General features: G+C 65.3%; 63 protein-coding genes (2 of these 63 running past the window's edge). 52 read left to right on the top strand and 11 right to left on the bottom strand.

The annotated features are described in order from the left end of the window. A protein-coding gene (gene rpoC / locus ACKTT0_RS08810; protein WP_407849552.1) for a DNA-directed RNA polymerase subunit beta' crosses the window boundary here: on the top strand, positions 1–2,262 show its 3' portion. The gene continues 1,980 nt to the left of window position 1, outside the view; only the last 2,262 of its 4,242 coding nucleotides appear in the window; its start codon lies beyond the left edge, outside the window; its stop codon occupies positions 2,260–2,262. Between the two features lie 135 nt (positions 2,263–2,397). On the opposite strand, the gene ACKTT0_RS08815 is transcribed toward rpoC, so the two are convergent. Beyond that, positions 2,398–2,793 (bottom strand): TssQ family T6SS-associated lipoprotein, encoded by a 396-nt coding sequence (locus ACKTT0_RS08815; RefSeq protein ID WP_407849553.1) that lies wholly within the window; start codon positions 2,791–2,793, stop codon positions 2,398–2,400. 264 nt (positions 2,794–3,057) lie between these two features. On the opposite strand from ACKTT0_RS08815, the gene ACKTT0_RS08820 reads away from it, so the two are divergent. Further along, a complete protein-coding gene (locus ACKTT0_RS08820) occupies positions 3,058–4,269 on the top strand; it encodes a serine/threonine-protein kinase (protein ID WP_407849554.1) in 1,212 nt (403 codons plus the stop codon). A gap of 34 nt (positions 4,270–4,303) precedes the next feature. Here the strand turns inward: ACKTT0_RS08820 and ACKTT0_RS08825 are convergent, their stop codons facing one another. The 3 genes from ACKTT0_RS08825 to ACKTT0_RS08835 form a co-directional block, all read right to left on the bottom strand. Further along, a complete protein-coding gene (locus tag ACKTT0_RS08825; RefSeq protein ID WP_407849555.1) occupies positions 4,304–6,646 on the bottom strand; it encodes a CHASE2 domain-containing protein in 2,343 nt (780 codons plus the stop codon). Positions 6,647–6,725: 79 nt separating this feature from the next. Continuing rightward, complete coding sequence (locus tag ACKTT0_RS08830) at positions 6,726–7,832, bottom strand: FecR domain-containing protein (protein WP_407849556.1); 1,107 nt, start codon at positions 7,830–7,832, stop codon at positions 6,726–6,728. A gap of 26 nt (positions 7,833–7,858) precedes the next feature. Continuing rightward, on the bottom strand, positions 7,859–8,578 hold the full coding sequence (locus tag ACKTT0_RS08835) for a response regulator transcription factor (protein WP_407849557.1): 720 nt from the start codon (positions 8,576–8,578) through the stop codon (positions 7,859–7,861). Positions 8,579–8,886: 308 nt separating this feature from the next. Here ACKTT0_RS08835 and ACKTT0_RS08840 point away from each other — a divergent pair, with 308 nt between their 5' ends. From ACKTT0_RS08840 to rpsJ, 6 genes are all read left to right on the top strand, one after another. Next, the gene (locus ACKTT0_RS08840) at positions 8,887–9,564 is read left to right on the top strand and encodes a response regulator transcription factor (protein WP_407852399.1); all 678 of its coding nucleotides are present in this window, start codon (positions 8,887–8,889) and stop codon (positions 9,562–9,564) included. 303 nt (positions 9,565–9,867) lie between these two features. Next, positions 9,868–10,245 (top strand): 30S ribosomal protein S12, encoded by a 378-nt coding sequence (gene rpsL / locus ACKTT0_RS08845; protein ID WP_012251774.1) that lies wholly within the window; start codon positions 9,868–9,870, stop codon positions 10,243–10,245. A 176-nt stretch (positions 10,246–10,421) separates the two neighbouring features. Continuing rightward, a complete protein-coding gene (gene rpsG / locus ACKTT0_RS08850; RefSeq protein ID WP_012251773.1) occupies positions 10,422–10,892 on the top strand; it encodes a 30S ribosomal protein S7 in 471 nt (156 codons plus the stop codon). An 18-nt stretch (positions 10,893–10,910) separates the two neighbouring features. After that, complete coding sequence (fusA, locus tag ACKTT0_RS08855) at positions 10,911–13,013, top strand: elongation factor G (RefSeq protein WP_407849558.1); 2,103 nt, start codon at positions 10,911–10,913, stop codon at positions 13,011–13,013. A 79-nt stretch (positions 13,014–13,092) separates the two neighbouring features. Continuing rightward, positions 13,093–14,283 carry an elongation factor Tu gene (gene tuf / locus ACKTT0_RS08860; RefSeq protein ID WP_094808077.1) on the top strand — a complete coding sequence of 397 codons (1,191 nt, stop codon included), beginning with the start codon at positions 13,093–13,095 and terminating at the stop codon, positions 14,281–14,283. A 72-nt stretch (positions 14,284–14,355) separates the two neighbouring features. Further along, positions 14,356–14,667 carry a 30S ribosomal protein S10 gene (rpsJ, locus tag ACKTT0_RS08865; protein WP_012251770.1) on the top strand — a complete coding sequence of 104 codons (312 nt, stop codon included), beginning with the start codon at positions 14,356–14,358 and terminating at the stop codon, positions 14,665–14,667. Between the two features lie 35 nt (positions 14,668–14,702). Here rpsJ and ACKTT0_RS08870 read toward each other — a convergent pair whose 3' ends face one another. After that, on the bottom strand, positions 14,703–14,918 hold the full coding sequence (locus tag ACKTT0_RS08870; protein ID WP_407849559.1) for a hypothetical protein: 216 nt from the start codon (positions 14,916–14,918) through the stop codon (positions 14,703–14,705). A gap of 33 nt (positions 14,919–14,951) precedes the next feature. On the opposite strand from ACKTT0_RS08870, the gene ACKTT0_RS08875 reads away from it, so the two are divergent. The 18 genes from ACKTT0_RS08875 (at position 14,952) to rpsQ (ending at position 28,486) form a co-directional block, all read left to right on the top strand. Then, entirely contained in the window at positions 14,952–15,539 is a 588-nt protein-coding gene (locus tag ACKTT0_RS08875; protein ID WP_407849560.1) for a helix-turn-helix domain-containing protein, read from the top strand. 60 nt (positions 15,540–15,599) lie between these two features. Then, positions 15,600–16,538, top strand: a complete 939-nt coding sequence (locus ACKTT0_RS08880; protein WP_407849561.1) for an ABC transporter permease — start codon at positions 15,600–15,602, stop codon at positions 16,536–16,538. 12 nt (positions 16,539–16,550) lie between these two features. Next, on the top strand, positions 16,551–17,450 hold the full coding sequence (locus ACKTT0_RS08885; protein ID WP_407849562.1) for an ABC transporter permease: 900 nt from the start codon (positions 16,551–16,553) through the stop codon (positions 17,448–17,450). 40 nt (positions 17,451–17,490) lie between these two features. Next, positions 17,491–19,086, top strand: a complete 1,596-nt coding sequence (locus ACKTT0_RS08890; protein WP_407849563.1) for an ABC transporter substrate-binding protein — start codon at positions 17,491–17,493, stop codon at positions 19,084–19,086. A gap of 20 nt (positions 19,087–19,106) precedes the next feature. Next, positions 19,107–20,552, top strand: a complete 1,446-nt coding sequence (locus ACKTT0_RS08895) for an amidohydrolase family protein (protein WP_407849564.1) — start codon at positions 19,107–19,109, stop codon at positions 20,550–20,552. A 10-nt stretch (positions 20,553–20,562) separates the two neighbouring features. Further along, the gene (locus ACKTT0_RS08900) at positions 20,563–21,543 is read left to right on the top strand and encodes an ABC transporter ATP-binding protein (protein WP_407849565.1); all 981 of its coding nucleotides are present in this window, start codon (positions 20,563–20,565) and stop codon (positions 21,541–21,543) included. After that, a complete protein-coding gene (locus ACKTT0_RS08905) occupies positions 21,540–22,604 on the top strand; it encodes an ABC transporter ATP-binding protein (RefSeq protein ID WP_407849566.1) in 1,065 nt (354 codons plus the stop codon). The genes ACKTT0_RS08900 and ACKTT0_RS08905 overlap by 4 nt, the downstream gene beginning before the upstream one ends. 10 nt (positions 22,605–22,614) lie before the next feature. Then, complete coding sequence (locus ACKTT0_RS08910; protein ID WP_407849567.1) at positions 22,615–23,550, top strand: DMT family transporter; 936 nt, start codon at positions 22,615–22,617, stop codon at positions 23,548–23,550. A gap of 178 nt (positions 23,551–23,728) precedes the next feature. Beyond that, positions 23,729–24,418: a 50S ribosomal protein L3 gene (gene rplC / locus ACKTT0_RS08915; RefSeq protein ID WP_028355443.1), complete on the top strand. Its 690-nt coding sequence runs from the start codon at positions 23,729–23,731 to the stop codon at positions 24,416–24,418. 5 nt (positions 24,419–24,423) lie between these two features. After that, positions 24,424–25,041 carry a 50S ribosomal protein L4 gene (rplD, locus tag ACKTT0_RS08920; protein ID WP_028355442.1) on the top strand — a complete coding sequence of 206 codons (618 nt, stop codon included), beginning with the start codon at positions 24,424–24,426 and terminating at the stop codon, positions 25,039–25,041. Then, the gene (gene rplW, locus ACKTT0_RS08925) at positions 25,038–25,334 is read left to right on the top strand and encodes a 50S ribosomal protein L23 (protein WP_028355441.1); all 297 of its coding nucleotides are present in this window, start codon (positions 25,038–25,040) and stop codon (positions 25,332–25,334) included. Before rplD ends, rplW begins: the two co-directional genes overlap by 4 nt. After that, the gene (gene rplB / locus ACKTT0_RS08930) at positions 25,335–26,162 is read left to right on the top strand and encodes a 50S ribosomal protein L2 (protein WP_028355440.1); all 828 of its coding nucleotides are present in this window, start codon (positions 25,335–25,337) and stop codon (positions 26,160–26,162) included. Positions 26,163–26,174: 12 nt separating this feature from the next. Beyond that, on the top strand, positions 26,175–26,450 hold the full coding sequence (gene rpsS / locus ACKTT0_RS08935; RefSeq protein ID WP_407849568.1) for a 30S ribosomal protein S19: 276 nt from the start codon (positions 26,175–26,177) through the stop codon (positions 26,448–26,450). Between the two features lie 3 nt (positions 26,451–26,453). Continuing rightward, positions 26,454–26,783: a 50S ribosomal protein L22 gene (rplV, locus tag ACKTT0_RS08940; protein ID WP_160351904.1), complete on the top strand. Its 330-nt coding sequence runs from the start codon at positions 26,454–26,456 to the stop codon at positions 26,781–26,783. A 9-nt stretch (positions 26,784–26,792) separates the two neighbouring features. Next, on the top strand, positions 26,793–27,584 hold the full coding sequence (gene rpsC / locus ACKTT0_RS08945; RefSeq protein WP_407849569.1) for a 30S ribosomal protein S3: 792 nt from the start codon (positions 26,793–26,795) through the stop codon (positions 27,582–27,584). A 2-nt stretch (positions 27,585–27,586) separates the two neighbouring features. Further along, positions 27,587–28,003: a 50S ribosomal protein L16 gene (rplP, locus tag ACKTT0_RS08950; RefSeq protein ID WP_006389610.1), complete on the top strand. Its 417-nt coding sequence runs from the start codon at positions 27,587–27,589 to the stop codon at positions 28,001–28,003. A gap of 10 nt (positions 28,004–28,013) precedes the next feature. Continuing rightward, positions 28,014–28,205: a 50S ribosomal protein L29 gene (gene rpmC / locus ACKTT0_RS08955; protein ID WP_003806912.1), complete on the top strand. Its 192-nt coding sequence runs from the start codon at positions 28,014–28,016 to the stop codon at positions 28,203–28,205. A 2-nt stretch (positions 28,206–28,207) separates the two neighbouring features. Beyond that, positions 28,208–28,486: a 30S ribosomal protein S17 gene (rpsQ, locus tag ACKTT0_RS08960; protein WP_028355436.1), complete on the top strand. Its 279-nt coding sequence runs from the start codon at positions 28,208–28,210 to the stop codon at positions 28,484–28,486. Between the two features lie 187 nt (positions 28,487–28,673). Here rpsQ and ACKTT0_RS08965 read toward each other — a convergent pair whose 3' ends face one another. Next, positions 28,674–30,101 carry an NAD-dependent succinate-semialdehyde dehydrogenase gene (locus ACKTT0_RS08965; RefSeq protein WP_407849570.1) on the bottom strand — a complete coding sequence of 476 codons (1,428 nt, stop codon included), beginning with the start codon at positions 30,099–30,101 and terminating at the stop codon, positions 28,674–28,676. 201 nt (positions 30,102–30,302) lie between these two features. Between ACKTT0_RS08965 and ACKTT0_RS08970 the strand changes: the two genes are divergently transcribed. The 19 genes from ACKTT0_RS08970 to rplQ all read left to right on the top strand — a co-directional run bounded on the left by ACKTT0_RS08970 (position 30,303) and on the right by rplQ (position 40,329). After that, the gene (locus ACKTT0_RS08970) at positions 30,303–31,061 is read left to right on the top strand and encodes an aspartyl/asparaginyl beta-hydroxylase domain-containing protein (RefSeq protein ID WP_407849571.1); all 759 of its coding nucleotides are present in this window, start codon (positions 30,303–30,305) and stop codon (positions 31,059–31,061) included. 323 nt (positions 31,062–31,384) lie between these two features. Then, positions 31,385–31,753: a 50S ribosomal protein L14 gene (gene rplN / locus ACKTT0_RS08975; protein WP_005017313.1), complete on the top strand. Its 369-nt coding sequence runs from the start codon at positions 31,385–31,387 to the stop codon at positions 31,751–31,753. Positions 31,754–31,763: 10 nt separating this feature from the next. Next, on the top strand, positions 31,764–32,084 hold the full coding sequence (gene rplX, locus ACKTT0_RS08980; protein WP_012251758.1) for a 50S ribosomal protein L24: 321 nt from the start codon (positions 31,764–31,766) through the stop codon (positions 32,082–32,084). A 12-nt stretch (positions 32,085–32,096) separates the two neighbouring features. Then, positions 32,097–32,636, top strand: coding sequence for a 50S ribosomal protein L5 (gene rplE, locus ACKTT0_RS08985; RefSeq protein WP_028355434.1), 540 nt, complete (start codon positions 32,097–32,099; stop codon positions 32,634–32,636). Between the two features lie 12 nt (positions 32,637–32,648). Next, entirely contained in the window at positions 32,649–32,954 is a 306-nt protein-coding gene (gene rpsN, locus ACKTT0_RS08990; protein ID WP_028355433.1) for a 30S ribosomal protein S14, read from the top strand. Positions 32,955–32,964: 10 nt separating this feature from the next. Next, positions 32,965–33,360: a 30S ribosomal protein S8 gene (gene rpsH, locus ACKTT0_RS08995; RefSeq protein WP_028355432.1), complete on the top strand. Its 396-nt coding sequence runs from the start codon at positions 32,965–32,967 to the stop codon at positions 33,358–33,360. A gap of 12 nt (positions 33,361–33,372) precedes the next feature. Next, entirely contained in the window at positions 33,373–33,906 is a 534-nt protein-coding gene (gene rplF / locus ACKTT0_RS09000; RefSeq protein WP_407849572.1) for a 50S ribosomal protein L6, read from the top strand. Between the two features lie 21 nt (positions 33,907–33,927). Continuing rightward, positions 33,928–34,293, top strand: a complete 366-nt coding sequence (gene rplR, locus ACKTT0_RS09005; protein ID WP_012251753.1) for a 50S ribosomal protein L18 — start codon at positions 33,928–33,930, stop codon at positions 34,291–34,293. A 15-nt stretch (positions 34,294–34,308) separates the two neighbouring features. Further along, positions 34,309–34,830 carry a 30S ribosomal protein S5 gene (rpsE, locus tag ACKTT0_RS09010; protein ID WP_028355430.1) on the top strand — a complete coding sequence of 174 codons (522 nt, stop codon included), beginning with the start codon at positions 34,309–34,311 and terminating at the stop codon, positions 34,828–34,830. Positions 34,831–34,833: 3 nt separating this feature from the next. Then, a complete protein-coding gene (gene rpmD / locus ACKTT0_RS09015) occupies positions 34,834–35,019 on the top strand; it encodes a 50S ribosomal protein L30 (protein WP_407849573.1) in 186 nt (61 codons plus the stop codon). A 9-nt stretch (positions 35,020–35,028) separates the two neighbouring features. Beyond that, positions 35,029–35,469 carry a 50S ribosomal protein L15 gene (gene rplO, locus ACKTT0_RS09020; RefSeq protein ID WP_028355428.1) on the top strand — a complete coding sequence of 147 codons (441 nt, stop codon included), beginning with the start codon at positions 35,029–35,031 and terminating at the stop codon, positions 35,467–35,469. A gap of 14 nt (positions 35,470–35,483) precedes the next feature. Beyond that, positions 35,484–36,812: a preprotein translocase subunit SecY gene (gene secY / locus ACKTT0_RS09025; RefSeq protein WP_407849574.1), complete on the top strand. Its 1,329-nt coding sequence runs from the start codon at positions 35,484–35,486 to the stop codon at positions 36,810–36,812. An 8-nt stretch (positions 36,813–36,820) separates the two neighbouring features. Next, positions 36,821–37,039, top strand: a complete 219-nt coding sequence (gene infA, locus ACKTT0_RS09030) for a translation initiation factor IF-1 (RefSeq protein WP_003806927.1) — start codon at positions 36,821–36,823, stop codon at positions 37,037–37,039. Positions 37,040–37,071: 32 nt separating this feature from the next. Next, complete coding sequence (gene rpmJ, locus ACKTT0_RS09035) at positions 37,072–37,185, top strand: 50S ribosomal protein L36 (protein ID WP_003806928.1); 114 nt, start codon at positions 37,072–37,074, stop codon at positions 37,183–37,185. 41 nt (positions 37,186–37,226) lie between these two features. Then, positions 37,227–37,592, top strand: a complete 366-nt coding sequence (rpsM, locus tag ACKTT0_RS09040) for a 30S ribosomal protein S13 (protein ID WP_028355426.1) — start codon at positions 37,227–37,229, stop codon at positions 37,590–37,592. Between the two features lie 15 nt (positions 37,593–37,607). Then, positions 37,608–38,009 (top strand): 30S ribosomal protein S11, encoded by a 402-nt coding sequence (gene rpsK / locus ACKTT0_RS09045; RefSeq protein WP_006216516.1) that lies wholly within the window; start codon positions 37,608–37,610, stop codon positions 38,007–38,009. Positions 38,010–38,020: 11 nt separating this feature from the next. Next, on the top strand, positions 38,021–38,644 hold the full coding sequence (gene rpsD, locus ACKTT0_RS09050; protein WP_407849575.1) for a 30S ribosomal protein S4: 624 nt from the start codon (positions 38,021–38,023) through the stop codon (positions 38,642–38,644). 196 nt (positions 38,645–38,840) lie between these two features. Further along, positions 38,841–39,827, top strand: coding sequence for a DNA-directed RNA polymerase subunit alpha (locus ACKTT0_RS09055; RefSeq protein WP_028355424.1), 987 nt, complete (start codon positions 38,841–38,843; stop codon positions 39,825–39,827). A 106-nt stretch (positions 39,828–39,933) separates the two neighbouring features. Next, a complete protein-coding gene (gene rplQ / locus ACKTT0_RS09060) occupies positions 39,934–40,329 on the top strand; it encodes a 50S ribosomal protein L17 (protein ID WP_028355423.1) in 396 nt (131 codons plus the stop codon). A gap of 70 nt (positions 40,330–40,399) precedes the next feature. On the opposite strand, the gene ACKTT0_RS09065 is transcribed toward rplQ, so the two are convergent. Continuing rightward, positions 40,400–40,855, bottom strand: coding sequence for an HIT family protein (locus tag ACKTT0_RS09065; RefSeq protein WP_407849576.1), 456 nt, complete (start codon positions 40,853–40,855; stop codon positions 40,400–40,402). 98 nt (positions 40,856–40,953) lie between these two features. Between ACKTT0_RS09065 and cutA the strand changes: the two genes are divergently transcribed. Together cutA and dsbD are read left to right on the top strand one after the other, a co-directional pair. Next, a complete protein-coding gene (gene cutA, locus ACKTT0_RS09070; RefSeq protein ID WP_407849577.1) occupies positions 40,954–41,292 on the top strand; it encodes a divalent-cation tolerance protein CutA in 339 nt (112 codons plus the stop codon). A gap of 58 nt (positions 41,293–41,350) precedes the next feature. Beyond that, on the top strand, positions 41,351–43,222 hold the full coding sequence (gene dsbD, locus ACKTT0_RS09075; protein WP_407849578.1) for a protein-disulfide reductase DsbD: 1,872 nt from the start codon (positions 41,351–41,353) through the stop codon (positions 43,220–43,222). 145 nt (positions 43,223–43,367) lie between these two features. Here the strand turns inward: dsbD and hemB are convergent, their stop codons facing one another. Together hemB and yihA are read right to left on the bottom strand one after the other, a co-directional pair. Next, positions 43,368–44,384: a porphobilinogen synthase gene (gene hemB / locus ACKTT0_RS09080; protein WP_407849579.1), complete on the bottom strand. Its 1,017-nt coding sequence runs from the start codon at positions 44,382–44,384 to the stop codon at positions 43,368–43,370. Continuing rightward, on the bottom strand, positions 44,381–45,004 hold the full coding sequence (gene yihA, locus ACKTT0_RS09085) for a ribosome biogenesis GTP-binding protein YihA/YsxC (protein WP_407849580.1): 624 nt from the start codon (positions 45,002–45,004) through the stop codon (positions 44,381–44,383). Before yihA ends, hemB begins: the two co-directional genes overlap by 4 nt. Before the next feature lie 202 nt (positions 45,005–45,206). Between yihA and ACKTT0_RS09090 the strand changes: the two genes are divergently transcribed. The 3 genes from ACKTT0_RS09090 to ccsB all read left to right on the top strand — a co-directional run bounded on the left by ACKTT0_RS09090 (position 45,207) and on the right by ccsB (position 49,465). Next, positions 45,207–45,908, top strand: coding sequence for a c-type cytochrome (locus ACKTT0_RS09090; RefSeq protein WP_407849581.1), 702 nt, complete (start codon positions 45,207–45,209; stop codon positions 45,906–45,908). A 120-nt stretch (positions 45,909–46,028) separates the two neighbouring features. Further along, positions 46,029–48,116, top strand: a complete 2,088-nt coding sequence (locus tag ACKTT0_RS09095; RefSeq protein WP_407849582.1) for a cytochrome c biogenesis protein ResB — start codon at positions 46,029–46,031, stop codon at positions 48,114–48,116. An 8-nt stretch (positions 48,117–48,124) separates the two neighbouring features. Beyond that, positions 48,125–49,465, top strand: coding sequence for a c-type cytochrome biogenesis protein CcsB (ccsB, locus tag ACKTT0_RS09100; protein ID WP_407849583.1), 1,341 nt, complete (start codon positions 48,125–48,127; stop codon positions 49,463–49,465). 7 nt (positions 49,466–49,472) lie between these two features. Here ccsB and ACKTT0_RS09105 read toward each other — a convergent pair whose 3' ends face one another. Then, complete coding sequence (locus tag ACKTT0_RS09105; RefSeq protein ID WP_407849584.1) at positions 49,473–50,285, bottom strand: IclR family transcriptional regulator domain-containing protein; 813 nt, start codon at positions 50,283–50,285, stop codon at positions 49,473–49,475. 93 nt (positions 50,286–50,378) lie between these two features. Here ACKTT0_RS09105 and ACKTT0_RS09110 point away from each other — a divergent pair, with 93 nt between their 5' ends. Together ACKTT0_RS09110 and ACKTT0_RS09115 are read left to right on the top strand one after the other, a co-directional pair. Beyond that, complete coding sequence (locus ACKTT0_RS09110; protein ID WP_407849585.1) at positions 50,379–51,263, top strand: TauD/TfdA dioxygenase family protein; 885 nt, start codon at positions 50,379–50,381, stop codon at positions 51,261–51,263. A 21-nt stretch (positions 51,264–51,284) separates the two neighbouring features. Continuing rightward, entirely contained in the window at positions 51,285–52,232 is a 948-nt protein-coding gene (locus ACKTT0_RS09115; protein ID WP_407849586.1) for a Bug family tripartite tricarboxylate transporter substrate binding protein, read from the top strand. Between the two features lie 22 nt (positions 52,233–52,254). Here the strand turns inward: ACKTT0_RS09115 and lysA are convergent, their stop codons facing one another. After that, positions 52,255–53,049, bottom strand: the 3' portion of a protein-coding gene (lysA, locus tag ACKTT0_RS09120; protein WP_407849587.1) for a diaminopimelate decarboxylase. The gene runs 498 nt beyond the window's last position; the window shows 795 of its 1,293 coding nt (coding positions 499–1,293); the start codon falls outside the window, past its right edge — the gene reads right to left on this strand; its stop codon occupies positions 52,255–52,257.

Here is a 53,049-nt window from a genome sequence, read left to right on the forward strand (position 1 = left end):
GTGAAGGAAATCGACAAGCAGTACTCGTCGGGTCTGGTCACGTCCCAGGAACGCTACAACAACGTGGTGGACATCTGGGGCAAGGCCAGCGACAAGGTCGGCAAGGCGATGATGGAACAGCTGGCTACCGAGCCGGTGGTGAACCGCCACGGCGAGGAAGTGCGCCAGGAATCGTTCAACTCGATCTACATGATGGCCGACTCGGGCGCGCGCGGTTCGGCCGCCCAGATCCGCCAGTTGGCGGGCATGCGCGGCCTGATGGCCAAGCCGGACGGCTCGATCATCGAAACGCCCATTACCGCGAACTTCCGCGAAGGCTTGAACGTACTGCAGTACTTCATCTCGACCCACGGCGCGCGCAAGGGCCTGGCCGACACCGCGCTGAAGACGGCGAACTCGGGCTACTTGACCCGCCGCCTGGTCGACGTTACGCAAGACCTGGTGATTACCGAGGAAGATTGCGGCACCACCCAGGGCTACGCCATGAAGGCGCTGGTCGAGGGCGGTGAAGTCATCGAACCGCTGCGCGACCGCATCCTGGGCCGCGTGGCCGCGGTGGACGTGGTCGACCCCGATACGCAGGAAACCGCGATCGCCGCCGGCACGCTGCTCGACGAAGACCTGGTCGACCTGATCGACCGCATCGGCGTCGACGAAGTGAAGGTGCGCACGCCGCTGACCTGCGAAACCCGCCATGGCCTGTGCGCGCACTGCTACGGCCGCGACCTCGGCCGCGGCTCGCACGTGAACGTGGGCGAAGCGGTCGGCGTGATCGCTGCCCAGTCGATCGGCGAACCGGGCACCCAGCTGACGATGCGTACGTTCCACATCGGCGGCGCGGCGTCGCGTTCGGCCCTGGCCAGCGCGGTGGAAACCAAGTCGACCGGTAAGGTGGGCTTTGCCAGCACCATGCGGTATGTCACCAACGCCAAGGGCGAACGGGTGGCGATCTCGCGTTCCGGTGAACTGGCGATCTACGACGACAACGGCCGCGAGCGCGAGCGTCACAAGATCCCGTACGGCGCCACCGTGCTGGTGGGCGACGGCGAAGCCGTCAAGGCGGGTACCCGCCTGGCCACCTGGGATCCGCTGACCCGTCCGATCGTGTCCGAATATGCCGGCGCGGTGCGCTTCGAGAATATCGAAGAAGGCGTCACCGTGGCCAAGCAGCTCGACGAGATCACGGGCCTGTCCACGCTGGTGGTCATCACGCCCAAGACGCGCAGCGGCAAGGGCGTTACCCGTCCGCAGATCAAGCTGGTCAACGAGAGCGGCGAGGACGTCAAGATCGCCGGCACCGATCACTCGGTGAACATTTCGTTCCCGGTGGGCGCGCTGATCACCGTGCGTGACGGCCAGCAGGTCTCGGTGGGCGAGGTCCTGGCCCGTATTCCACAGGAATCGCAGAAGACGCGCGATATTACCGGCGGTCTGCCGCGCGTGGCCGAGCTGTTCGAAGCGCGTTCGCCCAAGGATGCCGGCATGCTGGCCGATGTCACGGGCACCGTCTCGTTCGGCAAGGACACCAAGGGCAAGCAGCGCCTGGTCATCACCGACCTCGAGGGCGTCAGCCACGAATTCCTGATCCCGAAGGAAAAGCAGGTGCTGGTGCACGACGGCCAGGTGGTGAACAAGGGCGAAATGATCGTCGACGGTCCGGCCGATCCGCACGACATCCTGCGCCTGCAGGGTATCGAGAAGCTGGCGACCTACATCGTCGACGAAGTCCAGGACGTCTACCGTCTGCAGGGCGTGAAGATCAACGACAAGCACATCGAGGTGATTGTTCGCCAGATGCTGCGCCGCGTGAACATCGTCGATGCGGGCGATACCGACTTCATCCCGGGCGAGCAGGTCGAGCGTTCCGAGCTGCTGAACGAGAACGACCGCGTCACCGCCGAAGACAAGCGCCCCGCCACGTACGACAACGTGCTGCTCGGCATCACCAAGGCCTCGCTGTCGACCGACTCGTTCATTTCCGCGGCGTCGTTCCAGGAAACCACCCGTGTCCTGACCGAAGCCGCGATCATGGGCAAGCGCGACGACCTGCGCGGGCTGAAGGAAAACGTCATCGTCGGCCGCCTTATCCCGGCGGGTACCGGCCTGGCCTATCACATTGCCCGCAAGGACAAGGAGGCCCTGGAAGCCGCCGAGCGCGAAGCCGCGCGGCAACTGGCCAACCCGTTCGAGGACGCGCCTGTCACGGTCGATGTCGACACGCCGCCTCCGTCCGGCGCCGGCCAGGAAGGGCCCGCCGAATAAGGGCGCTCCGCCATCGGTACAGCCGGCATGCCGCAAGGTATGCCGGCCGCCAGGTGAAACTGAAACGGCCGCTGAATTGCTTCAGCGGCCGTTTTTTTGCGCCGGCGCCATGCCAGGCGCCAGGTGACCGGACTGCTAGCGCCCGGCGCGCGCCTGTGCCGATTTGAACACCGGGCCCCATTGCGGGTGGCCGGCCTCGTTGGGCGCGAGTACGAACGCCGGGTCGAGCTGCAAAATGCGTACGAATGTGTCTTCGCACAATTGCGCGTAGTTGCGCACGCAATAGCTGAACGCCTGCAACTTGTAGGCCTCGATGCGCAGCGACTTGGGCGCGGCGGCAATGTCCCCCGACGTCGCGACGGTGCGGATGACGCCGCCATACTGCCCGGCTGCGTATTGTTGTTTGACTTCCGCCAGCGCATCCTGCGCGGCTTGGGACGGTGGGCCTTCAAGGCTGGAACCAAACCCGGCGCAGCCGCCGAGCGTGATCAGAAGGCAAAGCAGAGGGGGCAAGAAAGCGCGAGTCTTCATGAACGATTGAGCCTGTGCCTGTGGAAGAAGGAGTCACATCCTGTTCCCGGCGTAGCCATTGTGAAATGAACCCGGGAAGGATGCTCGGATAATATCCGTTGTATGAATCAATAGCGCATGCTGCGATGCAATAAACATGCTTCTTACTGCGAGTTCCGGTTATAAAAAGTAACTTCAGTAAACTGCGCATGGCGCCTGCGCGAGAATCGAGCCCCCTCGTTTATCAGGCGATGGTTTCTCGCGCATTTCCATTCCGTTTCGGTCATGTTCACCTCCGCCGGCTTTTCCACCCCGCGCGGGCCCTTCGCCGGCGCCGCGCCTCTTGCCCATCGCCCGCTCAGCGCCATCGCCGCGACTGCCGCGGGCGGGGTGCCCCAGTCCCGCATCCAGCGGCTGATTGCCGAGCTCATTCCGACCCTCGAGGAACTGCACGAGGATGGACGGATCTGCGGCGATATTTCAGTTCATTCCATCGGACTGGATGAAACCGGGCGCGCGCACTTGATGGCGTTGTCGGGCTATGCGCCGGCAGCCGAACCCAAGGCGCCTACGCCCGGCTACGCCCCGTTCGAGCTCTACACTGAAGATTCCGAATGGCCACGCGGACCCTGGACCGACATCTACGGGCTCTGCGCCGTGGCGTATGCGCTGGTCACCGGCCAGCGGCCGCCCGCCGCTCCGGAGCGGCGCATCTCGGAGACGTATCGTCCCCTGTCCACGATGGACCTGCCGAAGTATGACGCGGCGTTCTGCCAGGCAGTAGATGCCGGCCTGGCCGTCGCGCCCGCCGATCGGCCCCGCACCGTCCAGGCCCTGGCCGAATTGCTGGCATTGCCGGCGCCGCCGCGGGCCGCCGAGCCCGCCGTGGCGCTGGCGCCCGCCGCGACGCCAGCCGCGGCCCCGGATGCGCCGGGCCGCGCCCACCGGCAAAGCTTCCGCGCGGTTGCACGGGCCATCCTGCTCGGCGTGGCGACGCTTGGCGTGTCGGCTTACTGGTGGGGCCGGCTGACCGGCGCGCCGGAAGGGGTCATTACCCATTCGGAAACCGTGGTGGGAGCCGATCCTACCCCGGTAGAACGGGTCGCGCCGCCGTCGCTCCGGGATCCAGCCCCCGTAGCCATGGCGGAGCTGCCCGCGGCCGAATGGCAAGGCGGGTATGCCGAGGCGGCGCCGGGCGTGTCCGCCGACGCGCCGGCCCCGGCAGAGCCGGCCGACGGAAACGCCGCGCCCGCCAGCGCCGCTCCATCGCAAACGCCGCCGCCGCCGGCCCGGGTCCGCGTCAGCATAAATGTGCGTCCCTGGGGCGAGATTCTCATCAATGGCGTGCCACGCGGCGTGACCCCGCCCCTCAAGACCCTGCGGCTGGCCCCGGGCAAATATTCGGTGACGATCCGCAACAGCGCGCAGCCGCCCTACCGCACGACGCTCGAAGTCAAGGCGGGCCAGCCCACCATGATTTCCCACATATTCCGCTAGGCCTGCTCATGCGGGGGCTGCTTTTAGAGGGGGCTCAGGCCCGCGCGCCGTCCTCGTAGTCTGCTTCGGCCAGCGCTTTCGGCAAGCTGAGCACGAAGCGCGCGCCCGAGCCCGGCTGGCTGTGAATGGCGACCTGTCCGCCATGGCGTTGTGCCACGGTGCGCACAAACGCCAGGCCCAGGCCGGAGCCGACCGTGCTGGAGCGATGCGCGTCGCCGGTGCGGAAGAAGGGCTCGAACAGGCGGGCCTGGTCGTCCGGCGCAATGCCCGGGCCGGCATCTTCGATCTCGATGTCCCAGGCATCGGCGCCCGCTTGGACACGCAGTTGTACCGGGCTGCCATCCGGGCTGTACTTGATGGCGTTATCCAGCAAATTGCTGATGGCGCGCATGATCAGCGTCTGGTCGCCGTTGGCCAGCGCCGGCCCGGGCGGTACCTGCACGCCCAGCGTGATGCCGCGCGCCTGGGCGGCGGCCCAGAATTCATCGGCGGCCTCGCGCACCAGGTCGGCCAGGTCGAGTGTCACGTGCGCGATGTCCATCGATTCGGCGCGCGTCAACTGGATGAAGTCGTCCACCAGTCTGAGCGTGCGCTTGGCCAGGTGCGCGATGCGCGCCAGCGCTTCGGACGGGGGCCGACTGCCGTCGTGGTCGTGCTGGTTCAGCGCCACCAGCGCGAGGATCGAATTCTGCGGCGCCCGCATATCGTGCGAGATGAAGCGAAGAGTTTCATCGCGCCGGCGCTCGGCCTGCCGTATGGCGGTGATGTCGCTCAGCGTTACCACCGTGCCGGCATAGCCGCCCGTGGCATTGCGGATGGGCGCGCACCGCAACAGCACATCCTGGCCAGCCCGGTCGCGCAGCTCGACGCTGATACGCTGGGCCGCGGTATCGCCATTGGCCTGGGCGGCGCCGTACGCATGCAGCGCCTGGTGCACGACCTGGCGGGCGGCCTGGTCGGAAAAGGCTTGCTCCAGCGCCGGCGCGACCACCTGGCCGGCCCTGGGCGGACGGATGCTCAGATGCAGGAAGTACAGCACCGCGGGACGATTGCGGAACTGCAGGCGCCCCGCCAGGTCGATGACCAGCGTGGCATCGGGCATGCCGTCCAGCCCATCGGCGAGAAAGCGCCGCAGGTTGCGGACGCGGCTGAGGGTCCGATCCAGTTCGCCCACGTAATGATCCAGCGACCGCCCGATGCGGCCGCCTTGCGGTCCGGCTTCGTCCAGCACCGGCGGATACTCGAGCCGCAACCGCTTCATCTCGCCGTCCATGTAGCGCAGCGCGGCTTCCTGGCTGCGCCAGCTCCACAAGGGGTAGCAGACCGCGACGCCCAGCAGGGCCGCGCCGGGCGGCAGCCACAGGTTGGCCCAGCGCAGAGCCGCGAGGGCCGCCGCCAGCGCCAGCGCCAGCAGGGCCACGCTGCACATGACGGCCTGCCGGGGCGACAGCCTGGGCAGCGCCAGGCACAACAGCAACACCGGAATGGCGCTGGCCAGCGCGGTCTGCCACGGTGCCGCATATTGCAGCAGCAGCCCTTCGCGGGTCGAGTGCAGCAGGTTGCCCATGATCTCCACCCCCGACATGCCGCTGGCGCTGTGCGATACGGGCGCGGGATAGACGTCGCCGATGCCGGTGGCCCATGCTCCCACCAGGACATACTTGTCTCGCAGCATGGCGGGTGGCACTTCGCCGCGCAGCACCGACAAATACGACACGGCACGCAGGTGGCCTGGCGGCCCTGAATAGGGGATCAGCGTGGTGGCCGAATCGGGCAGGCGATCCAGCAGGGCCTCGGCGCGCGCGGCTTCGCCGCCGGTCTTCAGCATGGCCAGGACGAAATGATCCCATCGCGAACCGGCGATATCGCGAGTCCAAGTGGCGCGGCGCACCACGCCGTCATTGTCGAGTTCGATGTTGATATAGCCCAGGCCGGCGGCCGCCTGCGCGAGCGGCTGCAACGGCAGGCTGGCCTGGGTGGGCGCTTCCAGATTGTCCAGCACCACGGGCAGGACCACCTTGCCGTGGCGGCGAATGGCTTCGGCCAATATCTGGTCGTCACGGTGGCCGGGAGGGCTGGCCTCCGTGAACACGATGTCCAGGCCGACCGCGCGCGCTTCCCGCAGCCGGTCCAGCAGCGCGGCATGCATGACGCGCGGCCATGGCCAGCGGCCGAGCGCCTCGATGGACTGGTCGTCCATGGCGACCAGCAGGACGTCCTGTGCAGCCGGGCGCTGTGCCAGTGAAATCGCGCGGTCGTAGAGTATCTGGTCGAACCGGCCCAGGCCGTTGATGGTACCCAGCAAGGCCGCGAGCGCGACCAGGAACGCCGTCAGCAGCAAGCCGGAGCGGGGACCATAGTAGCGGCGCTCAGCCATGTGGATGCTTCCGGTTGATGGGAGCGGCGCGCCTCGGCGCGACGGCTGGCGCGGCCTCATGCGGCAGGCCGCGCCGGGTTCAGTAATCGGCCAGCGTGACGACCCCGCCATCGGTGAGCGTCACCGGCAGCCCCGAATAAGTCATCAGCGCGTTGGCGCCCTCGAATGTCAGGCGCGCATCGCGGCCTTCCAGGCCCGCTGCATCGATGGCGCGCACGGCGACATAATACGTGCCCGCGCCCGGCGCCGAAAAGCGGATGTCCGTGCTGTCGAAGCGGTCCGACGAGGTAACTTCCAGGCCGTCCGCGTCGCGCGACACCACGACTTGGTACGCCACCGCATCCGGCACGGGCGATACCGGTGCCGTCCATTGGCCGGACCCCGCGCGCTGCGGCGCACCCAGCACCGGCGCCGGCAGCAGCGGCCGGACGCCATGCAGCACGCCATTCGCGCCAATGGCGGCGCCATATCCGGTAGACACCGCCACGGCCTGGCCCGGCGCGCCGTCGCGCGCATGAGGTTGCAACCGTACGCTGCCCTCGAGCACCTCGCTGCGCGCGCCTTGGTGCCCGGCCTGCACGCGGAAACGCGTGCCGCGCACTCCCGTGACGGCAACCGGCGTGCGCACTTCGAAACGCCCCACCCCCTGGCCGTTCGGTGCCACGTGCGAATCCACCATGCCTTCCTGGACCCGCAGGATGGAGTCGGTAAGGGCGCCGCCCTCGAACTGGCGCAGGCGTTCCAAGTGCGTCGTGCCCGCCTCCGGCAGGGTGACTTTCGTGCCATCGGCCAACTGCAGCGTGACGAAGCCGTTCGGCGCCGTCGTGATGGTCGAGCCTTCGGCTACCGGCATTGCGACGCGCAGCGGCGCGCCGTCCACCTGGGCGCCGCCGCTGACATGCGCGACCACCGTCTGCGCCGGTACCTCCGGGATCATGGCGAATGGAATGCGCAGTTCCCGCCCGATCATCAGCCGGTAAGGGTCCTCGACCTGGTTGAGCGTCTGCAGCCTGGCCCAGTTGGCCTCGTCGCGGGTGTAGAGGGTTGCCAGCCCGATGAGCGTATCGCCCTGGCGTACCCGGTATATGAAATCATCGCCCAGGGCGCCGGCTGGTTGCGCCGGAGCGGATGAAGCGACCAGAGCGAGGTACAGCCCCATGAACATGCGCGAGAAACGCCAGGTCATGTAGAGAGTCTCCAGAGAGGGAAAGCTTAAGCTTTGCCTTCGGGCGCATTGCCCGTGGTTTCATTGATGAGCTCCAGCCGATAGCCCAGCGCATACGACGAGCTCAGGCGCACGCCGTTCTCCGGCCGCAGCCGCAGCTTCTGGCGAATGTTCGACAGGTGCGTGTCGAGCGTGCGCGAGGTGGCGGGGATTTCCCGGTTCCACACGCTTTCGGCCAGTACGTCGCGTGACAGCAGGCGGCCGACGTTCCGGAAGAACAGCTGGGCCAGCTCGAATTCCTTGGGCGCCAGCGGGATGGGTTCGTCGAGCAGCGCAATGGTGCGCGTCGACGGGTCGACCCGATAGGATGCCACTGCAAACGGCGCCTGGTCCGGCAGCGCGGCCTGGCTGCGGCGCAGCAGCGCGGCGACCCGCGCCAGCAATTCGGCGGGGCGCAACGGCTTGACGATGTAGTCGTCCGCGCCGGCCTGCAGGCCTTGCACCAAGTCGGCCTCCTGGCTGCGGCTCGTGACGAAAATGACTGGCACGCGCAGGCCCTGCGTGGCACGCAGCTGCCGCAGGACTTCATCCCCGCCCATGTCGGGCACTTGCCAATCGAGCAGGATCAGATCGAAGGACTGGGTGCGCAGCGCGGCCAGTAGATCCAGACTGCGCTGGAAACTATGGCAGGCATGACCGGCCGAAGTCAGAACCTGCTGAATATGTCGGGCCTGGTCCAGGTCGTCTTCCAGCGAGGCAATCTGCATAGGTGAATTCTTTGCAAAAAAGGGGCATGTTCCGCCCGAGATTCAGGGTCTACGCTGCGATGAGCATAACTATGCCGCACTGCGATGATAACTCGCTGTTGCGGATTCTTGAATCCTGCAACATTGTGAATGTCAAGCAACGCAAAGTTGACGAATCTTGACTACGTCTACGCGCAATACAGCGTCACACTGTCTCGCAAGGATCGACTCGCTGAAGCCTCGATCACCAGCATTTTCGCGGGTGAAGGCGAGATAGGGACATTGTTATGAAGCAATTGAACGTACTCATCATGGCTCCCGATGCAACAATGCGTGGGGATTCGGTCGCGGCCCTTTTGCAGGCTGGCGTGAGTGCACAAGCATGCGCCACCCCGCTCGAGCTGTTCAGCCAGCTTGGGGCCGAGGCCTACGACGCCGTCGTACTGGAGATCGCCGAGCTCGGCGAGATCGGCTATGCCCTGCTGTCGCGCCTGCGCGCGTCGCCGGATCTGGGCATTGTCGTCATCAGTTCGGAGGGCAATGTCGAAAGCCGCCTGCGGTGCCTGCAGAGCGGCGCCGACATCTGCCTGCCCCAGCCGGTGGACAGCCGCGAGCTGGCCTGCGTGCTGCTGGCGCTGGCGCGCCGGCTGCCGGGACACGCGTCCGTCGCCGCGGGCGACGCCGAGGTTTCGAACGACCAGCCCGGGCGCTGGGAACTGCGCGACCAAAGCTGGACCCTGGTATCCCCGTCCGGGGTGGCGCTTTCGCTGTCGGCCAATGAACGCCTGATCGTGCGCGCCTTGCTGGATGTCGTCGGCCGCGCGGTCGGCCGCGCCGAACTCAATGACCAGCTCGACGCCGGCGCCGGCCCAAATGGGGGACGCATAAGCGGTTCGCGCAGCATCGATGTCATTATCAGCCGCCTGCGGCGCAAGGCCGAACTGGCGGGCGTCATCCTGCCCATCCGCACGGTTTACGGCAGCGGCTATCTGTTTGCCGACCAGTGACCGGTGCGCCGGTCTTGGCGCATCTGCCGTGGTGCGCACAGGCTTTGACTTGCCCGCTGTTCTAGGTTATGCTGACGGGCTTACTGCTTTATTTGCGCATAAAGAGTGGGCCGCCTACCCCCTGGCAGCCGGTCTTTGTGCGTTCTTGTCTGCAAGACCCGCTCTTTTACGTACGGAACGTTTGAGGCGGTTTTGCGTGAACTGCCTCTCGCTGGTGTGCCGGCCTGGACGACAGGGCAACCCACCAGGGAATACGAGTACTCCAGTACTTACCAGTGGTACGTAAAAGGGATTTCAAAGGTCATGCCTACCATTAGCCAGCTCGTGCGCAAGCCGCGCGAAGTCAGCGTCATCAAGAGCAAGAGCCCCGCGCTCGAAAACTGCCCGCAACGCCGCGGCGTGTGCACCCGCGTGTACACCACCACCCCCAAGAAGCCGAACTCCGCCCTGCGCAAGGTCGCCAAGGTGCGCCTGACCAACGGCTACGAAGTCATTTCGTACATCGGCGGCGAAGGCCACAACCTGCAGGAGCACTCGGTGGTGCTGGTGCGCGGCGGCCGTGTCAAGGACTTGCCCGGTGTGCGCTACCACATCGTGCGTGGTTCGCTCGACCTCCAGGGCGTCAAGGACCGCAAGCAGGCCCGTTCGAAGTACGGCGCCAAGCGTCCGAAGAAGGCCTGATCCGTTTCATTGCAGTAATCAAGCAGTACCCCCGGTCGCGCGCAAGCGCCGCCAGGACAGTGCAACCGCGCCAGCCCCTCGTCGGGACGGTGCGCGGCACGTAAGGGGCCGTCCCGTTGGGCGGCCATGGCCGTGTCACCTGACACGGTTCAACTGAACTGACACAAGGAAGCAACATGCCCCGTCGTCGCGAAGTACCCAAGCGCGAGATCCTGCCCGATCCCAAGTTCGGCAGCGTCGAGCTCGCCAAGTTCATGAACGTCGTCATGCTGGACGGCAAGAAGGCCGTCGCCGAGCGCATCGTCTATGGCGCGCTCGAGCAAGTGCAGGCCAAGACCGGCAAGGAGCCGATCGAGGTCTTCAGCCTGGCGATCAACAACATCAAGCCGATCGTCGAAGTGAAGAGCCGCCGCGTGGGCGGCGCCAACTACCAGGTGCCGGTTGAAGTGCGCCCCGTGCGCCGCCTGGCCCTGGCCATGCGCTGGCTGCGCGAAGCCGCCAAGAAGCGCGGCGAGAAATCGATGGATCTGCGCCTGGCCGGCGAGCTGATCGACGCCTCCGAAGGTCGTGGCGCCGCGATGAAGAAACGCGAAGACACGCACAAGATGGCCGAGGCCAACAAGGCCTTCAGCCATTTCCGCTGGTAATTTAAGGACACACCCACCATGGCCCGCAAAACCCCGATCGAGCGCTATCGCAACATTGGCATCTCTGCGCACATCGATGCAGGGAAAACCACCACGACCGAACGCATCCTGTTCTATACCGGCGTCAACCACAAGATTGGCGAAGTGCATGATGGCGCAGCCACCATGGACTGGATGGAGCAAGAGCAAGAGCGCGGCATCACCATCACGTCGGCTGCTACGACGGCGTTTTGGCGCGGCATGGCCGGCAACTATCCCGAACACCGCATCAACATCATCGACACCCCGGGCCACGTGGACTTCACCATCGAGGTGGAACGCTCCATGCGCGTGCTCGACGGCGCGTGCATGGTGTATTGCGCGGTGGGCGGCGTGCAGCCGCAGTCCGAGACCGTGTGGCGCCAGGCCAACAAGTACGGCGTGCCCCGCCTGGCCTTCGTCAACAAGATGGACCGCACCGGCGCCAACTTCTTCAAGGTCTATGACCAGCTGAAGACGCGCCTGCGCGCCAACCCCGTGCCCATCGTGATCCCGATCGGCGCCGAAGACTCCTTCAAGGGCGTCATCGACCTGGTCAAGATGAAAGCCATCATCTGGGACGAGGCCAGCCAGGGCACCAAGTTCGACTACGTCGACATTCCGGCCGAGCTGGAAGGCGCCGCCAACGAATGGCGCGAGAAGCTGGTCGAGGCCGCCGCCGAGTCCACCGAGGAACTGATGAACAAGTACCTCGAGACGGGTTCGCTGGACGAAGCCGAGATCAACACCGCGATCCGCCAGCGCACCATCGCCGGCGAGATCCAGCCCATGCTGTGCGGCACCGCCTTCAAGAACAAGGGCGTGCAGCGCATGCTGGACGCGGTCATCGACTACCTGCCTTCGCCGATCGACATCCCGCCGGTGGCTGGCCAGGACGACGAAGGCAACGAGATCTCGCGCAAGGCCGACGACGGCGAGAAGATGTCCGCGTTGGCATTCAAGCTGATGAGCGATCCGTTCGTGGGCCAGCTCACCTTCGTGCGCGTGTACTCCGGCGTCCTGAAGTCGGGCGACACGGTCTACAACCCCATCAAGGGCAAGAAGGAACGCGTCGGCCGCCTGCTGCAGATGCACGCCAACAACCGCGAGGAAATCAAGGAAGTTCTGGCGGGCGACATCGCCGCCGTGGTGGGCCTGAAGGACGTCACCACCGGCGAAACGCTGTGCGACGTGGATTCGCACATCCTGCTCGAGCGCATGGAGTTCCCCGAGCCCGTGATCTCGCAGGCCGTCGAACCCAAGTCGAAGGCTGACCAGGAAAAGATGGGCCTGGCCCTGTCGCGCCTGGCCCAGGAAGACCCGTCGTTCCGCGTGCGCAGCGACGAAGAATCCGGCCAGACCATCATCTCGGGCATGGGCGAGTTGCACCTGGAAATCCTGGTCGACCGCATGAAGCGCGAGTTCGGCGTGGAAGCCAACGTCGGCAAGCCGCAGGTGGCCTACCGCGAAACCATCCGCAAGACCTGCGAGGAAGTCGAAGGCAAGTTCGTCAAGCAGTCGGGCGGCCGCGGCCAGTACGGCCATGTGGTGCTCAAGCTCGAACCGCTCGAACCGGGCGGCGGCTACGAATTCGTCGACGCCATCAAGGGCGGCGTGGTGCCGCGCGAGTACATCCCCGCGGTCGACAAGGGCATCCAGGAAACGCTGCCCTCGGGCATCCTGGCCGGCTACCCGGTGGTGGACGTCAAGGCGACGCTGTTCTTTGGTTCCTACCACGACGTGGACTCGAACGAAAACGCGTTCAAAATGGCCGCTTCCATGGCTTTCAAGGAAGGCATGCGCAAGGCCAGCCCGGTGCTGCTCGAGCCCATGATGGCCGTCGAAGTGGAAACGCCCGAAGACTACGCCGGTACCGTGATGGGCGACCTGTCCTCGCGGCGCGGCATGGTGCAGGGCATGGAAGACATGGTCGGCGGCGGCAAGACCATCAAGGCCGAGGTTCCCCTGGCCGAGATGTTCGGTTACGCCACCAACCTGCGTTCGTTGACGCAGGGCCGTGCCACGTACACCATGGAATTCAAGCATTACTCCGAAGCCCCCAAGAACGTCGCTGACGAAGTCATCGCCGCTCGGGCCAAGTAAACAACCGTCGCCGCGCCTCCGTGACTCCGGAGGCGCGGCAAATCATCCCAGTTTCCTTGAAAGTCAAAGGATAGAGATCATGGCAAAAGGCAAGTTTGAACGTACCAAGCCGCACGTGAACGTGGGTACGATTGGTCACGTTGACCACGGCAAAACGACGTTGACGGCGGCGATCACGACGGTGCTGTCGACGAAGTTCGGCGGGGAAGCCCGCGGCTACGACCAGATCGATGCGGCGCCGGAAGAGAAGGCGCGTGGTATCACGATCAACACGGCGCACGTGGAATACGAGACGGAGAACCGTCACTACGCGCACGTTGACTGCCCGGGGCACGCGGACTACGTGAAGAACATGATCACGGGCGCGGCGCAGATGGACGGTGCGATCCTGGTGTGCTCGGCCGCAGACGGCCCGATGCCGCAGACGCGCGAGCACATTCTGCTCTCGCGCCAGGTTGGCGTGCCGTACATCATCGTGTTCCTGAACAAGGCGGACATGGTCGATGACGCGGAGCTGCTGGAGCTGGTGGAAATGGAAGTCCGCGAGCTGCTGTCGAAGTACGACTTCCCGGGCGACGACACGCCGATCATCAAGGGTTCGGCCAAGCTGGCGCTCGAAGGCGACAAGGGCGAGCTGGGCGAGCAGGCGATCCTGAAGCTGGCCGAGGCGCTGGACACGTACATCCCGACGCCGGAGCGCGCGGTTGATGGGGCGTTCCTGATGCCGGTGGAAGACGTGTTCTCGATCTCGGGTCGCGGCACGGTGGTCACGGGTCGTGTCGAGCGCGGCGTGATCAAGGTTGGCGAGGAAATCGAAATCGTGGGCATCAAGCCGACGGTGAAGACGACCTGCACGGGCGTGGAGATGTTCCGCAAGCTGCTGGACCAGGGCCAGGCGGGCGACAACGTGGGTATTCTGCTGCGCGGCACCAAGCGCGAGGAAGTCGAGCGTGGCCAGGTGCTGGCCAAGCCGGGTTCGATCACGCCGCACACGGAGTTCACGGCCGAGGTGTACATTCTGTCCAAGGAAGAAGGCGGGCGTCATACGCCGTTCTTCAACGGCTACCGTCCGCAGTTCTACTTCCGCACGACGGACGTGACGGGCTCGATCGAGCTGCCCAAGGACAAGGAAATGGTGCTGCCGGGCGACAACGTGTCGATGACGGTCAAGCTGCTGGCGCCGATCGCCATGGAAGAAGGCCTGCGCTTCGCCATCCGTGAAGGCGGTCGCACCGTCGGCGCCGGCGTCGTCGCCAAAATCATCGCCTAAGGCGACCCCCAACCGGCGAAGGCGGTTGCGTCCTCTTCAACCGTCTTCGCCTTTCGTTCTTTAGGAAACACCATGAAAAACCAGAAGATCCGTATCCGCTTGAAAGCCTTCGACTACAAGCTGATCGATCAGTCCGCCGCCGAGATCGTCGATACCGCCAAGCGTACCGGCGCTGTCGTGCGCGGTCCGGTTCCGCTGCCCACGCGCATCCGCCGCTATGACGTGCTGCGTTCGCCGCACGTGAACAAGTCGTCGCGCGACCAGTTCGAGATCCGTACCCATCAGCGCCTGATGGACATCGTGGATCCCACCGACAAGACCGTGGACGCCCTGATGCGTCTGGACCTGCCGGCTGGCGTCGACGTGGAAATCGCGCTGCAGTAAGTCCCTGGCGGCCGGCGCGCCAAGTGCGCGTCAGCCTAGGCAAAAGGCCGTATTCCTCCGGAATGCGGCCTTTTTGCTTGGCTGGCGCCAATGCCAGTGAAAGAAAGTGCCTGGAATTTCACCGCGAAGCTGGCGTGGCCAAGGGGAAATCGACGCGACGCAGCGGCTAGGGGAAAACGATCATAGAAAAATAGCCCGAAAATTTCATAATCGTAAAAAAGCAGGGCGGATTTTTCCGCGATGTGGCGCATTAGGAACTCATATCCCTTATGACAACGAATGCCGTGCCAACGCTTCAAGCCGAATTGACCGACGAATCCGCCCTGTGGATCGGCGCCGAGGTCAAGAACCTGCGCAAGGCGCGCGGCTATTCCCTGCAAGTGCTATCCGAGCGCTGCGGCAAGTCCATCAGTTACCTCAGCCAGCTCGAGCGCGGCGTCAGCCGTCCTACCATCGGCGCGCTCCAGGAAGTCGCCCGCGCCCTCGATGTGCAGATCAGCTGGTTTTTCCCGCAGGGGTTGCCGGTTGATCCTTCCGACGACGGCATCGTCGTCCGTGCCGAAAGCCGCCGGCGCCTGTCGTTCGCGGGTGGAATAGCCGATTACCTGCTGTCCCCGAATCTTTCCGGCCAGCTCGAACTGGTCATGTGCGTGCTGGAGCCCGGCGCCGACAGCGGCGAGGCCTACGTGCATCGCGGCGAGGAAGCCGGCCTGGTGGTGCGCGGCACCATGGAGCTGTGGGTCGGCGACAAATATTTCCTGCTGAACGCTGGCGACAGTTTCTCGTTCGCCAGTACGCAACTGCATCGTTACCGCAATCCCGGGCTGATCAACACCGAAGTGGTGTGGGCGATCACCCCGCCGACTTACTGAGCGTTCCCGTTTCGTAGCACCTGTTGTTGTTGTCGTGTACTCCCTACTGGAGGAGTGTTCATGCTTCGGCACTGCTTGATGCGACTCTTGCTTGCGGTTCCCGTCATGGTCGGGGTGCTGCTGATCGGCTTTCTGCTCATGCAGGCGGGGCCGAACGATCCCGCCGTAGTGCGCGCCGGCCCGAATGCCACGCAGGACGTGATCGACGCGCTGCGCATCGAAATGGGCCTCGACAAGCCCTTGCTGGTGCAATTCGGCCTGTACATCTGGCGCCTGTTGCAAGGCGACCTGGGCGTTTCGCTCATCAACAATGTCCCTGTCATCCAGGAGCTGGGAACCACCATCGGCCCCAGCCTGGAGCTGATGTTCGCGTCTCTGATATGGGCGATCCCCCTGGGCATATTGCTGGGCACGCTGGGGGCGCGCTACCAGCGCTCGCTGCTGGACCGCTGCATCATGGCGTTCTCCGTCGCCGGGGTGTCGGTGCCGGTCTTCTTCGTGGGCTTGATACTGGTCTGGGCGGTCGGCTTCAAGCTGCAATGGCTGCCCTTCACCGGGCGCGGCGGCCCGCTGTGGACGCTGGAGGGCCTGAAAGCGATCATCCTGCCCGCCCTGACCCTGGGCGGCGTGTTCATCGGTCCGGTGGCGCGCATGACCCGCACGGCCGTGCTGGATGTGCTGGGCGCGGATCATGTGCGCACCGCCCGGGCCAAGGGCCTGACGGAATGGGTCGTCATGATGCGGCACGCGCTGCGCAACGCCTTGATCCCCATTGTGACGCTGCTCGGCCTGCAGATCGGCTTCCTGCTGGGCGGCGCCGTGGTGACCGAAACCGTATTCAGCTGGCCAGGCGTCGGGCGCCTCGCGGTGGGCGCCATCCTGTCCAGCGACTTTCCCATGGCGCAGGGCACGATCATCATCCTGTCGCTGGGCTTTATCTTCATCAACCTCGCCGTCGATATCCTGTACACGGCGCTGGACCCGCGCCTGCGCGCCTGACCGGAGATCGCCATGCAACAAGTCCTGTCCGGCACTGAAACCGCGCCGGCCCGTGCCGCACCCGAACCGGAGCAGATCCCGCCCGCGGTTTCCACATTTCGCCGCCTGATGGCGGACCCGGCGGGCGCCATCGCCTTCACGGTGGTGGTGCTGGTGGTGGCCGCGGCGCTGTTCGCGCCGTGGCTGGCGCCATCGGGTCCGTGGAGCGGCGACATGGCCAATGCACTGAAAGCGCCGGGCGAGGCCGGCTTGCTGGGCACCGATTCACAGGGGCGGGACATGATCTCGCGGCTCTTGTACGGGCTGCACACCACCATGCTGATGGCGATGGCCTCGATACTGATCGGCTGTTCGATCGGCGCATGCATCGGCCTGGCGGCGGCGTACTACCGGCCGCTCTCGGGCGTGCTCATGCGCCTGATGGATGTCCTGCTGTCGTTCCCGACGATCCTGTTCGGCCTGGCCATCGCCGCGATCCTGGGGCCCGGCCTGACCGCGGTCATCGCCGCGCTGTCGATCTCGTCGGTGCCGCTGATGGCGCGCATCGTGCGCGGCGCCGCGCTCAGCGTGCTGCAACAGGACTACATCGAAAGCGCGCGCGCGCTGGGCGTCAGCGACCTGCATCTCTGGCGTCGCCATCTGCTGCCCAACTGCATGTCGTCCATCATGGTGTTCGTGACGCTGCGCTTCGGCCAGGTGATCCTGCTGGGCGCGGCGTTGTCCTTCATCGGCCTGGGCGCGCAACCGCCCACGGCCGAGTTGGGATCCATGGCCGCCGAAGGCCGCAGCTTCCTCTTCTTCGCTCCCCATGTATCTGTCCTGCCCAGCATGCTGATCTTCATCGTCGTGCTGGCCTTCAATACGCTGGGCGATGCCCTGCGCGATGTGCTCGATCCGAAACTGCGCAAGTGACGGCCCTCGTCCGGCGCTCCAGCCTGCACAAGGAAAGCAAATGAAGACAAGGATGAAAATGGCATGCATGGCCGTCGCGCTGTCCGGCGTATCGGCCGCCGCGAGTGTTCATGCGCAGCAGCAGCCCGGCACGCTGACCGTGCTGCGCGTTGCCGACGCGGACATCTACGACCCCATACGCACGACATCCACCCGCATGGGCGAAGTCATGTTCATGATGGCGGATACCCTGGTCAGCCTCGACTTCGACCTGAAGACGGTCAAGCCGGGCCTTGCCGAATCATGGACGATATCCGAGGACGGCAAGACCTACCGGTTCACGCTGCGCAAGGACGTCAAGTTCTGCGATGGGCGGCCGATGACCGCGCACGACGTGGCGTACTCGCTGAACCGCCTGGCCGACCCGGCGAACAAGTCGCCGGTGCGCCTGAAGGTGGGGCCGATAAAGGAGGTCCGGGCGGTGGACGACTATACGGTCGACTACGAACTGTCGTCCCCCTTCAGCGATACCCTCTACCAGCTCGCGCTGCCCTTTGCGTCCATCGTCGACAAGAACGCCGTGGAGAAGCTCGGCAAGAACTTCGGGACCCAGGGATTCAACGGCACCGGCCCGTACTGCTGGGTCAGCTGGACACCGCGCCAGCAGCTCGTGCTGAAGAAGAATCCGCACTACAAGTGGGGGCCGCCCATATACAAGAACCCCAGCCCGCAACTGGACGGCGTGATATGGAAGGTGGTGCCCGAGTCCAACACGCTCATGGCCGCCATACAGTCGCGCCAGGGCGATACCAGCCAGAACGTGCCGGCATTCGCGCTGGACGGGATGAAGAAGATTCCCGGCATGAAGGTGCAGCAACAGCCGAATGCCATCGACGATTATTTCCTCGGCTTTCGCGTCAACAAGCCGGTCACCGGAGACCTGGCGATCCGCAAGGCCGTCAACGCGGCAATCAATCGCGATGCGCTGGTCAAGGCCATCTATTTCGGCCATGCCGATCCGCGCCGCAGCATGGCCAACCCCAACGCCGTCGACTACGACCCGGAATCGGTCAAGTACCTGCAGCAGTACGATCCGGCCGCAGCCGCCAAGCTGCTCGACGAGGCCGGCTGGAAGCCCGGTCCGGACGGCATTCGCGCCAAGGACGGCGTGAAGGCGTCGTTCCTGGTATACGGCAGCCGCAATGACACGACCTCGCGCATGGCCGAAACCTTGCAGGCCGACCTGCGCCGCGTCGGCATCGACCTGCAGGTGCAGTTATGGGACAACACCGCGGTATGGGGCAAGTTGGCCACGCAGGAATTCGATGCCTTCATCATGAACCTGCCCTATATCACCGTGACCGAGTGGGTGAACTTCTACTTCCGCAGCGTGCAGATGCCCACGCCGAACCGGATGAACTGGAACAACAAGGAAACCGATGCCTATGCCGCACAGGCGTCGGCCGCCCTGACCGATGCGCAGCGCCAGGAGGCCACCAGCAAGGTGCAGCGGCAGCTTTCCGAGCAGGCCGTGTGGGCGCCGCTGGTCAACGTGCAGCTCTGGATGGTCAGCGCCGACCGCGTAGAGGGCGCGCGGCCCCATGGCTTGTACGGCGCCTCGCTGTACAAGGGCCTGGATATACGCGTCAAGAATTGAACCGCCACGAGGAACAGGAAATGAGCACGAGCGTAATCAAGAATGCCAGCTTCATCATCGGGTGGGACGCGCAGAACCAGCGCCACACCTATATGCCGGACGCGGATCTCGTCTTCGAGGGCAATCGCATCACCTTCGTGGGTCGCGGCTATGAGGCGCCGGCCGGGCAGGCCGTGGAGCAGATCGACGGCAAGGGCATGATGATCATGCCAGGCCTGGTCAATATCCACAGCCATCCGGCCAGCGAGCCGCTGAACAAGGGCTATACCGACGAGATCGGCTCGGCCGGCCTGTATAACTCCGCGCTGTACGAAATCATGCCGCTGGTGCGCGGCGATGCGCAGGGCACGCCGGATTGCCTGCGCCTGGCGTTGTCGGAATTGCTGCTGTCCGGGGTGACGACCTTGGTGGACATGTCCGGCGCGCATCCGCAGTGGGTCGACATCATGGCGCAAAGCGGCATCAGGGGCTGCATCGCGCCCATGTTCAAATCGGCCCGCTGGTTCACCCGCAATGGACACCTGGTGGAGTACGAGTGGGATGAAAAGGGCGGCGAGAAAGGCATGGAGGCCGCGCTCAAGATCATCGATGAAGTCCAGCGGCATCCCAGCGGACGGCTGTTCGGCCTGGTCAGCCCGTCGCAGGTCGACACCTGTACGCCGGAACTGATCAAGATCAGCCGGGAAGAGGCGGCCAGGCGGGGCTTGTCATGGCAGATCCACGCGGCGCAGTCGGTGCCGGAGTTCCACGAAATGACCCGCCGCCACGGCGTCACGCCGATCCAGTGGCTGCATTCGCTGGGCGTGCTGCGTCCGCAGTCGATCGTGGGCCACGGCATTTTCCTGGATCACCATCCCCGCACGCACTGGAGCACCGACAAGGACCTGGCCATCCTGGCCGAGACCGGCACCACGGTCGCGCACTGTCCCACCATCTTCATGCGGCGCGGCATGGCCTTGCGCGATTTCGGGCGCTATCGCCGGGCTGGCGTGAACATGGGTATCGGCACCGATTCGTATCCCCACAACATCATGGATGAGATGCGTCACGTGGCGTACCTGGCGCGCGTCATGGCGGACAATCCGCGCACGCTCACCACCACCGATGTCTTCGATGCCGCCACCGTGGGCGGGGCGCGCGCGCTGGGTCGCGAAGACATCGGCCGGCTGGCGGTCGGCGCAAAGGCCGACTTGGTCATGGTGGACATGACGCATCCGATGATGAGCCCGTATCGCGACCCCGTGCGCAGCCTCATCTATGCAGCCGGGGACCGCGCTATTCATACCGTCTATGTCGATGGCCGCAAGGTCGTGGACGCGGGCAACCTGCTCACCATCGACCGCGCCGCGGCCGCCGCCGCGGTGCATGAGGCCCAGCAGCGCGCGGCCGAGCGCGTGCCGGAGCTCGACCTGGTCGCGCATCGCAATATTTCCCAGGTCTCGCCCCTGACTTTCCCCCTGGCCTGAAGGAGCATCCATGGATGCGCCCATACTCGAAGTGCGGGACCTGGTCACGGCCTTCCATACCCCCATGGGAGAGGTCCGCGCCGTGGACGGCGTCAGCCTGCAGGTGCGGCCCGGCACCACCCTGGGCATCGTGGGTGAAAGCGGCTCGGGCAAGAGCATGCTGTCGCTGTCGATCATGGGGCTGGTGCCTCCGCCCGGGCGCATCCAGGCGGGCCAGATACTGTTCGAGGGGCGCGACCTGCGTACCCTGCCCGCCGCCCGTATGCGGCAGATCCGCGGCAACCGCATCGCCATGGTCTTCCAGGAGCCGATGACCAGCCTCAATCCGGTGCACACGGTCGGGTTCCAGATCATGGAGGCGGTGCGCGCCCATCATTCGATGGCGGACAGCGACTTGAAGGCCCTGGCCATCGAATCGCTGGCCAAGGTGCGCATATCGTCGCCCGAGCGTCGCTTCGCGGAGTATCCGCACCAGCTCTCCGGCGGCATGCGCCAGCGGGTCATGATCGCCATGGCGCTGGCCTGCAAGCCGGCCGTGCTGATCGCCGACGAGCCCACCACCGCCCTGGACGTGACGATCCAGGCGCAGATCCTGCAATTGCTGCGCGACTTGCAGCAGGAGACGGGCATGGCCATCGTGCTGATTACCCACGACCTCGGCGTCATCGCGCAATGCGCCGACGAAGTGGCGGTGATGTACGCCGGCAAGGTCATGGAGGCCGCGTCGGTGTCGGCCATTTTCCAGGATACCCAGCATCCCTACACGCTGGGCCTGATGAGTTCGCTGCCGCGCATGAGCGCCGACACCGCGCGCCTGTTGACGATCCGCGGCACGGTGCCGCCGCCGTTCCGCTATCCGGCGGGATGCCGCTTCAACCCGCGCTGCCTGTTCGCCAGCGAGCGCTGCCGTCGCGACCTGCCTGCCCTGGAAGAGGTGGCGCCCGGCCATGCGGCGGCATGCTGGAACGTTCCCCTGGAGCAATTCGCATGAGTGAGCCCCTGCTGGAGCTGGAAGGCGTGTCGAAGCATTACCCCGTGCGCAGCGGGACCCTGATGCGCCGGCAGGTCGGCATGGTGCGCGCGGTCGACGATGTCAGCCTGTCGATCGCGCGGGGCGAAACCCTGGCCATTGTCGGCGAGACTGGTTGCGGCAAATCGACCACGGCACGCCTGGCGATGCGCCTGATCGAGCCGACGGCCGGGCGCATCCGGTTCGAAGGGCGCGACATCACCCACGCGTCGCGGCGCGATCTCAATGCGCTGCGCCGCAGCATGCAGATCGTGTTCCAGGATCCCTACGCCAGCCTGAACCCGCGCATGACGATCGGGGAAATCCTCGCGGAACCGCTGCAAGTGCACAAGGTCGGCGATCCCGCGACGCACGGGCGGCGGGTCGAGGAGCTGCTGCGCCTGGTGGACCTCGCGCCCTATCATGCGCAACGCTATCCCCATCAGTTCTCCGGGGGCCAGCGCCAGCGCATTGGGATCGCGCGTGCGCTGGCCTTGTCGCCCAAGCTCATCGTCTGCGATGAGCCGGTGTCCGCGCTGGATGTCTCGATCCAGGCGCAGATCGTCAACCTGCTCAAGGACCTGCAGCACGAGTTCAAGTTCTCCTACCTTTTCATCTCGCATGGCCTGGCGGTCGTGCGCCATATCGCGGATCGCGTCGCGGTGATGTACCTGGGCCAGATGGTGGAGATCGCCGACAAGCGCAGCCTCTACGAGCGTCCGCGCCATCCGTATACCCAGGCGCTGCTGGCCGCCGCGCCGGAGCCGAACCCCGCGTTCCGCGACAAGGCGGTGCCGGCCGGTGATATTCCCAGCCCGATCAATCCGCCGCCAGGCTGCCGCTTCCATACGCGCTGCGGCATGGCGACGGAGCAGTGCCGCCAGCAGGCACCCGCCCTGCGCCCAATGGGCCCGGGCCACCAGGTGGCCTGTCATCACGCGGAGCGCGTGCCGTTGTTCCAGGCCGTTGCGCGCCCGGCCTCGCCCACGGCCGGCCTGGTGCTGCGGCAGGCGGCGTACGAGAAGCGCCGGCAAGCCGCATAATGGCCCGGCCATGAATCCGGTCCCCCTGGCGCCGTCCCCCGTGCCGGCGGCCGGCGGTCGCGTGCCGCCCATGGCCGACATCCGGCTTGGCGCCGGCATCGCGCACTTGCTCGTCTCCGTGGCGGCGTTCGCCTTCATGAACGCCCTGGTGAAGTGGGCCGTCGAGGTCTATCCCTTCGGCCAGGCGGTCTTTCTGCGCAGCGCGGTCGCGCTGCTTCCCATACTGCTGCTGGCGCGTCACCAGGGCGGGGTCGCAGTGCTGCGCACTAGCCGGCCGGCGGCGATCGCCGTGCTCAGCGTCCTGATGGTGGCATCCATGGTCCTGAGCTTCTGGTCATACCACCTGTTGCCTTTTGCCGACGCCACGGCCTATACCTATGTCGGGCCCCTGATGATCGCCGCGCTGTCGGCGCCGATCCTGGCGGAACGGGTCGGCGCGCGGCGCTGGGCGGCGATAATCATCGGCTTCGCCGGGGTGCTGCTCATCGCGCCGCCCGGCGCCGGCCTGTTCGACGCGGGGGCGCTGGCCGGCCTGGGCAGCACGCTCCTGTATGCGCTGGGCATGGTGCTGACCCGCAAGACCAGCGGCTCGGAGCATCCCACTTGCGTGGTCTTCTACTTCACCGCCCTGGCGACCCTGGTGACCGCCTGCTGGCTGCCCCTGGGCTGGATCGCGCCGGATGCCGTCGGCTGGCTGGTGCTGGGCGGGGCCGGCCTGGCGGGCGCGCTGGGGCAGTATTCGCAGACCCAGGCTTTCCGGCAGGTGCCGCCGGCGCTGGCGGGGGCCCTCAGCTATAGCCGCATCGTGCTGGCCATCGCCCTGGGCTATGCCATCTGGGGCGAAGTGCCGACGCCGGCCGCCCTGGCGGGCAGCGCGGTCATCATCGCCAGCGGCCTGTACCTGATCCTGGCCGAGAGGGCCGCTCCCCGGCGGCCAGGCGTCTAAGTACTTGTGCTGGCTGGAAAAATCGTGCTAATATGCGAAGCTTGCCATTTTGTGGCAACAGCAACCCTGGCCGGGCGTCTAGCCGCGCGCGGTTTTGGTTACTTAGTCCTGTAGGGTGAAAGCCTTTACCTTTTGCCCGATTAGCCCCGACCAATCGTAGTCGGGAATGGAGAAAACAATGTCGAATTCGACGTCCACGCCCGCCGCGCACCGGCTGGGTCTGGTGGGTCGCAAGGTCGGCATGACCCGCATTTTTACCGAGGAAGGTGAATCCATCCCGGTGACCGTGCTGGACGTGTCGAACAACCGCGTGACCCAGATCAAGTCTCTGGAAACCGACGGCTATGCCGCGATCCAGGTGGCTTATGGCACCCGTCGTGCCTCGCGTGTGGCCAAGCCGCAAACCGGCCATTACGCCAAGGCCGGTGCCGAAGCCGGTAGCATCCAGAAAGAATTCCGCCTCGATCCCGCCCGCCTCGCCGAGTTCACCCCCGGCGCGGTCATCGCCGTGGAATCGGTGTTCGAAGCCGGCCAGCAGGTCGACGTCACGGGCACCACGATCGGTAAGGGTTTCGCCGGCACCATCAAGCGCCACAACTTCGGTTCGCAGCGCGCTTCGCACGGTAACTCCCGCTCGCACCGCGTGCCCGGCTCGATCGGCCAGGCGCAGGATCCGGGCCGCATCTTCCCCGGCAAGCGCATGGCTGGCCACCTGGGCGATGTCACCCGTACCGTTCAAAACCTCGACGTCGTGCGTGTCGACGCTGAACGCGGCCTGCTGCTGGTCAAGGGCGCCGTTCCCGGCCACGCCGGCGGCGATGTCGTCGTGCGTCCGGCCATCAAGGCGCCGGCCAAGAAGGGGGCGTAAGCATCATGGATCTCAAGCTCCTGAACGATCAAGGTCAGGCCGCTACGTTCAGCGCGCCCGACACCATCTTCGGTCGCGATTTCAACGAAGCGCTGGTTCACCAGGTCGTGGTGGCCTACCAGGCCAACGCGCGCAGCGGCAACCGCGCCCAGAAGGACCGTGCCGAAGTCAAGCACACCACCAAGAAGCCCTGGCGCCAGAAGGGTACCGGCCGCGCTCGCGCCGGCATGACCTCGTCGCCGCTGTGGCGTGGGGGTGGTCGCACCTTCCCGAACTCGCCTGAAGAGAACTTCAGCCAGAAGGTCAACAAGAAGATGTACCGCGCCGGCATCCGCTCGATCTTGTCGCAGCTGGCCCGCGAAGACCGCATCGCCGTCGTCGACACGTTCGACCTCGAATCGCCCAAGACCAAGCTGGCCGTGGCCAAGCTCAAGACCCTGGGTCTCGATTCGGTGCTGATCATCACCGACGCCGTCGATGAAAATGTTTACCTCGCCACTCGCAACCTGCCGCACGTTGCCGTGGTCGAACCCCGCTATGCCGATCCGTTGTCGCTGATCCACTACAAGAAAGTGCTGATCACCAAGCCGGCCATCGCTCAACTCGAGGAGATGCTGGGATGAACGCCGAACGCTTGATGCAAGTCATTCTGGCTCCGGTGGTGACCGAAAAGGCCACCTTCGTTGCCGAGAAGAACCAGCAAGTCGCTTTCCGTGTCGTGGCTGACGCTACCAAGCCGGAAATCAAGGCTGCCGTCGAACTGCTGTTCAAAGTGCAGGTCGAGTCCGTGCAGGTCCTCAACCGTAAGGGCAAAGTCAAGCGCTTTGGCCGCTTCGTGGGTCGTCGCCGCAGCGAGCGCAAGGCCTATGTCGCGCTCAAGGAAGGCCAGGAAATCGACTTTGCGGAGGTGAAGTAAATGGCCCTCGTCAAAGTAAAACCGACCTCGGCCGGCCGTCGCGGCATGGTGAAGGTCGTCAGCCCCAAGCTGCACAAAGGCGCGCCGCATGCCGCCCTGCTCGAGAAGAAGACCCGTGGCTCGGGCCGTAACAACAACGGCCACATCACGGTTCGCCATCGTGGCGGCGGTCACAAGCAGCACTATCGCGTGATCGACTTCCGTCGCAACAAGGACGGCATCCAGGCCAAGGTGGAACGCCTCGAGTACGACCCCAACCGTACGGCGCACATCGCCCTGTTGTGCTACGCCGACGGCGAGCGTCGCTACATCATCGCGCCGCGCGGCCTGGAAGTGGGCGCCACGCTGGTCTCGGGCATCGAAGCCCCGATCCGCGCCGGCAACACGCTGCCGATCCGCAACATCCCGGTGGGTACCACCATCCACTGCATCGAGATGATCCCCGGCAAGGGCGCCCAGATGGCGCGTTCGGCTGGCGCGTCGGCGGTGCTGCTGGCTCGTGAAGGCACGTACGCCCAGGTGCGTCTGCGTTCGGGCGAAGTCCGTCGCGTCCACATCGAGTGCCGCGCCACCATCGGTGAAGTCGGTAACGAAGAACACAGCCTGCGCCAGATCGGCAAGGCCGGTGCAATGCGTTGGCGCGGTGTGCGCCCGACGGTTCGTGGCGTGGCCATGAACCCGGTGGATCACCCGCACGGTGGCGGCGAAGGCCGTACCGGCGAAGCACGCGAACCGGTCAGCCCGTGGGGCACGCCCTCGAAGGGTTTCAAGACCCGTCGCAACAAGCGGACGAACAACATGATCGTCCAACGGCGCAAGCGCAAGTAAGAGGCGAACACTATGTCACGTTCGATCAAGAAAGGCCCGTTTGTCGACGCCTACCTCATCAAGAAGGTGGACGCGGCCGTCGCGGGCAAAGACAAGAAGCCGATCAAAACCTGGTCGCGCCGTTCCACGATCCTGCCCGAGTTCATCGGCCTGACGATCGCTGTGCACAACGGCCGCCAGCATGTTCCCGTGTACATCAACGAGAACATGGTCGGTCACAAGCTCGGCGAGTTCGCGCTGACCCGTACGTTCAAGGGCCACGCCGCGGACAAGAAGGCGAAGAGGTAAGCGATGGAAACTACTGCCGTTATCCGTGGGGTTCACATCTCGGCCCAGAAGACCCGTCTGGTTGCGGACCTGATCCGCGGCAAGTCGGTTGCTCAGGCGCTGAATATCCTCACCTTTTCCCCCAAGAAGGCCGCCGGCATCCTGAAGAAGGCTGTCGAGTCCGCCATCGCCAATGCCGAACACAACGACGGCGCCGACATCGACGAACTGAAAGTCACCACGATTTTCGTCGACAAGGCGCAATCGATGAAGCGTTTCTCGGCTCGTGCCAAGGGCCGTGGTAACCGCATCGAGAAGCAGACCTGCCACATCACGGTCAAGGTCGGAGCCTAAGGAGTCACGATGGGTCAGAAAATTCACCCCACTGGGTTCCGTCTCGCGGTCACCCGTAATTGGTCCTCGCGCTGGTTCGCCGATGACAAGGCCTTTGGCAATATGCTGGCCGAAGACATCCGCGTTCGCGAGTACCTGAAGAAGAAGCTCAAGAGCGCCTCGGTCGGTCGCGTCATCATCGAGCGTCCCGCCAAGAACGCCCGCATCACCGTCTACTCGGCTCGTCCGGGCGTGGTGATCGGCAAGCGCGGCGAAGACATCGAAAACCTGAAGGCCGATCTGCAGCGTCTGATGGGCGTGCCCGTGCACGTCAACATCGAGGAAATCCGCAAGCCGGAGACCGACGCCCAGCTGATCGCCGATTCGATCTCGCAACAGCTCGAAAAGCGCATCATGTTCCGCCGCGCCATGAAGCGCGCCATGCAGAACGCCATGCGCCTGGGCGCCCAGGGCATCAAGATCATGAGCTCGGGCCGCCTGAACGGTATCGAAATCGCGCGTACCGAGTGGTATCGCGAAGGTCGCGTGCCGCTTCACACGCTGAAGGCCAATATCGACTACGGCACCTCGGAAGCCCACACCACCTACGGTGTGATCGGCATCAAGGTGTGGGTCTACAAGGGCGACATGCTGGCCAATGGCGAACTGCCGCCTGAAACCGCCGCCCCGCGTGAAGAAGAACGCCGTCCGCGTCGCGCGCCGCGCGGTGATCGCCCCGATGGCGGTCGCCCCGGTCGTCCGGGTGGTCGTGGTCGTGGTCCCCGCAAGGCGGACGCGGCCCCGGCGCCTGAAGGAGAATAACCATGCTGCAACCCTCTCGCAGAAAATATCGCAAAGAGCAAAAGGGCCGCAACACCGGTCTCGCCACGCGCGGCACGCATGTGTCGTTCGGCGAATTCGGCCTGAAGGCCACCGGCCGCGGCCGTCTGACCGCCCGTCAGATCGAAGCGGCGCGTCGTGCCATCAACCGTCACATCAAGCGTGGCGGCCGTATCTGGATCCGCATTTTCCCGGATAAGCCGATCTCGCAGAAGCCTGCCGAAGTCCGGATGGGTAATGGTAAGGGCAACCCCGAGTACTGGGTCGCCGAGATCCAGCCCGGCAAGGTGCTCTACGAAATGGAAGGGGTCAGCGAAGAGCTGGCGCGCGAGGCGTTCCGCCTGGCCGCCGCCAAGCTGCCGATCTCGACCACGTTCGTTGCGCGTCATATCGGTGCTTAAGGAGTACACAATGAAAGCCAGCGAACTCCGTTCGAAAGACGCCGCCGAGCTCGGCAAAGAGCTCGAGAGCCTGCTGAAGGCGCAATTCGGTCTGCGCATGCAGAAGGCCACGCAGCAACTTGCCAACACCAGCCAGCTGCGCAACGTGCGTCGTGACATCGCGCGCGTGCGTACCTTGCTGACCGAGAAGGCAGGGAAATGATCATGAGCGAAACCCAAAACACTCAAGCCAAGCGCCAGCGTACGCTGGTCGGCAAGGTCGTCAGCAACAAGATGGACAAGACCGTGGTCGTTCTGGTCGAACGACGCGTCAAGCACCCCATCTATGGCAAGATCGTCATGCGTTCGGCGAAGTACAAGGCGCACGACGAGTCGAACCAGTACAACGAAGGCGACACCGTCGAAATCGCGGAAGGCCGTCCCATCTCGCGCTCGAAGTCCTGGAGCGTGGTGCGACTGGTCGAAGCGGTGCGCATCATCTAAGCAGCACCTGGCGGGCGGCCTCGGCCGCCTCGTCATGAAAAACGGCAAGGAGCGATCCTTGCCGTTTTTTCTTGCCCGTTTCGGGTGCCGCCCGGGGCGGGGAGGCCGCGGAGCCGGCTTTGCCGGTCCGCCAGCGTCGCCCCCTTGAGGGGGTAGCGCGCAGCGCTACGGGGGTGGGCCCTACTACTTATACATGCGTGATGAACTTGGTGACCAGGTAGCCGTCGAAGGTTTCCAGGCCGCCTTCGCTGCCGATGCCGCTGTCCTTGATGCCGCCGAAGGGCGTTTCGGCCAGGGCGCTGCCGAAATGGTTGATGTTGACCATGCCGGCTTCCAGCCCGTTGCCGACCTTGGTGGCGGTCTGCAGCGAGTTGGTGAACACGTATGACGACAGGCCGAAAGGCAGGCTGTTGGCACGCCGCAGCACTTCGTCGGTGTCCTTGAAGCGCACCACGGGCGCGACCGGGCCGAAGGGTTCTTCGGTCATCAGCATGGAGTGGTCGGGCAGGTCCGTGACCACCGTGGGCGAGAAGAAGAAGCCCTTGCGGTCAAGCGGCTCGCCGCCCAGCGCGATCTTGCCGCCGTGCTTCTTGGCGTCTTCCACGAACTTGCTCATGGCGGGCACGCGACGTTCGTGCGCCAGCGGTCCCATCTGGGTGCCTTCCTCGAGGCCGTCGCCCACCTTGATGCCCTTGAGCACTTCGGTGAAGCGCGCCAGGAATTGCTCGTACGCGCCTTCCTGTACGTAGAAGCGGGTGGGCGACACGCAGACCTGGCCGGCGTTGCGGATCTTGAACTTGGCCAGCATCTCGGCCGCGCGGCCGATGTCGGCGTCGTCGAACACCAACACCGGGGAATGGCCGCCCAGTTCCATGGTGACCCGCTTCATGTGGGCGCCAGCCAGAGCGGCCAACTGCTTGCCCACCGGCACCGAGCCCGTGAACGACACCTTGCGCACAATGGGCGAACGGATCAGGTAGTCCGAGATCTTGGCGGGCTCGCCCCAGACAATGTTCAGGCAGCCCTTGGGCAGCCCGGCTTCGTGGAACATGCGGGCGATGGCCATGACCGCGCTGGGGGAATCTTCCGGGCCCTTCAGGATGACCGTGCAGCCCGCGCCGAGCGCGGCCGCGATCTTGCGGATGGCCTGGTTATAGGGGAAGTTCCAGGGCGTGAACGCGGCGCATACGCCGATTGGTTCGCGCACCACGATCTGGCGCACGTCCGGGCTGCGCGGCGGGATCACGCGGCCGTAGATGCGGCGGCATTCCTCGGCATGCCAGTCGGCATGTTCGGCGCAGGCGGTGATTTCGCCGACCGATTCAGCCAGCGGCTTGCCCTGGTCCAGCGTCATGTTGCGGCCGATTTCCTTGGCCCGCTCACGCGACAGCGAGGCTACCTTGCGCAGGATGGCCGAGCGCTCCATGGGCGAGCTGTGCTTCCAGGATTCGAAGGCGCGCTGCGCCGCGGCCAGCGCCCGGTCGAGGTCGGCCTCCGTGGCATGCGGCAACTGCCCCAGGACTTCCAGGGTGGCGGGATTGACCACATCCTGGGTACGACGGCCTTCGCCGGTCAGGAATTCACCGTCGATATACAGCGCCAACTGTTCATACATGCTGAGTTCCTTGCGAAATAAGTGGGAATAGCAATCAGACCCCTTCAGTCTAAACCAGCTTGGCGGCGGACGCTTGGGCCACTGCCGCCGGTTCTGCCGGAGCCAATCGCCTGCGGGCTTGCGCCGGCCGGCGTCTCTGCACAAAATGGGGGGGTATCAGGCCTGCCGGCACGTCATCCGTACACCTCTCGTCGTTCTGTCATGCCAACACCGAACCAGGATACCGCCGTCGCACGCAGCCTGTTCTCGCGGGCCTTCTTCCGGTTCCTCGACTGGCTGCAGCATCGCATTGCCCGAGCCTCCCTGGTGGGAGACCAGCCCATCTTCGACAATGCCCGGTTTGGCTGGATCGCGGACCTGGAAGCCCGGACGCCGGCCATCCGCGCCGAGCTGCAATCGCTGCTCCAGGAGCGGGAGCGCCTGCCGGCGTTCCACGAAATTTCGCCCGACGTAGGCATGATCACTGGCGACGACCAGTGGAAAACCTTCCTGTTCCTGGCCTATGGCATGCGATCGGACCGCAATCTGGCACGCTGCCCGGCCACCGCGGATGCGCTCGCCTGTATTCCGGGGCTGCGGACGGCGTTTTTCTCGATACTCGAACCCGGCAAGCGGATTCCGCTGCACCGCGGTCCATACAATGGGGTGCTGCGCCTGCACTTGGGCCTGGTGGTGCCCGAGCCGCGCGAGCGCTGCTGGATCGAGGTCGGCGGGCAGCGTTATGCCTGGGAGGAAGGCCGGGCCGTGGTCTTCGACGATCTCTACCCCCACCAGGTGCACAATGACACCGGCGGCCTGCGCGCCGTGCTGTTCGTCGACTTCGAGCGCCCCTGCCGGGCGCCCGTGCGCTGGCTGAATCGCCTGGTGCTGGCCGCCGCGCCGCTGACCGACGAGGTGCGGCGCGGCAAGGCCAATCACGATACCTGGGAAGCCCGTTTCTACGCAGGCAGAAAACGGTGACGTAGCGGTTGGCGCCCCTGTGGCGCGCATGGCACGACGACGCGCCTGGAAGACTTGCTTCTTTTTAGACGACGGGGTAGAATTGACAGCTTTCCCGAATTGTCGTCATTTGTAGGGCGGCGGTTAGGTCGCTGACCGGGCCGCGGCTTGCCGGCAAGGGCGTCGGGAAAAGTATCCGCAGGATTTCAACCCAGGGTCGCGGTACCGCCTTTGAGGATCGTCTTCAAAGCGTGCGGCGGACCTGACGGGACCAAAACTGGCGGGAAGAGCGGTGTTCCTCGGTGGGGCGCTGTGATTCCGGTTAAGTTGGAACAGGAAAAATCATGATCCAAATGCAGACCACGCTGGACGTGGCCGACAACACCGGTGCGCGCGCTGTCATGTGCATCAAGGTGCTCGGTGGCTCCAAGCGCCGTTATGCCGGTATCGGCGACATCATCAAGGTGAGCGTCAAGGATGCGGCCCCGCGCGGGCGCGTCAAGAAAGGCGAAATCTACAACGCCGTGGTGGTTCGCACCGCCAAGGGCGTGCGCCGCAAGGACGGTTCGCTGATTCGTTTCGGTGGCAATGCCGCCGTGTTGCTCAACGCCAAGCTGGAGCCCATCGGCACCCGCATCTTCGGACCCGTTACGCGCGAACTGCGTACCGAGAAGTTCATGAAGATCGTGTCGCTGGCGCCCGAAGTGCTGTAAGGAGCCCACGATGAACAACATTCGTAAAGGCGACGAAGTCATCGTCCTGACCGGCCGCGACAAGAAGCGTCGCGGCACCGTGCTGGCTCGCGTCGATGCCGACCACGTCCTGGTCGAGGGCGTGAACGTCGTCAAGAAGCACGTCAAGGCCAACCCGATGGCCAACAACCCCGGTGGCATCGTCGAAAAGACCCTGCCGATCCACATCTCGAACGTGGCGCTGTTCAACCCCGCCACGGGCAAGGGCGATCGCGTCGGCGTCAAGGAAGTCGACGGCCGCAAGGTCCGCGTGTTCCGTTCCAATGGTGCCGTTGTCGGCGCCAAGGCGTAAGGGGCGACAGACATGTCTCGTTTGCAAGATTTCTACAAGAGCAAGGTTGCTCCCGACCTGCAGGCCAAGTTCGGCTACAAGAGCCTGATGGAAGTGCCGCGCATCACCAAGGTCACCCTGAACATGGGCGTTTCGGAAGCGGTCGCTGACAAGAAGGTCATCGAGCACGCCGTTGCCGACCTGACCAAGATCGCCGGCCAGAAGCCCGTCGTGACCAAGACCCGCAAGGCTATCGCCGGTTTCAAGATCCGCGAGAACTACCCGATCGGCTGCATGGTCACCCTGCGCGGCCAGCGCATGTACGAATTCCTGGACCGCCTGGTGGCCGTGGCGCTGCCGCGCGTGCGCGACTTCCGCGGCATCTCGGGCCGTGCGTTCGACGGCCGCGGCAACTACAACATCGGGGTGAAAGAGCAGATCATTTTCCCCGAAATCGAGTACGACAAGATCGACGCGCTGCGTGGGCTGAACATCAGCATCACCACCACCGCCAAGACCGACGACGAAGCCAAGGCGCTGCTGACCGCCTTCAGCTTCCCGTTCCGTAACTAAGAGGCTGATGACGTGGCTAAACTTTCCCTCATCAATCGCGACATCAAGCGCGCCAAGCTGGCCGACAAGTACGCCGCTCGCCGCGCCGAACTGAAGGCGATCATCGACGACCAGTCGAAGACCGACGAAGAACGTTACCAAGCTCGGCTGAAGCTGCAACAGCTGCCGCGCAATGCCAACCCGACGCGCCAGCGCAACCGCTGCGTCGTCACGGGCCGTCCGCGCGGCGTGTTCCGCAAGTTTGGGCTGACCCGCCACAAACTGCGTGAAATGGCGATGAACGGGGAAATCCCGGGCATCACCAAGGCCAGCTGGTAGGAGAAAAAACATGAGCATGAGCGATCCCATCGCCGATATGCTGACTCGCATTCGCAATGCGCAGCAAGTTGACAAAGTTACGGTGAGCATGCCCTCCTCGAAGCTGAAGGCGGCCATTGCCGCCGTGCTGCAGGATGAAGGCTACATCGACGGCTTTGAAGTCAAGGGCACGCAGGCCAAGCCTGAGCTGGAAATCACCCTGAAGTACTACGCCGGCCGTCCGGTCATCGAGCGCATCGAACGCGTCTCGCGCCCCGGCCTGCGTATCTACAAGGGCCGCAGCAGCATTCCTCAGGTCATGAACGGCCTGGGCGTGGCCATCGTTTCGACCTCGCGCGGCGTCATGACCGACCGCAAGGCCCGTGCCAACGGCGTCGGCGGCGAAGTCCTGTGCTACGTGGCCTAAGGAGAAACTCGAATGTCACGTATCGCTAAGTACCCGGTCGAACTGCCCAAGGGTGTTGAAGCCAGCATCCAGCAGGACCAGATCACCGTCAAGGGCCCGCTGGGCACCCTGAGCCAGCCGCTGACCGGCGATGTCACCATCGCGCTGGACGACGGCAAGCTGACGTTTGTCGCCGCCAACGAGTCGCGCCATGCCGGCGCCATGTCGGGCACCGTGCGCGCCCTGGTGGCCAACATGGTCACCGGCGTGAGCAAGGGCTTCGAACGCAAGCTGAACCTGGTCGGCGTGGGTTATCGCGCCCAGGTTCAAGGCGACGCCGTCAAGCTGCAGCTGGGCTTTTCGCACGACATCGTGCACAAGCTGCCCGCCGGCGTGAAGGCCGAATGCCCCACCCAGACGGAAATCGTCATCAAGGGCTCCAACAAGCAAGTCGTCGGTCAGGTGGCCGCTGAAATCCGCGCCTATCGCGAACCCGAACCCTACAAGGGCAAGGGCGTGCGCTATGCGGACGAACGCGTCGTCATCAAAGAGACCAAGAAGAAATAACGGCGCACGCAAGGACGAATCATGGACAAAAAAGTTTCCCGTTTGCGTCGTGCGGTTCCGACCCGCCGGAAGATCTCCGAGCTGCGCGTTCATCGCCTCTCGATTTTCCGCTCGAACCTGCACATCTACGCCAACATCATTTCGCCGGAAGGCGATCGCGTGCTGGTCAGCGCTTCCACGCTGGAACCCGAAGTGCGTGCGCAGCTGGCCGGCCAAAGCGGCCAGGGCGGCAACACCGCCGCCGCCACGCTGGTGGGCAAGCGCGTTGCCGAAAAGGCCAAGGCCGCCGGTATCGAACTGGTCGCCTTCGATCGCTCGGGCTTTCGTTACCATGGCCGCGTGAAAGCGCTGGCCGATGCCGCGCGTGAAGCCGGCCTGAAGTTCTAAGCGAGGATCTGTCAAATGGCTAAAGTACAAGGCAAAGGCGCCGCGGAAAAAGAGAACGACGACGGCCTGCGCGAAAAGATGATCGCGGTCAACCGCGTGAGCAAGGTGGTCAAGGGTGGTCGCACCATGAGCTTTGCCGCGCTGACCGTGGTCGGCGACGGCGACGGCCGCATCGGCATGGGCAAGGGCAAGGCGCGCGAAGTGCCGGTGTCCGTCCAGAAGGCGATGGAACAGGCCCGCCGCGGCATGTTCAAGGTTGCCCTGAAGAACGGCACGCTGCATCACTCCGTGGTCGGCAAGCATGGCGCCTCCACCGTGCTGATCTCGCCCGCGGCCGAAGGTACCGGCGTGATCGCCGGCGGCCCGATGCGCGCCATCTTCGAGGTGATGGGCGTGCGCAACGTGGTTGCCAAGAGCCTCGGCTCCAGCAACCCCTACAACATGGTCCGTGCCACGCTGAACGGCCTGCGCGCTTCCCTGACTCCGTCGGAAGTGGCTGCCAAGCGCGGCAAGACCGTCGAAGAGATTCTGGGGTAAATCATGGCTCAGAAGCAGATCAAAGTTACCCTCGTGCGCTCGGTGATCGGCACCAAGCAATCCCACCGCGATACCATCCGCGGCCTGGGCCTGCGCCGCGTCAACAGCAGCCGCGTTCTGGTCGACACGCCCGAGGTGCGCGGGATGATCCGCAAGGTGGATTATCTCGTCTCCGTCTCGGAAGCCTAAGGAATCACGATGTCGGATATTCAACTCAATACGCTCAAGCCCGCCGAGGGCAGCAAGCACGCCAAGCGCCGCGTCGGCCGTGGCATCGGCTCGGGCCTGGGCAAGACCGCCGGCCGTGGCCACAAGGGCCAGAAGTCGCGTTCGGGCGGCTTCCACAAGGTTGGCTTCGAAGGCGGCCAGATGCCGCTGCAGCGTCGCCTGCCCAAGCGCGGCTTCACGCCGCTGGGCCAGCACCTGTACGCCGAAGTCCGCCTGTCGGACCTGCAAGCCCTGTCCGCCGACGAAGTCGACGTGCAAGTGCTGAAGGCTGCCGGCGTGGTTGGCCAGCAAGTGCGCTACGCCAAGGTCATCAAGTCGGGCGAACTTTCGCGCAAGGTGACGCTCAAGGGCATCACCGCGACGGCCGGCGCGCGCGCCGCCATCGAAGCCGCTGGCGGCTCGCTTGCCTGATTACGAGGTAACACGTGGCTAATGCACAGGCACTGGGCAAAACTGGAGCGCGATACGGCGACTTGAAGCGTCGTCTCGTGTTCCTGGTGCTCGCCCTGGTGGTTTACCGACTGGGTACACACATCCCCGTTCCGGGCATCAACCCGGACGCGCTGGCGGACCTGTTCCGCCAGAACCAGGGCGGGATCCTGGGCCTGTTCAACATGTTCTCGGGCGGCGCGCTGTCGCGCTTTTCGATCTTCGCCCTGGGGATCATGCCGTACATTTCTGCATCGATCATCATGCAGCTGATGTCGGTGGTGGTGCCCTCGCTGGAAGCCCTCAAGAAAGAGGGCGAGGCCGGCCGCCGCAAGATCACCCAGTACACCCGCTATGGCACGGTCGTGCTGGCGCTGGTGCAGGCGGTGGGTATTTCGGTGGCGCTGGAGTCCCAGCCGGGCCTGGTGATCGATCCGGGCATGCTGTTCCGCTTCACGACCGTCGTGACGCTGGTCACCGGCACCATGTTCATCATGTGGCTGGGCGAGCAGATCACCGAGCGTGGCCTGGGCAACGGTATCTCGATCCTGATTTTCGCGGGTATCGTCGCCGGCCTGCCTTCGGCGCTGGCCGGGTTGCTGGACCTGGTCCGCACCAATGCGATGTCGGTGCCGTCGGCGCTGTTCATCGTGGCCCTGGTGGTGCTGGTGACGGCCTTCGTGGTGTTCGTGGAGCGCGGCCAGCGCAAGATCACGGTCAACTATGCCAAGCGGCAAGTGGGCAACAAGATCTACGGTGGCCAGAGCTCGCACCTGCCGCTCAAGCTGAACATGGCCGGGGTGATTCCGCCGATCTTCGCGTCGTCGATCATCCTGTTCCCGGCCACGATCACGAGCTGGTTCTCGACCGGCGACAGCATGCTGTGGCTGCGCGACCTGGCGGCGGCGCTCGAGCCCCGTCAGCCGCTCTACATCACGCTGTATTCGGCCGCGATCATTTTCTTCTGCTTCTTCTATACGGCTCTGGTGTTCAACAGCCGGGAAACGGCAGATAACCTGAAGAAGAGCGGTGCCTTCGTTCCCGGCATCCGTCCGGGTGAACAGACGGCGCGCTACATCGACAAGATTCTGATGCGCTTGACGCTAGTGGGTGCGCTGTACATCACCCTGGTGTGCCTGCTGCCGGAATTCCTGGTGATGCGCTGGAACGTACCGTTTTATTTTGGTGGCACGTCCTTGTTGATCATCGTGGTGGTGACGATGGACTTCATGGCGCAGGTTCAGGCGTACATGATGTCGCACCAGTACGACTCGCTGCTCAAGAAAGCGAACTTCAAGGGTTCCTCGGGTTTGCCGATGCGATAGCAGAAGAAATGTCTAAGGACGACGTCATCCAGATGCAAGGAGAGGTTCTCGAGAACCTTCCCAACGCGACTTTTCGCGTCAAGCTCGAAAACGGCCACGTGGTGCTAGGCCATATTTCCGGCAAGATGCGTATGCATTACATCCGGATCCTGCCGGGCGACAAGGTCACAGTGGAGCTCACGCCCTATGACCTGACGCGGGCAAGAATCGTTTTCCGCTCTAAATGAGCGACCGGATTACGGAAAATTAGGAGTCAACCATGAAAGTAATGGCATCGGTTAAGCGGATCTGCCGCAACTGCAAAGTTATCAAACGTCACGGCGTGGTGCGCGTCATCTGCACCGACCCGCGTCACAAGCAGCGTCAAGGCTAACCTGGTTAGCGACACGCAACGGATTTATTCAAGGAACAGTCATGGCCCGTATTGCTGGCATTAACATTCCGCCGCAACAGCACGCCGAAATCGGCCTGACCGCCATTTTTGGCATCGGTCGTACGCGCGCTCGCAAGATCTGCGAAGCAGCAAATGTACCCCTTACCAAAAAGGTCAAGGACCTGACCGACGCTGAACTGGAGCGCATCCGCGAGCACGTGGGTGTGTTCACGGTCGAGGGTGACCTGCGTCGCGAAGTGCAACTGTCGATCAAGCGCTTGATCGATCTGGGCACCTACCGCGGCATGCGTCACAAGCGCGGTTTGCCCGTGCGCGGCCAGCGCACCCGCACCAACGCCCGCACCCGCAAGGGACCGCGTCGTGCTGCTGCGTCCCTGAAGAAATAATCGAGGAACAGGATTATGGCGAAAGCTTCCACCAGCGGCGCTTCGCGCGTACGCAAAAAGGTCAAGAAGAACGTCTCGGACGGCATCGCGCACGTCCACGCGTCCTTCAACAACACCATCATCACCATCACCGACCGCCAGGGCAATGCCCTGTCGTGGGCGACTTCGGGTGGCGCGGGCTTCAAGGGTTCGCGCAAGTCGACGCCGTTCGCCGCGCAGGTGGCTGCTGAAACGGCCGGCCGCGTCGCGCTGGAATACGGCATCAAGACCCTCGAAGTGCGCATCAAGGGCCCCGGCCCCGGCCGCGAATCGTCGGTGCGCGCGCTCAACGCCCTGGGCATCAAGATCTCGAGCATCGCTGACATCACGCCCGTTCCGCACAACGGCTGCCGTCCGCCGAAGCGTCGTCGTATCTAAAGGGAATCCACATGGCTCGTTATACTGGACCCAAATGCAAGCTCTCGCGCCGCGAGGGCACCGACCTGTTCCTGAAGAGCGCCCGCCGCTCGCTGGATTCCAAGTGCAAGCTGGATTCCAAGCCCGGCCAGCATGGCCGCACTTCGGGTGCCCGCACTTCCGACTACGGCCTGCAGCTGCGTGAAAAGCAGAAGCTCAAGCGCATGTACGGCGTGCTGGAAAAGCAATTCCGCAAGTACTTCGCTGAAGCGGAGCGCCGCCGCGGCAACACCGGCGAAACGCTGATCCAGCTGCTCGAATCGCGCCTGGACAACGTCGTATACCGCATGGGCTTCGGCTCGACGCGCGCCGAGGCTCGCCAGCTGGTCGCCCACCGCGCCATCGAGCTGAACGGCCACACCGCCGATATCGCCTCGATGATCGTGAAGGCGGGCGACGTGATCACCGTGCGTGAAAAGGCCAAGAAGCAAGGCCGTATCCGCGAATCGCTCGACCTGGCCTCCAGCATCGGCATCCCCCAGTGGGTGGAAGTCGACAGCAATAAGATGTCGGGCACGTTCAAGTCGGTTCCCGACCGCGCTGATGTCGCCCGCGACATCAACGAATCGATGGTCGTCGAACTGTACTCGCGTTAATCGCCGCAGGCGCGGCGCCCGCCGGGTGCGCGCTTGTGCCGAGCAGCCGATTGCAGGTCCCGCAGCAGCCCGCTTTCCGCGTTTTCGCGGGGCGGGCTTTGCGGTAAGTATCGAACGGCATTCCTGCCGTGTTTTTCTTGTTTCCATCAGCCTTATCGGTGTAACGAGCCGAGGGTATTGAAAAGGAATACTGTAAATGTCCACTCAAGGTTTTCTGAAGCCGCGTTCCATTGAAGTCGAACCGGTCGGCACCCACCACGCCAAGATCGTGATGGAGCCGTTCGAGCGCGGCTACGGCCATACGCTGGGCAACGCCCTGCGCCGCATCCTGCTGTCCTCGATGACGGGCTATGCGCCCACCGAAGTGCAGATGACCGGCGTGGTGCACGAATACTCGACCATCCCGGGCGTGCGCGAAGATGTCGTCGACATCCTGCTGAACCTGAAGGGCGTGGTCTTCAAGCTGCATAACCGCGATGAAGTCACCCTGGTGCTGCGCAAGAACGGCGCCGGCACGGTGGTGGCCGGCGATATCGAGCTGCCGCACGACGTCGAGATCATCAACCCCGACCATGTCATCTGCAACCTGACCGACGCCGGCAAGGTGGAGATGCAGGTCAAGGTTGAAAAGGGCCGCGGCTATGTGCCGGGCAATGTGCGCGCGCTGTCGGAAGACCGCACCCACACCATCGGCCGTATCGTGCTGGACGCTTCGTTCAGCCCGGTGCGCCGCGTCAGCTATGCCGTCGAGAGCGCCCGCGTCGAGCAGCGCACCGACCTGGACAAGCTGGTGCTGGACATCGAAACCAACGGCGTGATCTCTCCCGAGGAAGCGGTGCGCCAATCGGCCCGCATCCTGATGGACCAGATCTCGGTGTTCGCCGCCCTTGAAGGCGCTGGCGATTCGTACGAGGCCCCGGTGCGCGGCACGCCGCAGATCGACCCGGTGCTGCTGCGTCCGGTCGACGACCTGGAGCTCACCGTGCGTTCGGCCAACTGCCTGAAGGCCGAGAACATCTACTACATCGGCGACCTGATCCAGCGCACCGAGAACGAGCTGCTCAAGACCCCCAACCTGGGCCGCAAGTCGCTCAACGAAATCAAGGAAGTGCTGGCCGCACGTGGCCTGACCTTGGGCATGAAGCTCGAGAATTGGCCGCCGCTGGGCCTCGAGCGTCCGTAATTCTTACCCCCGTCTTCCACCGGACCGCGGCCTGGCAGCAGGCCGATAGAAGATCCGGATAACCTGGCGGCGCAAGCGCCGCCTTTAGATTCAAAAGGAACTTATCATGCGTCACGGTAATGGTTTGCGTAAGCTCAATCGCACCAGCAGCCACCGTCTTGCCATGTTTCGCAACATGGCCGTTTCGTTGATCAAGCACGAAGCGATCAAGACCACGCTGCCCAAGGCGAAAGAACTGCGCCGCGTCGTCGAGCCCCTCATCACCCTCGGCAAAGAGCCCACCCTCGCGAACAAGCGTCTGGCGTTTGCCCGTCTGCGCGATCGCGACGCCGTGGTCAAGCTGTTCGCCGAGATCGGCCCGCGCTACGCTGCCCGCAACGGCGGCTACACCCGCGTGCTGAAGATGGGTTTCCGTCAAGGCGACAACGCTCCCATGGCCTACATGGAGCTGGTTGATCGTCCTGAAGTGCAGGAAACCGAGGCTGACAACGCTGCCGAATAATCCGGCCAGTGGATAAGCGCAAGGGCGGGCCTCCGGGCCCGCCCTTGTTTTTTTTGACGCCGCCAGGGTGTCAGGCACCTGAACCGGGCCGGCCGCCAGCCAGCGCCAGGCGCAGCTGCGCAGCGGTGCCGGCCAGCTGGTCGGCGGGGCATTGCGGCGGCATGACGAACTGCAGGTCTTTCTGGGCGATGTACTGCGTGGACGTGATGTCCTGCGGATGATGCATGGGGACCAGGTGGGCATGAGCGTGCGCCACGTGGATGCCGGTGAACATGAAGCCCACGCGCTCGACCCGGTACAGGGCTTTCATGGCGCGCGCCAGTTGCTGGCCCAGCGCCAGGATGCGGCCGGCCGTTCCGGCGGGCAGGTCTTCGAAGTATGGATAATGCTGCTTGGGGATGACCAGCACATGGCCTGGGCGCACCGGCTGGATATCCAGGAAAGCCAGGATGTCGTCGTCCTCGTGGACCACGTGCGCGGGAATCTGGTGTTGGGCGATGCGGCAGAAAAGGCAGGAGTCCGACATGGTGGTGGCCTCGGCGGGAGGGCGCAAACGGCGCCACGGGCAGTGCCGATAAAATACCCTATCGAGACGGCGCTGCAAGCCGTACCCTGGGAGTAGCCATGTTGCGCGACGACGACATCGTGTTGGTGATCAGCAATGCGCCCGACCTGCTGTTGGCCAAGCGCATCGCCCATGTGCTGGTCGAGGATGGCCTGGCGGCCTGCGTGAACCTTGGCGCGCCGGTGCTGTCCATCTATCGCTGGGAAGGCGAGATCGAAGGCGCCGACGAGATCCCCATCTGCATCAAGACCACCGCGGGCCGCCAGCAAGCCGTGGTGCAGGCGCTGGCGAAGCTGCACCCATACGAGGTTCCCGAGATCATCGTCGTGCCGGTGATCGGCGGTAGCGCCCCTTACCTGGACTGGGTACGGGCACAGGCCGGCGGCGCCGGATCATAGGACCCACCCGCCGGCCCCGGCGGCCGGTGGCAACCACGAGAATTCGATGTTTCAGTTGATGGTTCGTACGCGACCCGCCTGGCGGGTCCTGATGGGTTGCCTGGCCTTGGCGGCCACATGGGCCGTGCTGGCCTGGCGCCCGGCCGCCGCGCTCGGCGAAGAGGATTTCCTGCCGCCCGAGCAGGCCTTCGTCTTCAGCGCCGCCATGGCCGGCCCGGACGCCGTCGAACTGCGCTATCGCATTGCTCCCGGCTATTACATGTATCGCGAGCGCTTTGGCCTGGCCATCAGCCCGCAAGGCGCGACCACGCTCGGCCAGGCGAAGTATCCCCAGGGCGAGGTGAAATACGATCCCACGTTCGAGAAGGACATGGAGGTCTACCACGACCAGGTGGCTATCCGGGTGTCGCTGGCCGAGGGCCAGCCCTTCACCTTGACCGTCACGAGCCAAGGGTGCGCCGATGCGGGCCTGTGCTATCCGCCCATGGACCACGCCGTGCGGCTGGTGCCGGTGGCCGGCGGGTATGCGGTGGACGGCGCCGCCGCTGCTGCCGATACGCCGGCCGGGCCGGCGGGCAGCGGGGCTTCCGCATCGAGCGGCGGCCTGGGGGCGCTGTTGTCGGCCGGCGACCTGGGCCTGGCCGATGCCATTGGCGGGCTGGGCTGGCTCAAGACGGCCGGCGTATTCTGGCTGCTGGGGCTGCTGCTGGCATTCACGCCTTGCGTGCTGCCCATGATCCCCATCCTGTCGTCCATCGTGGTGGGCGGCGGCGCGCGCCCCGGCCGCTGGCGCGGCCTGGGGCTGGCGGCCGCCTATGTGCTGGGCATGTCGGTCGTCTACACGGCGCTGGGTGTCGCCGCCGGGCTGAGCGGCGCGGGCCTGGCCGCATGGCTGCAGACGCCCTGGGTGCTGGCCATTTTCGCGGCCGTGCTGGCGGCGCTGGCGCTGGCTACCTTCGGCGCCTTCGATTTCCAGGTACCGGCCGCGATGCAGGGCTGGCTGTCGACACGCTCGGCCCGTATCCCGGGCGGACGCGCCACGGGCGCGCTGGCCATGGGCGCCGTGTCGGCGTTGATCCTGGGGCCCTGCGTGGCCGCGCCGCTGGCGGGCGCCTTGCTGTATATCTCCCAGACCGGCGACGTGGTGCTGGGTGGCGCCGCGCTGTTCGCCATGGCCTGGGGCATGGGGGTGCCGCTGCTGGTGGTGGGCGCTTCATCAAGCGCGCTGCTGCCCAAGACCGGCCCCTGGATGGATGGCGTCAAGCGGCTGTTCGGCATGTTGTTGCTGGCCACCGCCTGGTGGATGCTGATCCCCATTGTGCCGACTTGGCTGCAGATGGCGGGCTGGGCGTTCCTGGCAGTCGTCGCGGCGGTGATGCTGCACGCCTTCGAGGCCTTGCCCGCTGGCGCGGGCGCCCCGCGCATGTTCGCCAAGGGGCTCGGCTTGCTGCTGGCCCTGGCTGGCGTGGCATGGCTGGTCGGCGCGGCCAGTGGCGGCCGCGACGTGCTGCAGCCGCTGTCGCACCTGGCGCAGCGCGGCGGCGGGCCGGCGCCGCTGGCGGCCGCCGGCCCGGTGGAATTCAAGCGGGTGCGTACCAGCGCCGAGCTGGACGCCCTGCTGGCGCAGAGCACGCAGCCCGTCATGCTGGACTTCTATGCCGATTGGTGCGTGTCGTGCCGCGAAATGGAGCGCTTCACGTTTTCCGATCCGGCCGTGGCCGGCCGGATGTCGCGCATGCTGCTGCTGCAGGCCGACGTCACCGCGAACAATGCCGACGACCGCGAATTGCTGAAGCGGTTCCGCCTGTTCGGCCCGCCGGGCATCCTGTTTTTTGCGCCGGGCGGGGCGCCCATCGCCGATGCGCGCGTCATCGGCTTCCAGGATGCGCCACGCTTCGCGGCGGTGCTGGACCGCGTGCTGGCGCGCTAGGGCCGGCCGGCCTGTAGCCGCCGCTTTTGCCCTGTGTCAGGCGCCCGCCAGGGTGCCTGACGCCAAATGTCAATTGTGAAGCCGTCTCTGCAAGTTTCGGTGTCAGGCACCTGCGGAGCCTGACACCTGGCCGCAGCTTGCGCCTCTATTGCTGCTGCTTGAGCAGCTTGGCGGCTTCCACGGCGAAGTAGGTCAGGATGCCGTCGGCGCCGGCGCGCTTGAAGCCCAGCAGCGCTTCCATCATGACCTTGTCGTGGTCCAGCCAGCCGTTGGCCGCGGCCGCCTTGATCATGGCGTATTCGCCGCTGACCTGGTAGGCGAAGGTGGGTACGCGGAAGGTGTCCTTGACTCGCCGCAACACGTCCAGGTACGGCATCCCGGGCTTGACCATGACCATGTCGGCGCCTTCCTGCAGGTCGGCCGCCACTTCGCGCAACGCCTCGTCGAGGTTGCCCGGATCCATCTGGTAGGCCATTTTGTTGGACTTGCCCAGGTTCGCAGCCGACCCGACGGCGTCGCGGAACGGACCGTAGAACGCGCTGGCGTACTTGGCCGAGTAGGCCATGATGCGCGTGTGGATGTGCTGGTCGGCTTCGAGCGCCTGGCGGATGGCGCCGATGCGCCCGTCCATCATGTCGCTGGGCGCCACGATATCGACCCCGGCGGCGGCCTGCACCAGCGCCTGGCGGATCAGGATCTGCACGGTCGGCTCGTTGAGGACGTAGCCCTCTGCGTCGATGACGCCGTCCTGGCCATGGCTGGTGTACGGGTCGAGCGCGACGTCGGTAAGCACGCCGAGCTGGGGGAAGCGCTGCTTCAGCGCCGCGACCACGCGCGGAATGAGGCCTTCCGGGTTGGCGGCCTCGGCCCCGTCGGGCGTCTTGAGCGCCGGATCGATGACCGGGAACAGGGCCATCACGGGGATGCCCAGGGCCACGCATTCCTCGGCCGCGCCCAGCAGGGTGTCGGGCGAATAGCGCATCACGCCCGGCAGGGACGGCACCGGCTGCCGCAGGCCGCTGCCTTCGGCCACGAACACCGGATAGATGAGGTCGTTGACCGTGAGGGCGTGCTCGCGCACCAGGCGGCGGGTGAAGTCGTCGCGGCGCAGCCGGCGCGGCCGCGACACGGGAAAGGCGGGGGAGATGATATGCGGATTCATGGCACTACCTTGGGGGAGATCCAGTTCTCGATGTGCTGGGTGGCCTCGGCCAGCCCGATGCGTTCGGTGGCCGAGAACGGCACGGTGTGCAGGGCGCCGATGTCGGCCAGGTCCTTGCGCACCGCGTATACGGCGCGCTGGCGCTGGCCGTAGGGCAGCTTGTCGGCCTTGGTCAGCAGCGCCAGCACCGGCCGGCCGGTGGGGGCGATGAAGTCCGCCAGGCGCCGGTCGAGCTCGGTGACGCCGCGGCGGATGTCGATGAGCAGCACGATGCCGGCCAGGGAGGGACGGTCGCGCAGATAGCCGCCCAGGATGTCGGCCCATTTTTCCTTTTCCTTGTGCGCCACCGAGGCGTAGCCGTACCCGGGCAAGTCGACCAGGAAGCCCAGTGGCTGGTCCGGGGCGAGCGGGTCGGGCAGGCCGAACAGGTTGATCAGCCGCGTGCGGCCGGGAGTCTTGCTGGAGAACGCCAGCCGACGCTGGTTGCACAGCACGTTGATGGCCGAGGATTTGCCGGCGTTGGAGCGGCCGACGAAGCAGACCTCGGGGGCGCCGGGTGCGGGCAGCTGGTCGAGGCGGGCCGCCGAAACGAAGAAAGAGGCGCGGTGCAGGAGGGACACGGAAGAGGGCCGATACGGTTGGTTGCGAACCCTATTGTATAATCGTGCGTTTGCAACAGTGGTCCCCCTGCACAGCGCCGGCTTTTTCCGCCTGCCGAAGGCGGAAACGGCCCAGGGCGAATGTACGTCCGATCCGGCACGGCATGGGGCAGGCATGGGGCGCTTTGGCGCCTTGATCGAGATCCGATCGTCGAGGTTTTCAATGAAGCGTGTGCTGTCCCGGATGTTGGTAGCAAGCGGGCTGATGCTCGGTGCGTCTCTATTCTCCTCCAGTTTCGCTGCCGAAGGCGCCGCCGCGCCGGCGAAGCCCGATGCCGCCAAGGGGCAGGAATTGTACGACCAGGGCGACGCCTCGCGCGGCATCGTGGCCTGTGCGTCCTGTCACGGCGCGGCGGGCAACAGCACCATTCCGGTCAACCCCAACCTGGCCGCGCAACCTCACGAATACCTGGTCAAGCAGCTGGTCGACTTCCAGACCAAGCAAGGCGCCGAGAAGCCGGCGCGCAATGGCCCGGAAGGCAACCCGACGCCCATGACCGCCATGGCGCAGAACCTGACGCCGCAGGACATGCAGAACGTGGCGCTCTACCTGACGCAGCAGCCCCTGACCGAGCCGGCCAGCGCCGGCCACGAGGACCTGGTCGAACTGGGCCGCAAGATCTGGCGCGGCGGCCTGCCCGACCGCAACGTGCCGGCCTGCGCGGCCTGCCACTCGGCCGACGGCGCCGGCCTGCCCAGCCAGTATCCGCGCCTGGCTGGCCAGCATCCCGGGTACATCGAAGAGCAGCTGAAGCTGTTCCGCAGCGGCGACCGCGCCAACAACGACGTCATGCACGACATCGCCGACCGCATGTCCGACGCCGACATCAAGGCGGTGTCCGACTACGCCGCGGGCCTGCGCTAGGCGCGGGTCCCGTCCAGGCGCGGCCGGCCCGCGCAACAATACCGCAGCGCGCCCGGAACCGGATTCCAGGCACGCTGTCCATAAGGGGGAAAGCCGGCAGCACGGCACCCCCTTTTTTTCATGAACGCCACCGCCCAGCCTTCTCGCCACCCCTTGCGCAGCCTGCCGCGCGATCTCTTCGAACTGCTTGGTTCGATGCGCTTCGCCGTGAGCCTGCTGATGTTCATCTGCGTGGCCAGCGTGCTGGGCACGGTGCTGGTGCAGAACCGCTCGTCCAATACCTACATCGACCAGTTCGGGCCGTTCTGGTTCGAGGTCTTCGACAAGTTCTCGATCTGGCACGTGTACAACAGCTGGTGGTTCCTGGCCATCATGGGCTTCCTGGTGGTGTCCACCTCGGTGTGCCTCATCCGCAATACGCCCAAGATGCTGCGCGATGCCCGGTCGTTCCGCGAGCACGTGCGCGCCAGCAGCCTGCGCGCTTTCCCGCACCGCGTCGAGATCCGCGACGCCGCCCCGGTAGATGGCGCGGCCGGCGGCATCAAGGGCCTGCTGGCGCAACAGGGCTACGCCGTGCGCGAGCGCCGCGACGGCGACAGCGTGATGCTGGCCGCCAAGAAGGGCAGCGCCAACCGGCTGGGTTATATCTGCGCGCACGCGGCCATGGTCATCATCTGCCTGGGCGGGCTGCTCGACAGCGAGCTGGCGGTGCGGTTGCAAGTGCTGCTGGGCGGCAAGCAACCTATTGTCGAGAACATGCTGATCTCGCAGGTGCCTGCCAGCGGGCGCCTGTCGGTCGCGAACCCCAGCTTTCGCGCCAGCGTCCTGATTCCCGAGGGAGGCCAGGCCAGCACTGCCGTGGTCATGGTGGGCGACGGCGCCTTGGTGCAACCCCTGCCGTTTACCCTGAAACTCAAGAAATTCCTGATCGACTACTACTCCACGGGCATGCCCAGCCGTTTCGCCAGCGAGGTGGAGGTCACCGACCCTGACACTGGCAAGACCTTCGAATCCACCATCGAGGTCAACGAGCCGCTGCGCTACAAGGGGGTCACGGTCTACCAGTCCAGTTTCGATGACGGCGGCAGCAGTGTCAGCTTGAAGGGGTACCCGCTGGTCGGCGCAGCCAGCGCGGCCTTCGACCTGGACGGCACGGTGGGCAAGCCGGCCGAGATCACCGCGCGCGGTCCCGACGGCAGCGCCCGGGACATGCAGGTGGAAATCACCGCGCTGCGTCCCATCAACGTCGAGGACCTGTCCGGCGGTACGCCGGGGGCCAACCGCCTGAGTTTCGGCGAGCACGTCGCGTCCGTGACGGGCAGCGCCGCCGGCAAGAAGAACGAGAACCTGCGCAACGTCGGCCCCAGCGTCGAGTACCGCCTGGTCGACCAGGCCGGGCAGGCCCACGAGTTCATGAACTACATGCTGCCGGTCGAACTGGACGGCGCCGCCGTGTTCCTGGCGGGGGTGCGCAACAATGCCTCCGAGAATTTCCGCTATTTGCGCATTCCGGCCGATGCCGAGGGCTCCCTGGCCGAGTTCATGCAGCTGCGCGCCACGCTGGCCGACCCCGCGGCGCGGCGCGAGGCCGCCCGCCGTTTCGCCGAACGCAACAGCCCGGCCGCGGCCGAGCGCCAGTCGCTGCAGACGGCCGCCGAGCGGGCCCTGGACACCTTCGCCAAGGGAGGCCTGCAGGCGATCGCCGATTTCCTGCAAGCCAACACCGCCCCGGCCGACCTGGAGCGCGCCGCCGACGTGGTGATTCGGCTGATCGGCGTGTCCATGTCCGAGTTGCGGGCCGTGGCGCGCGAGCGGGCCGGCTTGCCGGCGCTGCCGGCCGATGGCCCGGAGGCCGAGCGTGCAGCGCAATGGTCGCGGCTGGCCGTGGCGGCGCTGTCCGACCTGAACGTGTATCCGGCGCCGGTGTTCCTGGCGCTGAGCAATTTCGACCACGTGCAGGCCAGTGTCTTCCAGGTAAGCCGCACGCCCGGCAAGACCGCCGTATACCTGGGCTGCCTGCTGCTGGTGCTGGGCGTATTCTCGATGTTCTATATTCGTGATCGCCGGGTTTGGGTCTGGATCAAGCCGGCCCAGGGCGGCGATGGCAGCGAGGTCCAGGCTGCCATGACTTCGCAGAAGCGTACACTGGACTTCAACCACGAGTTCGACCGCTTCAAGCAGGCGCTATTGCGCCGGAACCGGCCCTGAGGTTTTTCATGTCCGCGACTACTTCCACGCATTCGTCCGACGCCCTGTGGCAGGCTGCTCCCTCGCCGACCGGCGACGCGCGCGCCCAGCGCGGCCGCCCCGACTGGACCGATATCGTCTTTTTCCTGCTGCTGGCCGTCGGCGCGGGCTTTGCGCTGACCCGCTACAGCGGCGCCATGGACTACTACGAGAAGACCATCCTGTGCGGCACGGTGTTCGTGCTGACCTGGATGGGCTGGCTGTGGCGGCCGCTGCGGCGGCTGATGATTGCCTGTGCGCTGGCCGCGGGGCTGGCGCTGGTGCTGTACCAGAACGATCTGGCGCGCGCGGAGCAGGTGTTCTTCCTGAAATACCTGTTCTCTTCGCAATCGGCCATCCTGTGGATGAGCGCCCTGTTCATCCTGGCCACGGCCTGCTACTGGATCGGCCTCTTCAGCCCGACCGCGGCCTGGCTGGGCACCGCCCTGACCTGGGGCGCGGTCTTCGCGGGCGTGACCGGCATGCTGGTGCGCTGGCGCGAAGGACACCTGATGGGGCCGGACCTCGGCCACATCCCGGTCAGCAACCTGTACGAAGTATTCGTGCTGTTCTCGCTGATCACCGCGCTGTTCTACCTATACTACGAACGCAAGTACGCCACGCGCGCGCTGGGCGGCTTCGTATTGCTGGTGATTTCCTCGGCCACGGTGTTCCTGCTGTGGTATGCGTTCACCCGCGACGCCGGGCAGATCCAGCCGCTGGTGCCGGCCCTGAAAAGCTGGTGGATGAAGCTGCACGTGCCGGCCAATTTCATCGGCTACGGCACGTTCTCGCTGGCGGCCATGGTGGGGTTTGCCTACCTGGTCAAGCAGCATGGCACGACCACGTCCTGGGCCAAGCTGGCCCCGCTGTTCGTGCTGGGCGTGCTGCTCTGCGTGGAACCCATGGTGTTCCGCACCGAAGGGCTGTCGGCCACCTGGATGATCTATTTCGGGGTCGGCATCGTCATCGTGGGCGGCATCCTGCTGGGGCGGCGGCGCATCGCCCAGGCCCTGCCATCCCTCGAGGTGCTGGACGACATCATGTACCGCGCCATCGCGATCGGCTTCGCGTTCTTCACCGTGGCGACCATCCTGGGCGCGCTGTGGGCGGCCGATGCCTGGGGCGCCTACTGGCAATGGGACCCGAAGGAGACCTGGGCCCTGATCGTCTGGCTGAACTACGCGGCCTGGCTGCACATGCGCCTGATGAAAGGCCTGCGCGGCCACCTGGCGGCCTATTGGGCGCTGGTCGGCCTGCTGATCACCGGGTTCGCCTTCCTGGGCGTGAACATGTTCCTGTCGGGCTTGCACTCGTACGGCGAGTTGTAGCCGTCGGTCAACGGTCCGGCCCCTGCCGGCCCAGGCCCCGGCTAATCTGCGCTGCGGTCTGGCGCATGCGTGGCAGGAAGCGGTCGATAATGCTGTTGCGCTCGTGGCGTGCCAGGCTCAGGCTGGTGGTAAGCGCCGCCACGACATGGCCGCGATCATCCTCGATGGGCACGGCAAGGCCGCAGATTCCCAGTTCCAGCTGCTCGCTCGCCAGGGCATAGCCCTGCCTGGCGGCCAATGCCATGGCGTTGCGCAGCGGCTCGGCCTGCGTCAACGTATGAGGCGTCAGCCGCTCGAATGGCGCGCCCGCCAGATAAGCTTCGCGGTCCGCCGCGCTGGCTGCTCCCAGCAGCACGTGGCCGCTGGAGGTGGCGTGGGCCGGCAGGCGTTCGCCCACGCCCAGCCGCCGTGACAATGGGCTGGGCATCTCCGCGCGCGCCACATACACCACGTCGCGGCCGTCCAATACCGACACCGTACAGATTTCGCCCACGTCGCGCATGAATGCTTCGACCGCATCGCGCGCGAGCTCGCGCAGAGGCAGCGAGGCGAGGTACGCGAAACCCAGTTCGAGCACGGCCGGCGTCAGGCTGAACTTGCGGCCTTGCAGTCGCGCATACCCGAGTTCCACAAGCGTGTACAGAAGGCGTCGCGCCCCGGCTGGCGTCAAGCCGGCCCGCTCGGCTACCTCGCTCAGAGTGAGCGATTGATGGCCGGGGCCGAATGCCCGGATCACCGCCAAGCCGCGCGCGAATGCTTCGACGAACTGATCGCTTCCCTTGGGTAAACCCCAGGTTCGTTCCTGCGAATTATTGGGCATTATGATTTTCGACAAAAGAAATTATTTTCGACTATCGAAAATAATAGCACGTCGAGCCCGGCAAGCAAACCTTTACAAGCAAGAGGAGCGATCATGATCGAATTGACGCCCGTCAGCCCGGATTTCGTTGCCGAGGTGGCAGGCCTGGACTTGAATACTCCGTTGACGCCCGACGACGCGCGCGCCCTGCGCGCGGCGATGGACCAATACGCGGTGCTCGTCATCCCGGATCAGCCGCTGACGGAAGAGCGGCAGGTCGCGGTGGCCCAGTTGTTCGGCCCGCTGGAAATCTCGGTTGGCGCCTCGGTGTACAACGCCCATCGTCCGCGCCGCTTGAACCACGCCGAGCTGTCGGACATCTCGAACCTGGATGAGTCCGGCGGCATCCTGGACGCGGGCGACATCCGGCGCCTGATCAATCTGAGCAACCAGCTCTGGCATACCGACAGTTCGTTCAAGCGCACGCCCGCAAGTATATCCATGCTTTCGGCGCAGGAGATTCCACCAGTGGGAGGCGCCACCGAATTCGCTGACATGCGGGCCGCCTGGGATGCGCTGGACAGCGCCATGCAGGCGCGCCTGGCGCCGCTGGTGGCCATACACGACTACTTCCACTCGCGTGGCCTCACCGGCTTCGACACCGCCGGCATCCCGGCAGCCTGGCGCGAGATGCAGCCGCCGGTGCCGCAGGTGCTGGTGCGCACGCATGCCGCCACCGGGCGGCGCTCGCTTTACCTGGCATCTCATATCAGTGCAATTCGCGACATGGCCGACGACGAAAGCCGTGCCCTGGTCGATCAGCTGATGGCGTTCGCCACGCAGCCGCGCTTTGTGTACCGGCACCGCTGGCGCGTCAATGACCTGGTCTTGTGGGACAACCGGTGCACCATGCACCGGGGCGCAGGTTTCGATGAAAAGTATCGCCGTTCCATGCGCCGGGCCACCGTGCAGGATGCCGGCCCGACCGTGGTTGCTTGATTGGCGCAAGAGAGGTTTGCAGTGATTCGCATATTGATCCTATGTATCCTGGTGGTGGCCAGTTCCAGTGCGGCAGCCTATCCCGACCGACCCATCAATCTCGTGGTGCCGTTCGGCGCCGGCTCTTCCACGGACATGCTGGCCCGTGTCGTGGCGCACGGCCTGAGCGAACGGCTGGGACAGCCGGTGACGGTGGAAAACAAAGTCGGCGCTGGTGGCGGGATCGGTTCGTCGTACGTCGCGCGCAGCGCACCCGATGGCTACACGCTATTGATGAGCACCAATGGCCCGATGGCGGCGAATGCCAGCCTGTACAGCCAGCTGCCTTATGACCCGATACAGGATTTTGCCCCGGTAATCCTCATGGGGCGGTTGCCGATGATCCTGATCGGCAACAACGATACGACGGCTCGAACGGTCGGCGAGCTGATCGCCGAGGCCAAGGCGCGTCCGGGGGAAATCAACTTCGGCGCCAGCAACACGACAGCGCGAGTATGGGTGGAATTGCTCAAGCGCATGGGAGGCGTCGATGTCGCGACGGTGCTGTACAGCAACGTGGGCGGCATGATGACTGACCTGATGAGCGGCCGCATCTCGTACGCGTTCGAGAATGTCGGGCCGTCACTGTCCCAGATCCGAGCCCAGAAAGTGCGCGCGCTGGCGGTTACCTCGCCCGCGCGCGCGGCATTCGCGCCGGAGGTTCCGACCGTCGCTGAAAGTGGGCTGCGCGACCATGAACTGGTAGTCTGGTTCGCGATGTTCGCGCCGCGCGATACTCCGGGAGAAGTGATCGAGCGGATCAACCGCGAAGTAAATGCCCTGTTGCAGACGGACGATCTGCGCCGACTAGCTGCGCAAATCGGCATGGCCGCCGCCGGCGGCACGCCGGCGGATTTGCGCGATTATCAGCAGGCTGAAGTGCGCAATTGGCGCCAGTTGGTAGAGATGACCGGCGTCCAGATCAACTGAGCCGCATCTGGCGTGGCGATTCTCAGGGCAGCGTGGATTCGCCGCGCAAGAGGTCGTCGAGCGTTTCGCGCTGGCGCACGATGTAATGGCGGTCGCCGTCGACCATGACTTCGGCGGCGCGCGGCCGGGTGTTGTAGTTGCTGGCCATGACCATGGCATAGGCGCCCGCCGATTCCAGCGCCAGCACGTCGCCGGCACGCAGCGCCAGCCGGCGCTTGCGCGCCAGCCAGTCGGCGCTTTCGCAGACCGGGCCGACGATGTCGTACTCGGCTGCGTCGCCGGCGCGCGGGACCACTGGCTGCACGCCGTGGTAGGCCTCGTACAGCGCCGGGCGCAGCAGGTCGTTCATGGCGGCGTCCACGATGGCGAAATTGCGGGCGGGCGCGTGTTTCAGGTATTGCACCGTGGTCAGCAGCAGGCCGGCGTTGCCGACCAGCGACCGGCCCGGCTCCAGCACCACGTGCAGGCGTGCCAGGCCGCGCGCCTGCAGCCGTTCGAAGACCTGGTCGAGCAGCGCCTTGGGCGAGGGCGGGGTCTCGTCGGTGTAGCGGATGCCAAGGCCGCCGCCCAGGTCGAGATGCTGGATGGCGATGCCGTTCGCGTCGAGCTGTTGGATCAGGTCGAGCAGCTTGTCGAGGGCGTCGAGGTACGGGCTGATGTCGGTGAGCTGCGAGCCGATGTGGCAGTCGACACCGACCACTTCCAGGCCCGGCAGCGCCGCGGCGCTGCGATAGGCGTCGAGCGCGGACTCGATGGCGATGCCGAACTTGTTTTCCTTGAGGCCGGTGGAAATGTACGGGTGCGTCTGCGCATCGAC

Origin of the sequence: Bordetella saccharivorans (genome assembly GCF_045862855.1) — a bacterium.
Lineage (GTDB): Bacteria > Pseudomonadota > Gammaproteobacteria > Burkholderiales > Burkholderiaceae_B > Bordetella_A > Bordetella_A petrii_F.

Bases quoted from the DNA above. Each gene is read 5' to 3' on its own strand.
- ACKTT0_RS08815 (WP_407849553.1), bottom strand. From the start codon at position 2,793: ATGAAGACTCGCGCTTTCTTGCCCCCTCTGCTTTGCCTTCTGATCACG.
- ACKTT0_RS08820 (WP_407849554.1), top strand. From the start codon at position 3,058: ATGTTCACCTCCGCCGGCTTTTCCACCCCGCGCGGGCCCTTCGCCGGC.
- ACKTT0_RS08825 (WP_407849555.1), bottom strand. From the start codon at position 6,646: ATGGCTGAGCGCCGCTACTATGGTCCCCGCTCCGGCTTGCTGCTGACG.
- ACKTT0_RS08830 (WP_407849556.1), bottom strand. From the start codon at position 7,832: ATGACCTGGCGTTTCTCGCGCATGTTCATGGGGCTGTACCTCGCTCTG.
- ACKTT0_RS08835 (WP_407849557.1), bottom strand. From the start codon at position 8,578: ATGCAGATTGCCTCGCTGGAAGACGACCTGGACCAGGCCCGACATATT.
- ACKTT0_RS08840 (WP_407852399.1), top strand. From the start codon at position 8,887: ATGCGTGGGGATTCGGTCGCGGCCCTTTTGCAGGCTGGCGTGAGTGCA.
- rpsL (WP_012251774.1), top strand. From the start codon at position 9,868: ATGCCTACCATTAGCCAGCTCGTGCGCAAGCCGCGCGAAGTCAGCGTC.
- rpsG (WP_012251773.1), top strand. From the start codon at position 10,422: ATGCCCCGTCGTCGCGAAGTACCCAAGCGCGAGATCCTGCCCGATCCC.
- fusA (WP_407849558.1), top strand. From the start codon at position 10,911: ATGGCCCGCAAAACCCCGATCGAGCGCTATCGCAACATTGGCATCTCT.
- tuf (WP_094808077.1), top strand. From the start codon at position 13,093: ATGGCAAAAGGCAAGTTTGAACGTACCAAGCCGCACGTGAACGTGGGT.
- rpsJ (WP_012251770.1), top strand. From the start codon at position 14,356: ATGAAAAACCAGAAGATCCGTATCCGCTTGAAAGCCTTCGACTACAAG.
- ACKTT0_RS08870 (WP_407849559.1), bottom strand. From the start codon at position 14,918: ATGCGCCACATCGCGGAAAAATCCGCCCTGCTTTTTTACGATTATGAA.
- ACKTT0_RS08880 (WP_407849561.1), top strand. From the start codon at position 15,600: ATGCTTCGGCACTGCTTGATGCGACTCTTGCTTGCGGTTCCCGTCATG.
- ACKTT0_RS08885 (WP_407849562.1), top strand. From the start codon at position 16,551: ATGCAACAAGTCCTGTCCGGCACTGAAACCGCGCCGGCCCGTGCCGCA.
- ACKTT0_RS08890 (WP_407849563.1), top strand. From the start codon at position 17,491: ATGAAGACAAGGATGAAAATGGCATGCATGGCCGTCGCGCTGTCCGGC.
- ACKTT0_RS08895 (WP_407849564.1), top strand. From the start codon at position 19,107: ATGAGCACGAGCGTAATCAAGAATGCCAGCTTCATCATCGGGTGGGAC.
- ACKTT0_RS08900 (WP_407849565.1), top strand. From the start codon at position 20,563: ATGGATGCGCCCATACTCGAAGTGCGGGACCTGGTCACGGCCTTCCAT.
- ACKTT0_RS08905 (WP_407849566.1), top strand. From the start codon at position 21,540: ATGAGTGAGCCCCTGCTGGAGCTGGAAGGCGTGTCGAAGCATTACCCC.
- ACKTT0_RS08910 (WP_407849567.1), top strand. From the start codon at position 22,615: ATGAATCCGGTCCCCCTGGCGCCGTCCCCCGTGCCGGCGGCCGGCGGT.
- rplC (WP_028355443.1), top strand. From the start codon at position 23,729: ATGTCGAATTCGACGTCCACGCCCGCCGCGCACCGGCTGGGTCTGGTG.
- rplD (WP_028355442.1), top strand. From the start codon at position 24,424: ATGGATCTCAAGCTCCTGAACGATCAAGGTCAGGCCGCTACGTTCAGC.
- rplW (WP_028355441.1), top strand. From the start codon at position 25,038: ATGAACGCCGAACGCTTGATGCAAGTCATTCTGGCTCCGGTGGTGACC.
- rplB (WP_028355440.1), top strand. From the start codon at position 25,335: ATGGCCCTCGTCAAAGTAAAACCGACCTCGGCCGGCCGTCGCGGCATG.
- rpsS (WP_407849568.1), top strand. From the start codon at position 26,175: ATGTCACGTTCGATCAAGAAAGGCCCGTTTGTCGACGCCTACCTCATC.
- rplV (WP_160351904.1), top strand. From the start codon at position 26,454: ATGGAAACTACTGCCGTTATCCGTGGGGTTCACATCTCGGCCCAGAAG.
- rpsC (WP_407849569.1), top strand. From the start codon at position 26,793: ATGGGTCAGAAAATTCACCCCACTGGGTTCCGTCTCGCGGTCACCCGT.
- rplP (WP_006389610.1), top strand. From the start codon at position 27,587: ATGCTGCAACCCTCTCGCAGAAAATATCGCAAAGAGCAAAAGGGCCGC.
- rpmC (WP_003806912.1), top strand. From the start codon at position 28,014: ATGAAAGCCAGCGAACTCCGTTCGAAAGACGCCGCCGAGCTCGGCAAA.
- rpsQ (WP_028355436.1), top strand. From the start codon at position 28,208: ATGAGCGAAACCCAAAACACTCAAGCCAAGCGCCAGCGTACGCTGGTC.
- ACKTT0_RS08965 (WP_407849570.1), bottom strand. From the start codon at position 30,101: ATGTATGAACAGTTGGCGCTGTATATCGACGGTGAATTCCTGACCGGC.
- ACKTT0_RS08970 (WP_407849571.1), top strand. From the start codon at position 30,303: ATGCCAACACCGAACCAGGATACCGCCGTCGCACGCAGCCTGTTCTCG.
- rplN (WP_005017313.1), top strand. From the start codon at position 31,385: ATGATCCAAATGCAGACCACGCTGGACGTGGCCGACAACACCGGTGCG.
- rplX (WP_012251758.1), top strand. From the start codon at position 31,764: ATGAACAACATTCGTAAAGGCGACGAAGTCATCGTCCTGACCGGCCGC.
- rplE (WP_028355434.1), top strand. From the start codon at position 32,097: ATGTCTCGTTTGCAAGATTTCTACAAGAGCAAGGTTGCTCCCGACCTG.
- rpsH (WP_028355432.1), top strand. From the start codon at position 32,965: ATGAGCATGAGCGATCCCATCGCCGATATGCTGACTCGCATTCGCAAT.
- rplF (WP_407849572.1), top strand. From the start codon at position 33,373: ATGTCACGTATCGCTAAGTACCCGGTCGAACTGCCCAAGGGTGTTGAA.
- rplR (WP_012251753.1), top strand. From the start codon at position 33,928: ATGGACAAAAAAGTTTCCCGTTTGCGTCGTGCGGTTCCGACCCGCCGG.
- rpsE (WP_028355430.1), top strand. From the start codon at position 34,309: ATGGCTAAAGTACAAGGCAAAGGCGCCGCGGAAAAAGAGAACGACGAC.
- rpmD (WP_407849573.1), top strand. From the start codon at position 34,834: ATGGCTCAGAAGCAGATCAAAGTTACCCTCGTGCGCTCGGTGATCGGC.
- rplO (WP_028355428.1), top strand. From the start codon at position 35,029: ATGTCGGATATTCAACTCAATACGCTCAAGCCCGCCGAGGGCAGCAAG.
- infA (WP_003806927.1), top strand. From the start codon at position 36,821: ATGTCTAAGGACGACGTCATCCAGATGCAAGGAGAGGTTCTCGAGAAC.
- rpmJ (WP_003806928.1), top strand. From the start codon at position 37,072: ATGAAAGTAATGGCATCGGTTAAGCGGATCTGCCGCAACTGCAAAGTT.
- rpsM (WP_028355426.1), top strand. From the start codon at position 37,227: ATGGCCCGTATTGCTGGCATTAACATTCCGCCGCAACAGCACGCCGAA.
- rpsK (WP_006216516.1), top strand. From the start codon at position 37,608: ATGGCGAAAGCTTCCACCAGCGGCGCTTCGCGCGTACGCAAAAAGGTC.
- rpsD (WP_407849575.1), top strand. From the start codon at position 38,021: ATGGCTCGTTATACTGGACCCAAATGCAAGCTCTCGCGCCGCGAGGGC.
- ACKTT0_RS09055 (WP_028355424.1), top strand. From the start codon at position 38,841: ATGTCCACTCAAGGTTTTCTGAAGCCGCGTTCCATTGAAGTCGAACCG.
- rplQ (WP_028355423.1), top strand. From the start codon at position 39,934: ATGCGTCACGGTAATGGTTTGCGTAAGCTCAATCGCACCAGCAGCCAC.
- ACKTT0_RS09065 (WP_407849576.1), bottom strand. From the start codon at position 40,855: ATGTCGGACTCCTGCCTTTTCTGCCGCATCGCCCAACACCAGATTCCC.
- cutA (WP_407849577.1), top strand. From the start codon at position 40,954: ATGTTGCGCGACGACGACATCGTGTTGGTGATCAGCAATGCGCCCGAC.
- dsbD (WP_407849578.1), top strand. From the start codon at position 41,351: ATGGTTCGTACGCGACCCGCCTGGCGGGTCCTGATGGGTTGCCTGGCC.
- hemB (WP_407849579.1), bottom strand. From the start codon at position 44,384: ATGAATCCGCATATCATCTCCCCCGCCTTTCCCGTGTCGCGGCCGCGC.
- ACKTT0_RS09090 (WP_407849581.1), top strand. From the start codon at position 45,207: ATGAAGCGTGTGCTGTCCCGGATGTTGGTAGCAAGCGGGCTGATGCTC.
- ACKTT0_RS09095 (WP_407849582.1), top strand. From the start codon at position 46,029: ATGAACGCCACCGCCCAGCCTTCTCGCCACCCCTTGCGCAGCCTGCCG.
- ccsB (WP_407849583.1), top strand. From the start codon at position 48,125: ATGTCCGCGACTACTTCCACGCATTCGTCCGACGCCCTGTGGCAGGCT.
- ACKTT0_RS09105 (WP_407849584.1), bottom strand. From the start codon at position 50,285: ATGCCCAATAATTCGCAGGAACGAACCTGGGGTTTACCCAAGGGAAGC.
- ACKTT0_RS09110 (WP_407849585.1), top strand. From the start codon at position 50,379: ATGATCGAATTGACGCCCGTCAGCCCGGATTTCGTTGCCGAGGTGGCA.